Raw genomic sequence first — 54,694 nt, forward strand, 5'->3', positions numbered from 1 at the left:
GAACGGCCATCCCCAAAGCCGGCTCGACGAACTGCTCCCGTGGAATTTCCGGCCGTCAAGCTGAAAGCCGGGTGACCGTCAGACGACGCTTACAGAAGATCAGGAGATGGTCGTGTTGACCTCGCCCAGCCCCGCGATAGTGACGGTGCAGTGGTCGCCGGGGCAGAGCGGTCCGACGCCGCCGGGGGTGCCGGTATAGACCAGGTCGCCCGGCGCCAGGGCCACCATGCGCGACAGGTGGGCGATGATCTGGGGCAGGGGCCAGATCATGTCGGCAATGTCAGCATCTTGCCGCAGGACGCCGTTCACCTTGCAGGTGAGACGCGCCTGCGAAGGGTGGCCTATCCGCGCGACCGGGTGCAGCGCGCCGCAGATGGCGGAGTTGTCGAATGCCTTTGCCATGTCCCAGGGACGGCGGGCCGATTTGGCGGCATCTTGCAGATCGCGGCGGGTCAGGTCGTTGCCGGGGGCATAGCCCCAGACATGGGAGAGGGCGGTTTCCGGTGCGATGTCTGTGCCGCCGAGGCCGATGGCGGCGACCAGTTCAGCCTCGTGGTGCAGGTTGGTGGTCGCGCGGGGGTAGGGGATGGTCATCCCCTCGCCGACCAGGGCATCGGCCGGTTTTGTGAAGAAGAAGGGCGGCTCGCGCGTGTCATTGCCCATTTCGCGGATGTGATCGGCGTAGTTGCGCCCCACGCAGAAGATCCGGCGAACGGCAAAGCGCTCATTGCTGTCGGCAATGCGAAGCGAGGCCCGCGCGGGCGGAGGCAACACGAAAGCTCCTGTCACGAGGCGGGGCCGATCGGGGTGCAGCTTGCGCCGCTGGCCTGTAACCTGCGGCAGGCGAGGGCGGCCTCTTCGCGCGCCATACCGATAAACTGTGCCTCGAAGCCGCGCGGCGTCTGCACCACCTTGCGCAGCGCCTCGTCCAGGGTGCCGATCTCGCGTAGTGCGGTCTGCAAGAGCACCCTTTCGGCCTGGTAACGTGACCCGTAACGGCCGACCTTTATGCCCCAGTGCCGACCGCCCGACGAGGACAGGCGTGTGACGATCTCGGGGTCCTGGCCGGCGGCGGCAGCGACCGCGACGGGCGTGGCGACATCCTCGGGACGGGGGGCCGGGGGTATCCCGGCCACCGGCACGGCCGAGCGGGTGGCCATCTCGGCCTGGGCCTCTTCCACGGCGCTGGCCACGTTCAGGGTCAGCGCGGCAATCAACGCTTCGGAAGGGCCGGGCAGGGGGCGGGCGACCGGCCTGGGCGAGGTGGTCAGTGCCATTGCCATGCGGATGGTCGCGCCATAGGCGGGTTTGGCGGGCAGTCGCATGGCGACGCGGCTTGGTGCGCGCTGAAAGCCCAGGTCCAGCAACTCGGCCACCTTGGCATTGCGCGTCACCACCGAGCGACCGCCGAAGACGGTCGCGATCACCCTTTCCCCTCCGCGATGGGCCGAGGCCACCAGGTTGAAGCCCGCCGCGCGGGTATAGCCGGTCTTGATACCGTCCGCGCCGCGATAGCTGGACAAGAGCCTTCGGTTGGTATTGCTGACGGTTGCGATCCCGGCATCGGTCGACTGGCGGGAGAACAGGTTGTAGTATTCGGGATAGTCATAGAGCATGTGCCGGCCCAGCGTCGTCATGTCCCGCGCGGTCGACATGTGGCCCTCTTCGGTCAGGCCGTTGGCATTCTTGAACGTGGTTCGGGTCATGCCCATCGCCTGTGCGGTCCGGTTCATGCGCCGGGCAAAGGCGGCCTCTGATCCCTCGATCGCCTCGCCTATGGCGGTGGCGGCATCGTTGGCCGACTTTACCGCGGCGGCCCGGATCAGGTAGCGCAATTTTATTTTCTGGCCTGCCCGAAGCCCGAGCTTGGAGGGCGGTTCGGCCGCGGCCTTTTTCGAGATGCGTACCTCGTCATCCAAGCCGATCTCGCCATGTTCGACCGCCTCGAAGGCGATGTAGAGTGTCATCATCTTGGTCAGCGAGGCCGGATGCAGGCGGGTGTCTGCATTGGTTTCATGCAGAACCTCGCCGGTGCGCGCGTCAATGACAAGGGCCGCGTAGGGTGCAGACCAAGCCCCCGCAGCGCCGAGCGCCACGAAGATTGCAACAAGACCCATTAAAAGTACGCCGCGGGCGCACCCCACCTGTCGTTGCACGACCCTTGCCTTTTCACTGCCTCTTGCCGCCCTGATTTGTATTGGGCGATCTTTCAAGGCTGAAGCCTAGCACAGGGCTGTGCCTGCGAAAACACCCCCATTCGGGGTATTTTCCTTGTTTTACATGGCCAAGGCAGGTGTTGTGGATGTACCTGCGCCGCCCACAATATGTCACGCGATCGTCGCGACCATGTGTGGCGGGTGCTGGTGTTGCCATGGCGCGGCGTGGTCTTGTCGGGCAGGGTCTCGACCCCGTAGAACAGACCGCCCTTGGTGATCAGCGCCGGGGGTAATCATTCGGTAGCGCCGCGATCGTCTCGCGGACGCGGTTTGATCGGGTGGCACAGCATCTTTTGGCCGGCCTCCGGCAGACGGGGGATCACGCGGGCCGGGACACGGTCGTCGGTGATCTCTTTCGCTGTTTCGATCGCCGACGCGATGAACCTTTTCTGCCGAACCCTATTGGCCCTGGGTGCGTCGTTCGGCATCTCGGGGGTGGGCCATCAGGTGATCGGGACTGGCATGCCAGGTGAGCGCATCGGCAGAGCTCTCTCGGGGGCAGGAATCGTTCATCCTGCCACTTTGCGTCGTCGTCGTCGAAACCGATGGGCCAAGGCGGTGGGGGCATGGCCAGGCTCTGCCCTTTTCAGACGGGTGTTTCGCGATATATATATCGCCCAGTATCAAACACCATTCCAACCTTCGGAGCCGGTTCACGTGATAACCGACCACATCATGATGGCGGACAAGGATGACGAGCCCGGAACCGATGCCGGGGTCATCACCAAGACCCGGCCGAGGACGCAGCGCCCGCCACTCTACAAGGTTCTTCTTTTGAATGACGACTACACGCCGATGGAATTCGTCGTTCACGTTCTTGAACGCTTTTTCGGCATGAGCCATGCGCAGGCATTCGAGCTGATGCTGGTGGTTCACAAGAAGGGCGTTGCGGTGGTCGGCGTGTTCTCTTTCGAGGTGGCCGAGACCAAGGTCGCACAGGTCATGGATTTCGCCCGCCGCCACCAGCATCCGCTGCAATGCACCATGGAAAAGGAATAGGGCAGACAGCCCGCCGATGTCCCAGTCCCGTCTGACCCTCGCGCTTTCGGCCGGTGCCGTCGCGCTGCCCGATGCGGGCCGCCTGTTGGTGGTCGGTCCGTTCCGCGATGCCGACCTGTCCGCGCTGCCCAGGGATCGTGTGCAGATCGTCCAGGGTTTCGCCCCCGATCACGATGCCTGGGCAGCGCGCGGCTGGCAGGTGGGTGTCGCGCCCGAGGGAGAATTCGCCGGCGCGGTCGTGTTCTTGCCGCGGGCCAAGGACGCGGCACGCGCCCGGATCGAAGAGGCACTGCGCCTGACCGGGGGCGGGCCGGTGATCGTGGACGGGGCAAGGACCGACGGGGTGGACAGCCTGCTGCGCGCCTGCCGGCAGGCGGGCGGGACGCTTGGCGAGGTCTTCGCCAAGGCGCATGGAAAATGCGTCGCGTTACGCGCCGATCCCGCGGCTTTCGCCGCCTGGCGTCCGGTGCAGGGGGTGTTGATCGCGGGGCGCTATCGCACCGCGCCGGGGGTGTTTTCGGCCGATGGTGTCGACCGGGGATCTGCACTGTTGCTGGCGGCTTTGCCGCCCAAGCTCAAGGGGCGCGTTGTCGATCTGGGGGCGGGCTGGGGCTATCTGGCCGGTGAAACACTGGCCTCCCACCCCGAGATCACGCAGCTGCACCTGGTCGAGGCCGACCATGCGGCGCTGGAGTGTGCGCAGGCCAATGTCACCGATCCGCGTGCGCGGTTTCACTGGGCCGACGCGACCGGCTTTGCCGCCGGTGCGCCTTATGACATCGTGCTGTCCAACCCGCCCTTTCACAGCACCCGCGCCGCCGATCCTGCGCTGGGGCAAGCGTTTATCGCGGCTGCCGCGCGGGTGTTGGCGCCCCATGGCCAGGCCTTCATCGTTGCCAATCGTCACCTGCCCTACGAGCGCGACCTCGTCCGGCTTTTTGCCGAGGTTAAAGAGATCGGCGGCGATTCCGGGTTCAAGGTGTTGCACGCCGCCCGGCCGCGGCGTCCGGCTCGCGCGGGACGTGCGAATCGCCTAACCTGAGCGCCGTAGCCGGAGATATCCCATGTCTTTCTCGATTGCAGGCAAGACCGCCATCGTGACCGGTGCAGCCAATGGCGTGGGGCTGGCCATCGCCCGCCATTTCGCTGAACGCGAGGCCAATGTCATGTTCGCCGACCGCGACGAGGCGCGGCTCATTGACGAGCTCGGCCCGGAGGCCGAAGGCAACACGCGCTATTTTGCCGGTGACCTGCGCGAGAGGCTGACCATTGCCAACCTGCTATCGGCCACAATCGACGCCTTTGATCGGATCGACATCCTGGTCAATGCCAGCCGCCAGATGGTGCCGTCCGACCCGCTGGACCCCGATGGCGACGCGGTCGAGGATCTGTTGCACCAGAACCTGATGACCAGCTTGCGGCTGTCGCAATGCGTGGCCCGGCGGATGATCCGCCAGGCCGAGGATGACGGGCTTGAGGACGGATCGGCCGGTACGATCGTGAACCTGTCCTCGATTGCCGCACGGCGCACCCATCCTGCGCTTCTTGGCTATTCGGTCAGTTCGGCCGCGCTTGACCAGATGACCCGCTCGATGGCGGTGGCGCTGGCGCCGCATCGTATCCGGGTCAACGCCGTCGCCTTCGGCTCTGTAATGTCGGCCAGCCTGCAAGGGGTACTAAAGGAGCATGTCGAATATCGCGCCGACATCAAGGATCACACGCCTTTGGGCAGGATTGCCAAACCCGACGAGGTCGCCGAAGCGGTACAGTTCCTGGCATCTGACGGGGCGCAGTTCATCACCGGTCAGATCATGACGGTAGATGGCGGCCGCACGCTTCTCGACCCGGTAAACGCCCCGGCGCATTAACCCTCGGGATATTGCCTCCGGCAGGCCGCCAGCCGCCGCGCGGCCTCGCGCGCGGCAGTCTTGCGCTTCTTCTTCAGCGATTTCAACTTGCGCGCTTCCGCCTCCAGGTCAACCGCGACCGGACGGTCGCGATAGGCGATCTGGGTGGTGTTGCAAAAATTCACGCCGAGCTGGTCCTCGCCGATCGTCGCGCCTTGGCAAAGCTCCAGCCGCGGGCGGCTATAGGGCTCTCGTCTCAGCGCATAGCCACGCTCAAGCGTCTGCCGGGTTTCAACGATCAGCGCGTCCAGAACGCGAATCTCGCGCAGCGCATCACGCTCGCAAATCTCGCGCGGGCTCGCGCAGGCTGCAAGGCTCAGGCTCAGAATCAGGGCAAACGTACGCATTGGGGTCCTCCGGTCCGGCCCAGCATAGGCCAGCTTTCGCCCGCCCCAAACCCGCGGCACAGTGGCGCAGGCTTGCCAAAGCTGCTAGGCCGGGGCCGGCACCAAGGGAGAGACCCGCATGAGTGAACAGTTCGACCAGCGCAAGGCACAGGCAGCGGCCTGGTTCGGTGCCCTGCGCGATGATATCGTGGCCGCCTTCGAGGCGCTGGAAGATAGCCAGCAAACCGGCCCTCTCGCGCTCCGGCCGCCTGGGCGCTTCGAAGTCTCGGAAACCCGCCGCAGGGCCGGGGACGGGTCGGATGCGGGCGGCGGCGTGATGAGCGTGATGCGCGGCGGGCGCGTGTTCGAAAAGGTGGGGGTCAACGTATCGACGGTGCATGGCGAACTGGGCAAGCCCGCCCGGGCGGCGATGGCCGCGCGCAAGGATTTCCCCGGCATGGAGCGTGATCCGCGCTTCTGGGCCAGCGGGATCAGCCTCGTGGCCCATATGCAAAACCCTCATACTCCCGCTGTGCACCTCAACACCCGGATGTTCTGGACGCCGCATGGCTGGTGGTTCGGCGGCGGCACCGACCTCAACCCCTGCCTGCCCTATGATGAGGATACCGCGGCCTTCCACGCGACCCTCAAGATGCATTGCGATCGCCACGACCCGGATTATTACCCGCGATTCAAGGCATGGGCGGACGAGTATTTTTTCGTGCCCCATCGTGGTCGCGCCCGCGGCGTGGGCGGCATCTTCTTCGATGATCACGACACCGGCGACTGGGAGGCCGATTTCGCCTTCGTTCAGGATGTCGGCCGCGCTTTCCTTCCTGCCTTCCTTCCGCTGGTGGAACGCCGCCGCGATCTCGCCTGGACCGAGGCCGACCGCGCCGCCCAGATCGCCCATCGCGGACTTTATGCCGAGTATAACCTGATTTACGATCGAGGTATCAAGTTCGGTCTGGCCACCGGCCATGACATCGAGGCGATCATGATGAGCATGCCCCCGCTGGCAAGCTGGCCCTGATCGCGGGCCTGCCGTCCCGCCTTCTTCTTGGTGGAAATACCCCCGGGGGTCCGGGGGGCGGCGCCCCCCGGCAGTTCGGCCCGTGCCCCTGCCGGTGCGGGGCGCGCGCGCTATCCCCTCGGGGCCGCCGCCCGCCGCAACCGGTCGTTGATCGCCCGTCCCAGCCCGTGCCCAGGTACCGGCGCGACCGCGATCACCTGACCGGGTGCGGCCTGCGCGTCAAGCGCGCGCAGCGCCTGGAACAAACCCGCTGCGGCCTCTACCAGGTCGCCGGCGGGCGACAGGTTGATCGCCGCGCCTGCGCAATCCGGCCCGAAACCCAGCCATAACGCACCTGCGGGCGGGGTGCGCGCCTCCAGAACCACCCGTGCGCCGGGCGCGTAATGGGATGCAAGCTGTCCCGGCGCGTTCGGCTTTTCCCCGGTGCCGCCCGCCCGCAGGCGCAGGCCCATGCAGTCTTCGATCGCCTCGACCGGCAGGCCGCCGGGGCGCAGCAGCACCGGCGCGGGGTCAAAGCCCACGATCGTCGATTCCACTCCGACCGGGCAGGGGCCGCCATCCAGAATGCCCGCGATGCGCTCGCCCAACCCCTCGATCACGTGCTCGGCCCGCGTCGGGCTGACCGCGCCCGACGGATTGGCCGAGGGTGCCGCGACGGGCCCGCCAAAGGCCGCCAGGAGGGCGTGTGCCACCGGGTGATCAGGCAGGCGCAACGCGACCGTGTCCAGCCCTGCCGTGACCAGCGGCGAGATCCCCGCCTCCGGCCGCAGCGGCAGAACCAGGGTCAACGCGCCGGGCCAGAAGGCCTCGGCCAGTTGATCGGCAGCCCTCGTAAACCGTGCGATACGCCGTGCCGCAGCGATGTCTGCAACATGCACGATCAGCGGGTTGAAGCGTGGCCGCCCCTTGGCCTCGAAGATCGCCGCGACCGCCCGATCGTTGGTTGCATCCGCCCCAAGCCCGTAGACCGTCTCGGTCGGAAAGGCCACCAGCCGCCCCGCGCGCAACAATGCGCCGGCGCGGGAAAGGCCCTCGGCATCGGGGATCAGGATTTCTGCGCTCAACAGCGGTCTCCGGTGACGTTGCGTTCGGCCTTGATGGGGCGACCGGTTCGGTTAACCTTTGCGCACCATATCCTGACCACATATCGCCGCGCCGTTCGCGGAACAAGCGGATGGCGTGCGGAGGACCAGATGACTTATCGTGCCCCGGTGGACGACATACGCTACATCCTCGCCCATGTGGCGGGATTCGACGAGGTGACCGCGACCGAGCGCTTCGCCGATGTTACGCCCGATGTAACCACCCAGATCCTGACCGAGGCCGGCAAGCTCTGCGAAGAGGTTCTTGCCCCGTTGCAGCGGGCCGGCGACCTTGCCCCGGCCCGCCTTGAAAACGGGGTCGTTCGGACATCGCCGGGCTTTGACGCCGGCTATCGTGCCATTGCCGATGGCGGCTGGACGGCGATCACGGCCCCGCCTGAATTCGGGGGCATGGGCCTGCCCCAGACACTTGGCATGGCGGTGAACGAGATGATGAGCGGAGCTTGCCTGTCGCTACAGCTTTGCCCGCTTTTGACGCTGGGCCAGATCGAGGCGTTGAGCCATCACGCCAGTGACGAGATCAAGGCGCTTTACCTGCCCCGGCTGGTTTCCGGCGCGTGGTCGGGCACCATGAACCTGACCGAACCGCAGGCCGGCAGCGATGTGGGCGCCCTGCGCAGCGTGGCCCGGCCCAAGGGGGATGGCACTTACGCGATCACCGGGCAAAAGATCTATATCAGCTGGGGCGACGCCGATTTCATGCCCAATATCGTGCACCTGGTGCTGGCCCGCCTGCCCGATGCGCCGCCGGGCACGCGGGGGATCAGCCTGTTTCTCGTGCCGCGCAACCTTCCCGACGCGAACGGCGATCCCGGTGCGCGCAACGGGGTGCGGGTAATCAGCCTTGAGCACAAGATGGGACTGCATGGCAGCCCCACCGCCGTGATGGAATATGACGGGGCGACTGGCTGGCTGGTCGGCGAAGAAAACAGGGGCATGGCCGCGATGTTCACGATGATGAACAATGCCCGCCTGGGCGTTGCCATGCAGGGAATCGGCGTGGCCGAGGCCGCGCTATCCCACGCCTTGTCCCATGCTGCCGCGCGGCGCCAGGGGCAGACGCCCGTCCAGGGCGGCAGCGGCGCCATTCTCGACCATGCCGATATCCGCCGCATGCTGGCCTGCATGCGTGCAGAGGTCTTTGCCGCCCGCGCGATCGCGCTGTCTTGCGCGGTTTCCATCGACATGCAGACCGCGACCGGGGCCGCCGAATGGGCGGCGCGCGCGGCTTTCCTGACGCCGATTGCCAAGGCACATGGCACCGATACCGGGGTCCTGGTGGCCTCGATGGCGATGCAGGTGCATGGCGGCATGGGCTATGTCGAGGAAACCGGCGCGGCACAATACCTGCGCGATGTGAGGGTGACGCCGATCTACGAGGGCACCAACGGCATTCAGGCGATGGATCTTGTCGGACGCAAGCTCATGGATGGTGGCGAGGCCGCCTGGCGTCTTCTGGAAGAGATCGAACAGGGTGCAGAGATGGCGCGGGCGGTCTTGCCCGATCTGGCGGGCGAGGTCTGGGCCGCGGCCGAATCCTTGCGTGAAACGACGGAATGGATGCTCACGCGAGAGATGACCGACCGTTTCGCGGGTGCTGTGCCTTATCTGCGTGCCTGGGCGCGGGTTCTGGGCGGGCACATGCATCTGGCCGCGGCGTATGCCGAGGGCGGTTGCGGGCGGCGCAGCGCGCTGGCGCGTGTGTTTGTCGAGCGGCTGCTGCCCGAGCATGCCGCAGCCCTGGCCGAGGCGCGGGCGGGCGCAGAGGGGCTTTATGCCCTGGCAGACGACGATTTCGCAGCATGATGGACGGGGCTCGCGGCGCGATCCGTTATCCTTTCGCCACGCCGCCCGAGCCGGGGCAGGCGGTCGAAATCGCCCAGGGCGTGCTGTGGTTGCGGATGCCCCTGCCGATGGCCCTGGACCATGTCAATGTCTACGCGCTTGACGATGGCGAGGGCTGGACGCTGGTCGATACCGGCATCGCCTCGCGCCGTGGCCGGGCCATCTGGGCCGATCTGCTGGCCGGTCCCCTTGGCGGCAAGCCCGTGACCCGTGTCATCGTCACTCATCACCATCCCGACCACGTCGGTCTTGCGGGCTGGTTTCAGTCCGAGCACGGCGCCGAATTATGGACCAGCCGCGTTGCATGGCTTTTTGCGCGGATGCTGCAATTGGACGAACAAGACCGCCCGGCGCCCGAAACCCTGGCATATTGGCGCGGCGCGGGGATGGACCCGGCGCTTTGGGGCGAGCGCGCCGCGCAGCGCCCGTTCAACTTTGCCGACACGGTGGCGCCGATGCCGCTGGGCTTTCGCAACATGGCCGAGGGCGACGTGATCCGGGCGGGCGGGCGCGACTGGGATGTGCGCCTGGGCGATGGCCATGCGCCCGACCATGTCACCCTCTGGAGCCGCGACTGCGACCTGGTGATCGGTGGCGACCAGTTATTGGCCTCTATCTCGCCCAACCTTGGGGTCTATGCCACCGAACCGTTTAACGACCCCGTGGCGGGCTGGATCGAAAGCTGTACGCGCATGGCGGCACATGCCCGTGAGGATCATCTTGTCCTGCCAGGTCACAAGCTGCCATTTACCGGGCTGCCGGTCCGGCTGGATCAGCTTGTCGCGAACCATCATGGCGCATTGTCCCGTCTGCGTGCGCACCTGGGTGAGCCACGCACGGCCTGCGAGTGTTTCACGCCGCTGTTCAAGCGCGAGATCGGTCCGGGGGAATACATACTGGCCCTGGTCGAGGCCGTGGGGCATGTCAATCACTTGTTCCTGACCGGACAGGCGCGGCGCTGGCAGCGCGAGGACGGGGCATGGCTGTACCAGGTTGCACAGGTGCCGCCCGAGGGGCCGTGACAGGCCCGGCAGGATCGACTAGCGTGCGGGCCAAAGGGATGTCTGGAACGGGGCGCGCGATGGCGACAACGTGGCACAAGATGCCGGACCGGTTGGTTGGTGCCCGCCGGTTGCGGCCCCCCGAGAGAGTAGCCGCGCGCGCGGCCCCCACCATGGCCTCCCGGATGATCGTGATGCTGCGTCTTTTCCTTCTTGTGCTTGCCCTGCCCGCGATCCTGGCCGCCTGCACCGCCGAACCCGTCTGGGCCCCCGACGAGGCCGTGGCGCGCGCCACCTATCGCAGTCCCGAGCCGCCCTCGATCACGCTGTTTACCATGGTGTCCAACCGCTCTGACGCGGGGGCGCATTCTGCGCTGATGATCAACGCCAGCCAGCGCGTTATTTTCGACCCGGCCGGCAGCTGGTGGCACCGCACAGCACCCGAACGCAACGACCTGCATTACGGGATCACGCCGCTGATGCTTGAGTTCTACGTCGATTACCATGCACGCGAAACCTACCACGTCGTGATGCAGACCCGGCAGGTCGCCCCCGATGTCGCAGAGCACGCCTTGCGACTGGTCGCCGATAACGGCGCGGTCGGCAAGGCGATGTGCGGCCGGTCGGTCAGTTCGGTTCTCAGACAGGTGCCGGGCTTTGAATCGATCCCTGTCACCTTTAACCCCAAGGGGATCATGCGCGCCTTTTCAAGGCTGGACGGCGTCGAAACGCGCAAGATACGCGACGATGATCCCGACGATCACGGCCTGCTGTTGCAAGAACAGAATCTTGAGGCCCCGGCCTATCCCACGCTGCCCTCTGCCGCCTCGTCGGGTTAACCCAAGAGGTAGAGCATCGCGTAAAGCGTCACCGCCCCCGCGCCAATGGCCGCAACGACGTTGCGGGTCGCATAACCCAGTCCCAGCGCCGCCGCCGCCGCCAACACGCGCGGCGGGTCGAATGCGCCGCCCGTTGCCGCGGGCCAGACGACCATAGGCGCGACAAGGGCCGGAAGAACCGCAACAGGGGTATAGCGCAGATGCCGAAGTACCCAGTCGGGTATCCTGCGGTTTCCGATGATCCCGAGAAAGGAAAACCGGATCAGGAAAGAGCCGATCCCCAATGCCACGATGATCATCCAGATTTCTGCCGTGCCCATGTTCATTCGCGTCGTCCCGTCCATAGTTCGACCTGCGCGCCGACGATCATCGCCCCCAGGGCCGCCAGCAAGAGGCCGGTATTGTAGGGCATGAAGGCCAGCGCAAGGCCCAGCGCCACCGAAACGCCTGCCGCTGCGACATGGGCGGCGGTGCGCAGCGCCGGCGCGATCATCGCGATAAAGGTGATCGGCACCGCGAAATCGAGCGCGTATTCCGGCGGGATGCCCTGGCCCACGAGTGCCCCCACCAGCGTCATCGCGTACCATGTCGGGCAGACCGGGGTGATGACGCCAAAGAGGTAGGCAAGCCTTTCGGCCAAGGTCATGCCGGGCCGGGCTTCGAACCGGGCATGGCCCACGGCAAAGGTCTGGTCGACAAGGAAATAGGCAACAAGAGCCCGTTTCCAAAGCGGCGCCTCGCCCAGGTACGGTGTCAGCGAGGCCGAATACATCGCCATGCGCAGGTTCACCGCCAGCGCCGTCACGATCACGATCAGCGTGGGCGCGTTGTCCGACATCATCTGCACGGCGGTGAACTGTGCCGCCCCCGCGATCACCAGCACGGAAAAACCCATCACCTCGGCCAGGTTCAGCCCAGCCTCGGTTCCGACCACGCCGAACAGAACGGCAAAGGGCACGATCACCAAGAGAAATGGCGCACCGTGGCGCACGCCCGTCCAATAGGCCGATTTGATGGTGGATGAGGACATCGCGGGTCTCTAAGCTTGGGTCGGTCGAGGGCCTAAGCGCTTGGTCGGACGGATGCAAATGCAAAATCGGAGGGGGCATGGCGGTGCTTGGCCTGATCCTGGCGGGGGGGCAGGGGCGGCGCATGGATGGTGCCGACAAGGCGTTGCTAAGGCTTGGAAGTGACTGCCTGTTGACCCACGTTGCCGCGCGCCTGGGTCCGCAGGTAGCTGGGCTGGCGCTCAGCGCGAATGGCGATCCATCCCGGTTCGCGGGTTTTGGCCTGCCGGTTCTTGCCGATCCGTTACGGGGCGGGCTGGGTCCGCTGGCTGGTATCCTGGCCGGGCTTGACTGGGCCGCCGAAAAAGGGGCGGGGCGGTTGGTGACGGTGGCGGTGGATACGCCCTTTGTGCCCCGCGGCCTGGTCGCGCGCCTGTCCCGGCCCGATGTGTCCCTGACGCTGGCCCAAAGCGCGGGGCGCGTGCATCCGACTGCCGGGCTGTGGTCGGTGGAGTTGCGCGCGCCCCTGCGTGCGGCACTGGCCGGCGGCACGCGCCGGGTGATGGAGTTTGCCCAGGCGCAAGGCGCCGTGCAGGTTGCCTTTGGCGGGGAGGGCAACCCGTTCCTCAACATCAACACCCCCGACGATCTGGCCGCCGCCGAGGCCTTGCTTTGCCGGGGATGAAGGGGTTCGAGACCATCGTCATGGCCGACTGGTCGGCCCGTTCCGCCCCTTCGCCCCGACGGCCCGTGGCGGATGCGATCTGGATCGCGGTGGCGCGTGGCGCGGCCCGGACGGTCAGCTATCACCGCACCCGCGCCAGCGCCGAGGCGGCCTTGTGCGAATTGATGCAGGCCGAGCACGCAGCGGGGCGGCGGGTGCTCTTGGGGCTGGATTTCGCTTTTGGCTATCCGGCGGGCTTTGCCGCCAGGCTGACAGGGACAGCATGCGCGCGGGCGGTATGGTCTTGGTTGGCCGAGCATTTGATCGACGGACCCGACAATGCCAATAACCGATTTGCCCTGGCCGATGCGATCAACGCGCGCCTGCCGGGCGTGGGGCCGTTCTGGGGTTGCCCGCAGGGGCTGGACCTGCCGCATCTGCCTGCGAAGGGGCGCGCGCGCCATGGCCATTTCTTGCCCGAACGCCGTGCTGCCGAAGAGGCGTTGCCACGCGCCCAAACGGTCTGGAAGCTCTTTACCACCGGCGCGGTCGGTAGCCAGGTTCTGGTGGGGCTGCCGATGCTGCACCGTCTTGGCCAACGCTTTGACAGCGACTTGGCGGTCTGGCCTTTCGATCCGCCCGGGGCACCGCTGGTGCTGGCTGAAATCTATCCTTCGCTGATCGACCCTGCTGTGCGGGCGACAACAGGTGAGATCCGCGATGCGGTGCAGGTGCGATTGATGGCGCATGCCGTCGCCGCGATGCAGGCAGAGGGGCGGTTAGCCGATCTTTTCGCAACACCGCCCGATCCGCGCATTTCCGAAGAGGGATGGATTCTCGGGGCGGCCTGTGGCCCGGACTTGCTGGCGCTTCTCAGCCGAACATTCCCGTGACCCGGCCAAGCAACATGAATGCCCGCGCGGTGCGGGTTTCTGCAAGATCGCTGATTTCCTGGTCCGAGGCAGCCTGTTCGAACTCTGCCAGAACCTTGTCGAACTGGCGCAGGAAATGATGCGCGGCATCGCGAAAGATGGGGTCCTGTTTCATCCGGCCCGCGGCCAGCGCCAGGCAGGAGCGGTCGCGCACCCCCCCCAGCGCGGCCACGCCCGGTCCGCGTTCGCCATGGGCGAATTTACGCCAGATCTCGGGGTGCGCGCGGTCGGGGCGCAGGTCGTCCATGTAGATGCCATCCTGGCTCAGCAGCGTCAGTACGTCTTGCGCCGCCCGCACCAGTTTTCCTGCGATCCGGTCCTCCAGCGCGCGGCGCAGCGCCCGGAATCCCTCGCGATCTTCTGCGGTTTCGGGAAAGTTCAGCGCGCGCAGGAAATCGGCCGTTGCCAATGGCGGTGACAGATCCTCGGGCGGGGTGCCCAGCGCCAGCGCTGGCTGGTCTGCATCGGTCTCGGGCGGGGATACAGCGGTGGTTGCCAGCGCGGGCGCGGGTGTTTCGCCCCGGCGGCTGGCAAAGGTCGCGATCACGGTTTCGGTCTGTTTCTGCGCGCGGGCGAGTTCTTCCAGCTTCTGTTCTATCGAGGGGCGCGAAACCTCCATCCCGGCGTTTTGCTGTTGCTGGATGTAGGTCTTGCGCATCGCGTCGATGGCAGCCTGGAGCCTGGCGGATTCCTCGCGCATTATCCGCGCGCTCTTTGCGGCCGAGGCTCCGACCCAGATCAGGGCGACGGGCATCACTACCGCCAGAAGCACCAGGATGAAGGTCAATGGATCAAAGCTCGGCCGCGTGCTGCCGAACCTTGCAAAGGTAAAGAACGCCCCCGCGATCACCAGCCACAAAAGGCTGAGACCCAGCGCGATCATGTCCGTGGCACCGATATCCCCTTCCTCTTTCTTCGAGGAGAGGAACCCGATCTTTAGCGGGGTGTTCCGTTCGTCATTTGCCATGTTCCGGCGCCCGCCCGTGATCCCGTCAGATATAGCTGACGCTCAGCACCTCGTAGCTGCGTTCCCCGCCCGGGGTGCGCACCTCGACGCTGTCGCCCTCGTTCTTGCCGATCAGGGCGCGCGCAAGCGGCGATCGTATGTTCAGCAGGCCCTTGTCGATATTGGCCTCTGCCTCGCCCACGATCTGATAGGTCTTTTCCTCATCGGTATCCTCGTCCACCAGCGTCACGGTTGCGCCGAACTTGATGGCGCCCGACAGCTTGGCGGGGTCGATGACCTCGGCCAGCGACAAGAGCGCCTCCAGCTCCTTGATGCGGCCTTCGATAAAGCTCTGTTTTTCGCGGGCTGCGTGATACTCGGCGTTTTCCGACAGGTCGCCATGTTCGCGCGCCTCGGCGATGGCCTTGATCACGGCGGGCCGCTCGACCGATTTGAGTTTTTTCAATTCCTCATCAAGCGCGGCATGCCCCGCGCGGGTCATCGGTATCTTTTCCATAGTTCGCTATCTTTTGGGGAAGTCCGTTTCAAAAGACCCAAGCAAATTCGCAGCGCCTTTGCAAGCGGGCGCGCAGTCCGCGGTGCCTGTTCACGGGTGAGAGTCCGTTACCGAATGCCGCCACGCAGCGAAATGATGTTGCGTCGCAATTGAATTGGGGGGCGGCCTGCGCTAACGGTTGCCGGGATGCAGACCTGCCGCCCTGGGCGCGGCGCGCGACCAGAGGGGACAGCACATGGCCGAGATCGAACGGGAATCGATGGATTACGATGTCGTCATCGTGGGCGCGGGGCCTTCTGGCCTGTCTGCGGCGATCCGGATAAAGGAACTGGCCCCCGATCTTGACGTTGTCGTCCTTGAAAAGGGCTCCGAGGTGGGGGCGCATATCTTGTCGGGCGCGGTGCTGGACCCGGTGGGGCTGAACGCGCTGTTTCCCGACTGGAAGGAACGCGGCGCCCCCGTCACCGTGCCTGTGCGCGAGGACAACTTCTATTTCCTGGGCGAGGCGGGGCAGATGCGTTTCCCCAACTGGCTGACGCCCCCGCTGATGTCGAACCACGGCAACTATATCGTCTCGATGGGCAATGTCTGCCGCTGGCTGGCCGAACAGGCCGAGGCGCTGGGCGTGGAGATCTTTCCGGGCATGGCCTGTTCGGACTTGGTCTGGGGCGAGGATGGCGCGGTCAAGGGCGTCATCGCGGGTGAATTCGGTCGCCAGCCCGACGGCACACCCGGACCCGGCTATGAGCCGGGGATGGAATTGCGCGGCAAGTATGTGTTCCTCGCCGAGGGCGTGCGCGGACACCTGTCAAAACAGGTGATCGCCAAATTCGGCCTGTCCGAGGGGCGCGATCCCCAGAAATTCGGCATCGGCATGAAAGAGGTCTGGGAAATCGACCCGGCCAAGCACCGCGAGGGCACCGTCACCCATACGATGGGCTGGCCGCTGAACGGCAACGGCGGCGGCGGGTCGTTCATCTATCACGCCGAGAACAACCAGGTGTTCATCGGCTTCGTGGTGCATCTCAACTATGAGAACCCGCACCTTTATCCTTACATGGAATTCCAGCGGTTCAAGCATCACCCGATCGTCGCCGACCTGCTGGAGGGCGGCAAGCGCGTGGCCTATGGCGCGCGGGCAATTTCCGAGGGCGGCTATCAGTCGATCCCGCAGGCGGCCTTTCCGGGCGGGGTGCTGCTGGGCTGTTCAGCGGGGCTGGTGAACGTGCCGCGGATCAAGGGCAACCACAACGCGATGATGTCCGGGATCGAGGCCGCCAAGGCCGCCGTGACCGCGATCAAGGGCGGGCGCGCGGGCGATGTGCTGGAGGATTACGACACCGCCCTGCACGCTGGCGAGATTGCCAGGGACCTGAAACGGGTGCGCAACGTCAAGCCGCTTTGGTCCCATTACGGCGCGGCGCTGGCCACGGCGCTTGGGGGCTTTGACATGTGGGTGGCCAACCTGACGGGGTGGAACCCTCTGGGCACCCTGCACCACGAAAAGACCGATGCCGCCCATACCGGCAAGGCAGCCGATTACGCGCCGATCGATTACCCCAAACCGGACGGCAAGCTCAGCTTCGACCGGCTGACCAACGTGGCGTTTTCCTTTACCAATCACGAGGAAAGCCAGCCCTGTCACCTGCGACTGACCGACCCGGACATGCCGGTTGAGGTGAACTTGCCCGAATATGCCGAACCGGCCCAGCGCTACTGCCCTGCCGGCGTCTACGAGGTGGTGCAAAAAGACGGCAAGCCCGAATTCGTCATCAATTTCCAGAACTGCGTGCATTGCAAGACCTGCGACATCAAGGATCCCAGCCAGAACATCACCTGGGTCGCGCCACAGGGGGGCGACGGGCCGAATTACCCCAACATGTAACATCCGCGCGATGACCCCGGGCTTTGCCGAGGTCCCACGGGGCAGTGCATTGCCTTGGGTGCGCGCCCGCTCTACCTTGCCTTAAAATCAAGGGAGTGTTGTATTGGCTGCAATCTTTCCGCGCCTCTCCGGGGGGGTTGCCCTCGGTCTGGCCCTCGTTCTCGTGACGCCAACGGCCAGGGCGCAGGACGGTGCGGCCGGGGCTTATCTTGCGGCACGCCATGCAAGCCTGCAAAGCGATTACCGTGCCGCGGCAACCTATTACGACCGGGCCCTGGTCAATGATCCGACCAATATCCGGTTGATGGACAATGCTCTGATGGCCCATGTCGGGCTGGGCGAGATCGACGCCGCCATCCCCCTGGCGCGACGACTGGAAAGCGCGGGCGCGCGCAGCCAGCTCGCGACTCTCGTGCTGATTGCCGACCAGATGAAGCGGGCCGATTATGCCGCCGCGCTTGCCGACCTTGAGGCCGGGCGCAATGCCGGGCCGCTGGTGAGCGGTCTGATCGAGGCCTGGGCAAGGTTCGGGCAGGGCCGCATGTCAGATGCGCTGGACCGCTTCGACAGCGCCGCGCAGGCCACCGGTCTGCGCTCTTTCGGGCTTTACCACAAGGCCCTGGCCCTCGCCGCGGTCGGCGATTTCGAAGGCGCCGACGCGATCTTTTCCGGCGATGCGGGCGGTCCGCTGCGCGCCACGAGGCGGGGTGTGCTGGCCCATGCCCAGGTTCTCAGCCAGCTTGAGCGGAATGCCGACGCGATCGAGTTGGTCGAAAATGTCTTTGGGCCAGAGGCAGATCCGGGCGTGGCCGACCTGCTGTCGCGGTTGCGCGAGGGCCTCGCGCTATCTTTCGACACCATCAACGGCGCGGCGCAAGGCGCTGCTGAGGTCTTTTATACCGTGGCCAGCGCCCTGGAGGGGGACGCGATGGACAGCTACACGCTGGTCTATGCCCGCCTGGCCGAATACCTCGCGCCGGACCAGTCCGATTTCAAACTGCTCTCCGCGGCCCTGCTCGAGGCCCAGGGCCGCGATGAACTGGCAATCGCGGCCTATGCCGAGGTGCCTCGCGACGATCCGGCCTTTTATGCCGCCGAGCTGGGCCGGGCCGGTGCGCTGCGCCAGGCCGGCGATACCGAGACCGCGATCGAGGTATTGCAGGGTCTTTCGCGCATCTATCCCGACATGGCCGTGGTTCACATGACGCTGGGCGATACACTGCGCGGCCAGGAACGCTACAAGGATGCGCTGGCCGCCTATGACCGGGCGATCGCCGCCCTGGGCGAGGCGGAACAGGCGCATTGGGTAGCCTATTACGCCCGCGGCGTCAGCCATGAGAGGCTGGACATGTGGGCCAAGGCAGAGGCCGATCTTCGCAAGGCGCTGGAACTGGAGCCGGGCCAGCCCCAGGTGCTGAATTACCTGGGCTATTCCTTCGTCGAGATGAAAAGCAATCTCGACGAGGCGCTCGCGATGATCGAACGCGCTGCCGCGGCACGGCCCGATGACGGTTACATCGTCGACAGCCTGGGCTGGGTGCTTTACCGGCTGGGCCGCTATGACGAGGCGGTCGAACCCATGGAACGCGCCGCCGCCCTGATGCCGCTCGACCCGGTCGTCAACGACCACTTGGGCGACGTACTCTGGGCCGTCGGCCGCCGGCTCGAGGCAGAGTTCCAATGGCGCCGCGCCTTGTCCTTCGGTCCCGAGGATGACGAGGCCGAACGCATACGCCGCAAGCTTGAGATCGGGCTCGACAAGGTGCTGCAACAAGAGGGGGCACAGCCCCTGGAGAGACGCCAATGACGATCCGGGTCTTTGCGCCGGCCAAGATCAACCTGACCCTGCACGTGACCGGCCAGCGGCCGGACGGCTACCACCTGCTCGACAGCCTCGTGATCTTCGCCGATGCGGGCGACCGGCTGACGTTCCGGCCCGCCGCCGATCTGTCGCTGACCGTGACCGGCCCGCGGGCCGAGGGCGTGCCGACCGATGGGCGCAACCTGGTGCTGAAGGCCGCCGCCCTGTTCGAGGGCGAACAGGGCGCCGCGATCACCCTGGACAAGCACTTGCCGGCTGCCGCCGGCATCGGCGGCGGCTCCTCCGACGCGGCGGCCGCGCTGCGGGGGCTTTCGGCGCTCTGGCACCAGCCCCTGCCCGACCCCGATGCGGTTCTGTCGCTCGGGGCGGATGTGCCGGTCTGCCTGCATCCGCGCGCCATGCGTATGCGCGGCGTCGGCGAAGACATCCTCCCCGGTCCCGTGCTGCCCGACCGGATGGGCATCCTGCTGGTCAATCCGGGCGTCGAGGTCTCCACCCCCGCCGTTTTCAAGGCTCTGAGTCGCAAGGAAAATCCGTCCATGCCGCACCCGCCGGGCTGGTCCAGTGCGGCGGTCATGGCCCATTGGCTTGCAGAACAGCGCAACGATCTCGAACCTCCCGCGCGCCGTCTGGCCCCGGTGATCCGCGAGGTGCTGGATGCCATCGCCGCGACCGAGGGCTGTCTTCTGGCCCGGATGTCGGGCTCGGGCGCCACCTGCTTCGGCCTCTATGACAGCCGCGCCGAGGCCGAGGCCGCCGCGCGGATCATCGCCCCCGCCGCGCCCCATTGGTGGGTCCAGGCCGCAAGCCCCTACAGCACCGGCTAGGGCGCAGCCCGCTCCTTCTTCTTGGTCAAAATACCCATGGCGCGGCGCGTCCATCCCGCGCCGCCCGGGGGCAAGGGCGAGGGGCCTCAGCTGATCCGCGCAACAACGTAATCGGCCAGATCGTGCAGCATGCCGCGGATCTCGTGCTCGGGCAGATGGGTCAGCGCCTCTTTCGCCCGGTTCGCCCAGGCCAGCGCCTCGTCCCGCGTGGCGTCGATCGCCCCGTGCTTGGCCATCAGGCCCAGTGCATGTTCCAGGTCGCCCTCGCGCTGGTCGCCCTTCTCGATCGTGCGGGTCCAGAACGCGCGCTCCTCGGCATCGGCTTTCGCCACCGTCTTGATGATCGGCAGGGTCAGCTTCCGCTCCCGGAAATCGTCGCCGATATTCTTGCCGGTCTTGGCCGCGTCGCCGCTGACATCCAGCAGGTCGTCCACGATCTGAAAGCTCACGCCCAACGCGTCGCCATAGGTATGCAGCGCGCGCTGCTGTTCCTCGGGCATGGCCGCGATCACGCCGCCGACCTCGGTCGCGGCGGCGAACAGCGCCGCGGTCTTGCCGCGCACGACCTTCAGATAGATCTCTTCGGTGGTCGACAGGTCGCGCGCCGCGGTCAGTTGCAGAACCTCGCCCTCGGCGATCACGGCCGCCGCGTTCGACAGGATGTCCAGCACCTGCAAATTGCCCGGCGCCACCATCAGTTGAAACGACCGCGCGAACAGGTAATCGCCCACCAGAACGCTGGACTTGTTGTCCCACAGACGGTTCGCGGTCGGTCGCCCGCGGCGTTGGCCGCTTTCGTCCACCACGTCGTCATGCAACAGAGTCGCGGTATGGATGAATTCCACCGTTGCGGCCAGGTAGACGTGATACGGGCCGTCATAGCCACACATCCGCGCCGCCGCGATGGTCAACAGCGGACGCAGCCTTTTGCCGCCCGCCCCGACCAGGTGGGCGGCCACTTGGTCGATGCGCGGGGCATAATCCGACGTCATCCGCGCCCGGATCAGCGTATCCACCTCGCCCATCTCGCCCGCCAGAAGGGCGCTCAGACGTTCATGCGGTTTCCTGATTGCGTCATCCAAGCCCATCACGGCCCCGTCAGCTTGCTCGACAAAAGGCCCGATCTGCCCTTAAGTCGCGGTCATGAAAGAACTCATTCGCACCAATGACCCGACGCTTGTCGCATTCGTATCGGCGCTGCTTCAGGGCGAGGAGATAGACTGCTTTCCGGTGGATGTCCACATGAGCGTGCTGGAAGGATCAATAGGCGTTTTGCCGCGCCGTGTGCTGGTGGCGGATCGCGACCTGTTTCGCGCGCGCGCGATCCTGCGAGACAATGGCGTAGAGGTCAGTGGCGAGTGGTAGGAGACGGCATGCGCGTGGATGCGTTCCTGGGCGGGCGGCTGCGCATTGCGCAGCCCGCCACCGGCTATCGCGCCGGGATCGATGCGGTTTTGTTGGCCGCGGCGGTGCCCGCCGGTGCTGGCGAGCGGGTGCTTGAACTGGGCTGCGGCGCGGGCGTGGCCAGTCTTTGCCTGGGGGCCCGCGTTCCGGGACTGGTGCAGACAGGGGTCGAATTGCAGGAAGGCTATGCCGCGCTGGCCCGGCGCAATGCCGCGGCCAACGGTATCGCGCTGGAGGTGGTCACGGCCGATCTGTGTGCCTTGCCCGACGGGCTTCGCAGCCGGGCCTTCGATCATGTCCTGGCCAACCCGCCCTATTTCCAACGCGCCCGCGGGTCCGCCGCCGCCGATCCGGGCCGCGAGGTGGCGCTTGGCGAGGCGACGCCGCTATCGCTGTGGATCGAGATCGCGGCCCGGCGGCTTTTGCCCGGTGGACGGCTGACGATGATCCAGAGGGCCGAACGCTTGCCCGACATGCTGGCTGCGCTGGGACACCGGCTCGGTAGCGCAGAGGTGCTGCCGCTTGCCCCCCGTGCTGGCCGAATGGCCAAGCTGGTGTTGCTTCGGGCGCGAAAAGGCGGACGCGCCCCCTTTCGCCTGCATGCACCCTTGGTCCTGCATGACGGTGACCGGCATGAAGTTGACGGCGATGACTACACTCCTGCCTTGACGGCGGTCCTGCGGGAGGGGCGGGCGATTTCGTGGCCGACTTGACAATTACGGCTAAGTACGAATTGGCGAAATTCAAGAGCGTGACACGACTCGAATTTCATGCTGGACTGTAACGGTAGGACGACAATCCAGGAGAGGAGCACCGGCCATGACAATGAGTTCGCACCTGCAGGAACTCCGCAAGAAACATCAGGCTCTCTCGCAGCAGGTCGAGGAGGCCCAACGCCTGCCCGCGACCGACCGGCTCCGGGTCGCCGAACTCAAGAAACGCAAGCTGCGCATCAAGGAGCAGATCGAACGCCTGTCTCAGGCCTGATTGTCCTTGTGCGGGCGCTGGCCCGCGCGGCCAGCGCGGCGCCACCCGTAATCAGAATGGCGGCAGAGAAAAGCATCGGCGTGGGGGCAGCGATCCCCGCGCCCACTAGGATCAGTGTCGACAACAGTGGTGCGGCGTAGCTGGCCGTCCCGAGAAGCTGGATATCGCCGCGTTTCACCCCGATATCCCAGACGTAAAAGGCCAGCCCCACCGGGCCAAGCCCGAGCCCCAGGACGCTGAGCCAGCCCGGCAGGTCGTCCGGCCAGGATGTTTCCTCGAACGTGAGGTGCAATGGCAGGGATAGCAGGGCGGTTGCAAGGCAGAAGATGGCGACGCTTGCCGTAGGGGTGCTGCCCAGCCGGCGCGAGATCACCGAATAGCTGGACCAGGTCAGCGCGCATAGCAATGCCAACCCGTAGCCTGGCAGAGCCTCGCCGTCGAAGCCCGATCCGCCCCGCGCCACGATCATCGCCGCCCCGGCAAACCCCAAGCCCGCGCCCAGAACATGCCCCGCCCGCAGCCGCTCTCCTGGAAGCAGCCCGGAGAAAATCACGATCAGCAATGGCCAGAGATATGCGATCAACCCGGCCTCTGCCGCGGGGGCGAGCCGCAGCGCGGAGAAATAGAGCAGATGATAGCCGAAAAGGCTCGCCGTACCAAAGGCGTAGACCCTGAACGGCACCGCCCGGAGCAGCCGCCCCTCGCCAGATACCAGAACCCAGGCAAGGCCGATCGCCCCGCCGATGGCAAAACAGATCGCGTTCAGTTGCAGGGGCGGCACCGGGGCCGAGCCCACGGTGAAAAGTGCCAGAAGCGCCCAGAGCAGGACGGCGGAAAACCCGATCGCCGTGGCGCGGGGACGAGTCATGGCGCAGCCCATGGCAGACCGGCATACCCTGCCCAGGGTGTGCTGTTGCATGGCCGCTGTGGGATCATGGGTATTTTTGCCAAGAAGAAGGGGCGGGGTAGGCGTCCGAGGGGCGGCCGCGCGGGCCGCCCCCAAGGATCACCTGTCGCGTGGTCACACGAAGAACTGGCCGCCATTGGCAGTGATGGTCGAGCCGTTGATGAAGGTTGCGTCGTCGTCGGCAAGGAAGACCACGCAGCGAGCGATTTCCTCGGGTTCGCCCAGGCGACCGGTCGGGATCTGGGCAATGATGGAGTCGCGCACCTTTTCGGGCACCGCCATCACCATTTCGGTTGCGATATAGCCGGGGCAGATCGCATTTGCGGTGATGCCGAAGCGCGCGCCCTCCTGGGCCAGGGATTTGACGATTCCCAGGTCGCCGGCCTTGGTCGCGGCATAGTTGACCTGTCCGAACTGGCCCTTTTGCCCGTTGATCGAACTGATGACGATGACGCGGCCGAACTTGCGCTCGCGCATGCCGGGCCAGACCGGGTGGACGGTGTTGAACACGCCGGTGAGGTTGGTATCGATCACCTCGTGCCACTGTTCGGGGGTCATCTTGTGGAACGGCGCATCGCGGGTGATGCCTGCATTGGCCACGACCACGTCGATCGGGCCCAGCTCGGCCTCGACCTGGGCGATGCCAGCCTTGGACGCCTCGTAGTCGGCCGCGTTCCACTTGTAGGTCTTGATGCCGGTCTCGTTGGTGAAGGCCGTCGCCTTTTCATCGTTGCCGGCATAGGTGGCGGCGACGGTATACCCTGCCTCTTTCAGTGCCTTGGATATCGCCGCGCCGATGCCGCGGCTGCCGCCGGTGACGAGTGCAACTCTTGCCATGATTCCTCCGGGTAACAAAATTGCGTGTTGGTAATGCAGTTACGGCAAAGGGTTCGGGCGCGCAACAATATTGCGCGCCCTTTTTTTGCGTTCACGGCCGTTCCAGGCACATGGCCACGCCCATGCCGCCGCCGATGCACAGCGTTGCCAGGCCCTTTTTAGCCTCGCGACGCTTCATCTCGAACAGGAGGGTGTTGAGTACGCGCGCGCCGCTGGCGCCGATCGGGTGGCCGATGGCGATGGCGCCGCCGTTCACGTTCACGATCTCGGGGTTCCAGCCCATGTCCTTGTTGACCGCGCAGGCCTGTGCGGCGAAGGCCTCGTTGGCCTCGACGAGGTCCAGGTCCTCGGCTTTCCAGCCGGCCTTTTCCAGGGCCTTGCGCGAGGCCGGGATCGGGCCGGTGCCCATGATCGAGGGGTCGAGGCCGGCGGTGGCGTAGGACGCGATCCGGGCCAGCGGTTCCAGGCCGCGCTTTTCGGCCTCTTCGGCGCTCATGACAAGGACGCCGGCGGCGCCGTCATTGATGCCGCTGGCATTGCCCGCGGTGACCGAGCCGTCCTTGGCGAAGGCCGGGCGTAGTTTCTGCATGCCTTCCAGCGTGGCGCCATGGCGGATGTATTCGTCATTCTCGACGATCGTTTCGCCCTTGCGGTGGGTGACGGTGACCGGGACGATCTCGTCCTTGAAGCGGCCATCCTTTTGCGCGGCCTCGGCCTTGTTCTGACTGGCGAGCGCGAAGGCGTCCTGTTCCTCGCGGCTGATCTGCCACTGGTCGGCGACGTTTTCGGCGGTCTGGCCCATGTGATACCCGTTGAAGGCGTCCCACAGCCCGTCCTTGATCATCGTGTCGATGAATTTCATGTCGCCCATCTTGTGGCCGGCCCGCAGATGCGCGACGTGGGGGCTGAGCGTCATGTTTTCCTGACCGCCCGCGGCAATGATGGCGGCATCGCCCAGTTGGATATGCTGGGCGGCCAGTGCCACCGCGCGCAGGCCCGATCCGCAGACCTGGTTGATCGACCAGGCGGCCGATTCGATGGGCAGGCCCGCATTGATATGGGCCTGGCGGGCGGGATTCTGCCCCTGGCCCGCAGTCAGGACCTGGCCGAGGATGGTTTCCGATATCTCGGACTTTTCGATGCCAGCGCGGGCGACCAGCGCCTCAAGCATCACGCGGCCCAGCTCATGGGCGGGAACGGTCGCGAACGCGCCGCCGAAACTGCCGACGGGCGTGCGTGCGGCCGAAACAATAACGACATTGGTCATGGGTCAGGTCCTTCTCCCCGGGTTCGTTTGCGGCGCACTATAGGGATGCAGTCGCAGAAATGCACCCCTCTCGCGCGGGGGTCATCATATTGACACGGAAGGGCCCGGCGGGCCTGCCGCGACGCGGCATGGCCGGGTCAGGCCAGGCGTTGCCCGGCGCGTTCGCGCCAGGGCGGCACCAGGGATGGCGCGCCGAAGGCATAGCCCTGCATGCAGTCGATCCCTGCGGCCGCCAACCACGCGGCCTCGTGGGCCGTTTCCACGTTCTCGGCCACGGTGAACATGTCGAATTGCTGTGCGATCGAGATCAGCGCCGCGGTCAATACCTGGTTGTCGGGGCTTTCGGCGATGCCTCGGATGAACTGACCGTCGATCTTGATCAGGTCGAAATAGAATTCCCGCAAGTATCTAAAGGCGGTGTAGCCTGCGCCGAAATCGTCCAGTGCAAAGGCGATGCCGCGGCTTTGCAGATCGCGCATGAAAACCGTGACGAGGTCGGGCATCACCATGGCCGAGCTTTCGGTGATTTCGAGAATCAACCGCTCGGCGATCCGGGGGTCCTGGGCCAGGCCGGCGTTCAGCGTGGCGGTCCAGCGCGGATAACCGATCGACCGTGCCGACATGTTGATCGACAGCCGCAGCCCCGCGGACTCCGACAGCGCGTTCAGCCCCATTTCAAGGGCCAGGCAATCCAGTTGCCGCCCCATTTCGGTGGTTTCGACCGTTTCGATGAAATCTCGGGCCGGTATCACCCGGCCGCCGGGGTCAAGCACGCGGATCAGCCCTTCGTAAAAGGCGACCTGGCCCTGGGGGACGGCCTGGACAACCGGTTGAAAGGCGAGCACAACATCCCGCGCGTGCAGGGCGCGGCGTACCATGTCCAGCGTTTCACGGTCACGCTGGAGCAGGGCTGTAGATAGCGGGCTGTCCTGCGCCGCGTCCGGTCTGTGTCTGGGGTCGATCTTGCCTTTGGGCATGGCCATTCTCCGCTCCGTTCGGGACCAGATGACCGGCGCCGGGTTAAAGGGCGATGAATGGAAAAATTTGCAAGGAATTTGTTCCGCTCTCAGTAATAGCTCAGCGAGGAAAGTGCCACCTCGGCATGGTGGTCGCGCCCGTAGGCGGCAATGCCAAGGCTGTTGACCCGGCCCGGCTCCGGTTGCGGCCGCTGGAAGCCGCCGGAGGGTTTGAAGGCGCTGAGGGGGATGCGGATTTCGCGCCAGTCGGCGGTGGTTTCGAACGGGGCCTGGTAGAATTGCCACGGCATCTTGATACCCGACATCCGCAGGTGGACGAAATAGCGCTGGCCGTTGCCGCGTACCCGAAGGATCAGCCCCTCGGCCTCTGCTGGCAGCCGGATGTCGCGCCGCATCTGGATAAAGCCACCGCGATTCGCTGTGCTGACATCTCCGGTCAGTCGCAAAAAACCTGTCCCGCCCTCCTCGGCATAGGCGGACAAACCCTGAGAGACGCCGCCCATCACCCGGTCACTGAGAAAGGACCAGGCCGGGGCTGTGGTGCGGGTGATCGGGTCGAGCACGGTATCGGCCATGGACGGTCCTGCCAGAAATAGCGCCACGAGGGCGGCGGCGGCCCTCATCGGGGTGTGATCAGCGCAGAGACGATCGCCTTGGCGCTGTCGCTGTCCCATTCGGCGTCGCCCTGCATCCGGGCGATTTCCCGGCCCTCGGGGTCCAGGATCACCGTGACCGGCAGGCCCATCACGCCCATTTGCCGTGCAAGTGCGGAGTCGGGGTCGCGCAGGCGGGGCAAGTCCCTGACCCCCAGATCGTCGAACATACGCGTGACTTGCGTCATGTTCCCGCGCCCCGTGGCCACGGTCACCACCGCGAAATCCGCGCCGCCCATCTGGGCCTGCAATCGATCGAGCGATGGCATTTCGGCTCGGCAGGGCGGACACCAGGGCGCCCAGAAATTCAGCACCACCCACTTGCCCCGGTAATCCACAAGGCTTCGGGTTGCGCCCGTGGCATCGACAAGCGCGGCCTTGGGCACGGGATGCGCCTCTTCGTGGAAGGTCAGCTTTTTCATGTCGTCCTCGCGCAACGCCTCAAGTGCGGCGATATCGACGGCATGGGCGGTGTTTGCACCCAGACACAGGGCCGTGTAGAGGACGATCGACCGGACAAGACGCATGTTTCCCTCCGAAGGGCCAGTTCTCATGACCAAGGACCAATCCAACGCGATGTGGGGCGGACGGTTCGCCGCCGGACCCGATGCGATCATGGAGGCGATAAACGCCTCTATCGGGTTCGACAAGCGGCTTGCCGCCCAGGACATCGCCGGTTCGCGCGCCCACGCCGCCATGTTGGCCGCACGGGGCATCATCAGCGATACCGATGCAAAGGCGATCCGGGAAGGGCTGCTCACGGTCTTGTCAGAGATCGAGGGCGGAACATTCGCCTTTTCCACGGCTCTCGAAGACATCCACATGAACGTCGAGGCCAGGCTGAAAGAGGTCATCGGCGACCCGGCGGGCCGGCTGCACACGGCGCGGTCGCGCAACGACCAGGTGGCGACCGATTTCCGGCTGTGGGTGCGCGACCAGATCGACGCCGCGGTGGGGGGGATCGAGGCGCTGATCCGCGCGCTGCTGGCGCAGGCCGAGGCGGGCGCAGGCTGGGTGATGCCCGGTTTCACCCACCTGCAAACGGCGCAGCCGGTAACCTGGGGCCATCACATGATGGCCTATGTCGAGATGTTCGCCCGCGACATGGGCCGGTTCGCGGACGCCCGCGTGCGGATGAACGAATGTCCCCTTGGCGCCGCGGCGCTGGCGGGCACGTCCTTTCCGATCGACCGGCACATGACCGCCGAGGCGCTGGGCTTTGACCGGCCCATGGCCAATAGCCTTGATGCCGTGTCCGACCGCGACTTCGCGCTGGAATTCCTGGGCGCGGCTTCGATCTGCGCCATGCACCTGTCGCGTTTCGCCGAGGAACTGGTGATCTGGTCCTCGGCGCAGTTCCGGTTCGTGACTCTGAGCGACCGGTTCTCGACCGGCTCTTCCATCATGCCGCAGAAAAAGAACCCCGATGCCGCCGAACTGATCCGGGCCAAGATCGGCCGCATCTTCGGGGCCAATGTCGCGCTGATGACGGTGATGAAGGGGCTGCCGCTGGCCTATTCCAAGGACATGCAGGAGGACAAGGAGCAGGTCTTCGATGCCGCCGACAACCTGATGCTGGCGCTTGCCGCGATGGAGGGAATGGTGCGTGACATGACCGCCAACCGTCCCGCGCTGGAGGCCGCCGCCGCCAGCGGCTTTTCCACCGCCACCGACCTTGCCGACTGGCTGGTGCGGGTGTTGGGAATGCCGTTCCGGCAAGCGCATCATGTCACTGGCACACTGGTCGCGCTGGCCGAACAAAAGGGCTGTGACCTGCCCGAGCTGTCCCTGGCAGAGATGCAGACGGTGCATTCGGACATCCGGGTCGAGGTGTTCGACGTATTGGGTGTGCACAATTCGGTCGCGAGTCGCATAAGCTATGGCGGTACCGCGCCCGAGCAGGTGCGGGCACAGGTCGCGCGCTGGAGGGAACAACTGGGATGAAACCGCTTGCCGCTCTCGGCTTTTTGGCGCTGGCCGCATGTGGCACGGCGCATGGCTCGGCCCAGGTTGCGCCTGCGGCTGCGCGGGCAGAGGTTGGCGCGGGCGCGGTGACGCTTGCGGGCGGTAGTTCGGGTGCCTCGGCGGCGGTCCGCGTGATCGACGCTCCGGCCGCCGATCTGAGGCTGGGTACGAACGGGGCCGCGATCAGCCTCGCCCCGGAGGGGGGGCCGGTTCGGCTGGTTCTCGGTAGCGGGGGGCTTGGCATTGGGTTCTAGGCGAACGACCGCCCGCGCCGTGCTGTTGTCATTGCTTGTTGCACTGGCGGGATGCGGGGCAGATGGCTTGCCGGAAAGGCCGCAGGGCGCGCTGAGCGTTTCGGGCAGTGTCGAGTTCGGGATCGAGGGAGGAAACCGCTGATGTCGCCTTTGCGCCGCATCTACCTGGGCCTTGCCATATGGGGGGCCATTCATCCGATGTATTATTTCATGAAATGGCTTGTCGCCAATGACTGGGACTGGGGCGGCATGATCGACGCGTGGTATGTCAATGACAGTGCCACCGGCCTGACCTGGGACCTGACCATCGCGGCGATCACCCTGACTGTCTGGATCGTGGCCGAAACCTGGGTCCGCAAGAACTGGCTGGCGCTCTTGGCGATCCCGGCAACCTTCGGGATCGGTCTGTCCTGCGGCCTGCCGCTTTACCTGTTCCTTCGCACGCGTCCGGCCGCCTGATGGATCATTTCCTGTATCGCAACGGCATCCTTCATGCCGAGGACGTTCCCCTGCCCGAGATCGCGGCCGAGGTCGGAACGCCCTTCTACTGCTACTCGGTCGCCACGCTGACCCGCCATTTCCGCCTGTTCGACGAGGCGCTGGCAGGCACCGATCACCTGGTCTGCTACGCGGTCAAGGCGAACTCCAACCAGGCGATCCTGAAGTTGATGGGCGATCTGGGCGCGGGCGTCGACGTGGTTTCGGGCGGGGAATACCGCCGGGCGCGGGCCGCCGGCATCCCGGGCGAGCGGGTGGTGTTTTCCGGCGTCGGCAAGACACAGGACGAGATGCGGCTGGCGCTGGAGGGCGGCATCCGACAGTTCAACGTCGAATCGGAACCCGAGATGGCCGCGCTGAACGAGGTGGCCCTGTCGCTGGGCGTCGTGGCGCCGATTGCCGTGCGGGTGAACCCCGATGTCGATGCCCAGACCCATGAAAAGATCGCCACCGGCAAATCGGAAAACAAGTTCGGCATCCCCATCGCGCGTGCGCGCGAGGTCTATGCCCGCGCCGCAACCCTGACGGGGCTGCGCGTTGTCGGCATCGACGTTCATATCGGTAGCCAGCTGACCGCGCTGGAACCTTTCGAGGCGGCCTATACCAAGCTGGGCGAACTGGCGCGCGTGCTGCGGGCCGACGGGCATGATATCCGTCGGCTGGACCTCGGCGGCGGGCTGGGTATTCCCTATGACCAGCGCTCGAATGCGCGTCCGCCCCTGCCGGTGGAATATGGCCACATGATCCGGCGCGTGCTGGGCGATCTGGGCTGCGAGATCGAGATAGAGCCGGGCCGCCTGATCGCGGGCAATGCCGGTATCCTGGTCAGCAGGGTGATCTACGTGAAAGAGGGCGAGGGGCGCAATTTCCTGATCCTCGACGCGGCGATGAACGACCTGGTGCGCCCGGCGATGTATGCCGCCCATCACGATATCGTCCCGCTGGTCCAGCCCGCGCCAGAAACCCCTGAAACCCCCTTCGATATTGTCGGCCCGGTCTGCGAAACCGGCGATACCTTTGCCAAAAGCCGGATGATGCCGCCCGTGGGCGCGGGCGATCTGGTCGCTTTCCGATCGGCCGGGGCCTATGGCGCAGTGATGGCATCGGAGTATAACACCAGGCCGCTGGTGCCCGAGGTGCTGGTCAGCGGCGATCACGTCGCCGTCATCCGCGGCAGGCCTTCCTTTGACGAGATCATAAACCGAGATACCATTCCCGAATGGCTGTGACGGGCAAGCCGCCCGTCCCGCCCACGGGAACGGGAGCATGACCGACACCACGCCGACGCGCGACGCCGCCCTGAAGGCGCTGCGATGGCCGCTTGGGCTGACGCGGGCGGGCATGGTGGCCGAGCGCCTGACGCAAGCTTTCTGGCCGCTCGCGAGCATCGTTCTGGGGCTGTGCGCGGCGGCGTTCCTGGGGTTGCACGAGCAGGTATCGGCCGGTGCGCGTTGGGGCATTCTGGCTGTTGCGGGCCTTGGGTTGCTATGGGCGCTTGCCCATGGGCTGCGCGTCTTTCGCTTGCCCGGGCGGGCCGAGGCGCGGGATCGGCTGGACCGCACCTTGCCCGGCCGTCCCATTGCCGCGCTGTCGGATCGACAGGTTATCGGGGCTGCCGATCCGGCCTCGCAGGCGGTCTGGCGCGCGCATCTGTCCCGCATGGCCGACCGGGCCCGCGCCGCGCGCGCGGTCGGGCCAGATCTGCGTGTTTCGGAGCGCGATCCTTATGCGTTGCGCTATGTTGCCCTTACCTTTTTCGTCGTGGCGCTGGTCTTTGGCTCGGTCTGGCGCGTGGCCACGGTTGGACAGATGGCAGGCCCGGGTGCTGCGCTTGCCACGGGCCCATCATGGGAGGGCTGGGTGGAACCGCCCGCCTACACCGCCAAACCGGCCCTCTATCTGAACGACATCACCGGCCCGACCCTGACCGTGCCCGAGGGCAGCCGGGTGACCCTGCGCCTTTATGGCGAGGTCGGCGTGCTGGATCTGCGCGAAACCGTGTCGGCCCGCGATCCCGATGCGCCGCCGCCCGAGGGTGCGGTTGCGATGGCGCAAAGCTTTGACGTGACGCGCCCCGGCGAGTTGGCCATCGACGGGCCCGGCGGGCGCAGCTGGCAGGTGGTCCTGATCCCCGACACCGCGCCCCGCATCGCGCTGGACGGTCCGCTGCGGGTCGAGGCCAATGGCGAGATGGGCCAACCCTTTGCCGCGCGCGACGATTATGGCGTGGTTGGCGGGCGCGCGACCTTCCGGCTGGATCTGGATGCGGTTGCGCGCGACCACGGTCTGGCCGCCGCGCCCGACCCGCGTGAGGCGCTGGTGCTGGACCTGCCGATGACGATCACCGGCGACCGGCGCGATTTCTCCGAAACCCTGGTGGAAAACCTGTCGCAGCATCCCTGGGCGGGCCTGCCGGTGACGCTGGTGCTGGAGGCCGAGGATGCGCAGGGCCAGACCGGCCAGAGCGCTGCCGAAGAGATGCGCCTGCCGGGGCGGCGTTTCTTCGATCCGCTGGCCAAGGCGATCGTGGAACAGCGCCGCGACCTGCTGTGGGCGCGCGACAACGGGCGCCGTGTGGCGCAGGTCCTGCGCGCGATCAGCACCGATCCGGGCGATCTGTTCCGCGACGAGGGCGCCTATCTGCAATTGCGCGTCGCCATCCGCCGGCTGGAGGCGGGCGTGGCGGATGGGCTGACCGCCGAGACGCAGAAGGAGATCGCGCAGGCGCTGTGGGACATCGCCCTGCTGATCGAGGAGGGCGACCTGTCGGATGCCGCCGAACGGCTGCGCCGCGCCCAGGAACGGCTGGCCGAGGCGATGCGCAACGGGGCCACCCAGGAAGAAATCGCCGAGCTGATGCAGGAATTGCGCGAGGCGATGCAGGACTACATGCGCCAGCTGGCCCAGCAGCAGCAACAGGACGGCCAGCAGCAGGCGCAGAACCAGGAGGACATGCAGGAGATCACCGGCGACCAGCTGCAACAGATGCTGGACCGGTTGCAGCAATTGATGGAAGAAGGTCGGATGGCCGAGGCGCAGCAGCTTTTACAGATGCTGCAACAGATGATGGAAAACATGCAGGTCACCCAAGGCCAGGGCGGACAGCAAAGCCCCGGCCAGCAGGCGATGGAAGGGCTGGCCGAAACCCTGCGCGACCAGCAGGGGCTGAGCGACGAGTCGTTCCAGCGCCTGCAGGATCAGTTCAATCCGGGACAGCAGGGGCAACAAGGCCAACAAGGGCAGCAGGGACAACAGGGCCAGCAAGGTCAGGGTCAGCAGGGCCAGGGCCAACAGGGCCAGCAATTCGGTCAGGGACAGGGTCAGGGCGACGGTCAACAGCCTGGCGCCGGCGGCCGCCCCGACGATCTGGGCCAGGAACTGGCCGATCGCCAGCGCGCCCTGCGCCGCGAGCTGGAGCGCCAGCAGCAGGGTCTGCCCGGCCTTGGCAATTCCCCCGAGGGCGAGGCCGCGCGCGAGGCGCTGGACCGTGCCGGCCGCGCCATGGGCGAAGCCGAGGAATCGCTGCGTGAGGACGATCTGGCCGGCGCGCTGGACGACCAGGCCGAGGCGATGGAGGCCCTGCGCGAGGGGCTGCGCAACCTGGGCGAGGCGCTGGCCCAGAACCAGCAGCAACAGAACCAGCAGGGCCAGAACATGGGCCGCGCCGATGGCGGTGGCGACCGCCGCGACCCGTTGGGCCGCGAGCGCGGCAATGTCGGGCGGCTGGGCACGGATGATCAGTTGTTGCAGGGCGAGGACGTCTATCGCCGGGCTGGTGACCTTCTGGACGAGATCCGACGCCGGTCTGGTGAACAGGACCGTCCCGAGATCGAACTTGATTACCTGCGCCGCCTTCTCGACCGGTTCTGACCCGATCAGGGATCAGCCGCCCAGGCCGTTCAACTTGTCGGTCAGCACCTGCATCGCGCCGGGTATCGCGGTATTGGCCCAGATCCTCCAGGCGTCGACCGCGGCGACATAGCCTTGCATTGCCTCGCCCAGAACGGGGTGGATGCCGCCGATCGACGGCGCAAAGGCGTAAAGCCCCACCAGCATCGCCGCAACCATCACCACGATTGCAAATCCGCGGCGAAATCCGCGCCTCGCGGCCATGTCCTCCGGTTCTTCTTCGGCGCGCGGGGCGGCCTTGCGAGCGGTGGCCGGATCGAGGGTCGAATTGATCTGTTCTATATCCGGGAGCAGGTCGCGCCGCGCGCCCGCGGGTTCCTTGACATCTTCGGGGGCGACACCGCGCAGGCGCGCGATCCGTTCCTGTTGCCGCGAAAGATCGGCGCCGGCGGGTTCAAGGCCTAGCTCTGGCTGGCTTTCGACCGGATCGGCGGTGCCGGCGGCCGCGCGCGCGCGGTGCTCCAGCTCTGCTTCCTGTCGCAGTATATCGGCCAGCGCGGGGTCCAGCTCGCGCCGTTGCGGTGCGGGGGCTGGGTTTTCGTGTGCGGCGAGAGTTTCCTCGGTGGGCGGGTCATCGGAACTCTTTGCGGCTGCCATGGCGGCCTCAAGAGGGTCGGCCGGCCCCGCGTCGTCGAGTGCGCCGCCGGGCTGTTCGAACCAGGTCTGGCCGCAATTGGAACATTGCACGTCGCGCCCCTCGGGGGGGATGACCGCGTCATCCACCTCGTACTGGGCGTCACAGTTTGGACAGGTCAGTCGCATCACGTTCCTCGCCCGATCCTCCACCTGGCCGTGCCGCGGCCTGTTTTGCGCGCCATGTTGTAACACCCGGAGGCAGAATTCAAAGACTTTGAGGACGCATGCGATTGAAACCGGTGCGGGGCTCGGGCATTACAAGAGCCGGCACAAAGGCGGAGCGTGGCGTGATCGAGCTGGACAACGTGTCCCACAGCTATGGCGACGGCGATCTTCTGTCGAACGTGTCGCTGACGCTGGCGCCGGGCGCCTTTCATTTCCTCACCGGCCCGTCCGGGGCTGGCAAGACCACGTTTCTGAAAATCTGCTATGCCGAGCTTTTGCCCAGCGCGGGCGGGGTGCGGTTGTTCGGGGGCGACCTGCGCAGGATGGATCGCGATCAGGTTGCGCGCACCCGGCGCCGTATCGGGGTCGTGCATCAGGATTGCCGGTTTCTCGACCATTTGCCGCTGATTGACAACATCGCGCTGCCGCTGCTGGCCGCGGGACTCGACCCGGTCTCGGAGAGGGATAACATCGACGAGCTTTTGAACTGGGTCGGCCTGCGCGCCCGTGCCGGTGCCCTGCCGCCCGAGTTGTCGGGCGGCGAACGTCAGCGTGCCGCGCTGGCACGTGCGGTGATCATGGCCCCCGATGTCATCCTTGCCGATGAACCGACGGGTAACGTGGATTGGGACATGTCCCTTCGCATCCTGCAATTACTCATCGAACTGAACCGGATGGGAAAGACGATCCTGATCGCCACCCATGACCTGCACCTGATCCGTTCCGCCAAGCCCCTGGTCGCGGCGCGGGTGTTGCGTATAAAGGACCGCCAGTTGCACCTCGCCGGGGCCGACCTGTGAACGGGGCGCGCCGCATCGTGCGATTGCTGCGGGGCGACCCGCGCGCGGGGCAGGTCGTACCGCCCTCGGGCTTTACCGCGCGGCTGACACAGTTCACCTCTGGTGCCATGGCGTTCCTCGCGGTCTTCGCGATGGCGCTGTCCTTTTCGGCCGGTCACCTGGCCGAGCGATGGTCGCAGGCGCTGGCACGCACCGCGACGGTGCGCATTTCGGCCCCCGAGGGCCAGATGGAGGCACAGACCATCGCGGTTCTTGAGGTTCTGCGCACCACCCCCGGCGTGGCCTCGGCCCGTCCCATGTCCCTGGACGAACAGCGCGCGCTTCTTGAACCGTGGTTCGGGCCGGATCTTCCTGTTGAGACGTTGCCATTGCCGCGCATGGTGGAACTGACCGAAACCGCAGAAGGGGTGGACGCCGAGGCGCTGCGCCTGCGTCTGGCGGGCGAGGCACCGGGAGCGGTCCTGGACGATCACACCCGCTGGCGTCGCCCGCTGGTGCGCGCGGCCGACCGGTTGCGCGGTCTTGGGTGGTTGTCGATCGGCCTGATCGGGGCGGCAATGGCGGCGATGATCACGCTGGCGGCCAATTCCGCGCTGGCCGCGAATGCCCAGGTGATCGAGGTGCTTCGCCTGATCGGCGCGCGCGACAGTTTCATCGCGCGCGCCTTCGTGCGCCGCTTTACGCGCCGCGCGCTGGAAGGTGCGGCGATCGGCACGGCGCTGGCGATGCTGGCGGTGGCCTTCTTGCCGGGCGAGGGGGATGACGGGTTCCTGAGCGGGCTGGGATTTCGGGGTTGGGACTGGCTTTGGCCGCTTGCATTGCCGCCGCTGGCCGCCTTCGTGGCGTTCTGGGCGACGCGCTTTGCGGCGTTCCGGGTTCTCAAGGGGGTGACGTGATGCGTTACGCGCTGCAATATCTGCGCTCGCTGGCCTTTGTGGGGCAGATGTACCTGGCGATGCCTGTTTTCGCCGTGTTGTTCACGCTTCCGGCGATGATGTCGCGCAAGTGGGCATTTCACGCGATCCATGCCTATTGCCACTGGGTGCGCTGGAGCGCGCGGTGGATGATCGGCTTGCGCTCGGAAATCCGGGGAACACCGCCCGCGAGCGAGGTGCTGATCGCCTCCAAGCACCAGTCGTTCTTTGATATCATCATGTTGGTCAGTGTCACGCCACGGCCGAGATTCATCATGAAGAAGTCGTTGAAATGGGCGCCTATCCTTGGCTGGTACGCGATGCGCATCGGCTGTGTGCCGGTTGACCGGGGCAAGCGCGGTCAGGCGATCCGGCAGATGGTAGAGGGCGTGGCCCAGGGGCGGCAGGCGCCGGGCCAATTGATCATCTATCCCCAGGGAACGCGCGTTGCGCCGGGGGCAAGCCGGCCCTACAAGATCGGGACCGGGGTTCTTTATGACCAGTTCGGGCATGATTGCGTGCCCGCCGCCACCAATGTCGGTGTGTTTTGGCCCCGCACGGGCATTTACCGCAGGCCGGGGCTGGCGGTGGTCGAGTTCCTGCCGGTGATCCCGGCGGGCAAACCAGTCGATGCCTTCATGGCAGAGCTTGAGGCCACGATAGAGGCCGCGTCGGACAGGTTGATGGGCGAGGCCGGGTTCGATGCGCCGGCCGCCCGCGCGGGGCAGGTGTCGCGATAGCGGCGAAACCGGATATATTTTCTTACCAAAATCATTGCGCAGGGGGTGGCGGCCACGCTATCCCTTGGCGACCCGAGTCCCCAGGAGCGCAGTTCCCATGTCCGATCAGAACCCCGTCTTCATCCCCGGCCCGACCAATATCCCCGAGGTGATCCGCAAGGCCTGCGACATCCCCACGATGGACCATCGCTCGGCCGCCTTTGCCCCGCTTTACGATCGGGCGCGCTCGGGGGTGGCGAAGGTGCTGAACCTTGGCGAGGGGGGCGAGGTGGTGCTGTTCCCGGCCACCGGAACGGGCGGCTGGGAGGCCGCGGTAACCAATACCCTGTCGCCCGGTGACAGGGTGCTTGCCGCGCGCCACGGCATGTTCTCGCAGAAATGGATCGACCTGTGCCAGCGCCATGGGCTGGACGTTCAGGTGATCGAGGCGCCCTGGGGGGCGGGTGTGCCGGTCGAGGCATTTGCGCAGGCGCTGGCCGCCGATACGGGGCACGCGATCAAGGCTGTGTTGGTCACCCATAACGAAACGGCCACCGGCGTCACCTCGGATGTTGGCGCGGTGCGGGCGGCGCTTGACGCGGCCGGGCACCCGGCATTGTTGATGGTCGACGGGGTCAGTTCCATCGCCTCGATCCCGTTTCGTATGTCCGAATGGGGTGTGGACGTGGCCGTTGCAGGGTCGCAGAAAGGTTTCATGCTGCCGCCCGGCCTGGCGATCGTTGGGCTGAGCGCCAAGGCGCTGGCCACGATCCAGAACGCCGGGTTGGCGCGCTGTTTCTTCGATATTCGCGACATGCTCTCGGGTATCTATCCCTATACGCCGCCCGTGGCGTTGATCAATGGTCTGGCCGCGTCGACGGATCTGCTGTTGGGCGAGGGCATGCCGGCCGTTGCAGCCCGCCACCACCGCATCGCCGAAGGTGTGCGCCGGGCGGTGGCCGCCTGGGGCCTGGCCCCTTGCGCACAATCGCCCGACTTGTATTCCGACACGGTGACCGCGATCGTGGTCCCCGAAGGCGTGGATGGCAACGCGCTGGTGGCCCATGCGGCGCGTGCCTATGGCGTGGCCTTCGGTGCCGGGCTGGGCGCGGTCGCGGGCAAGGTGTTCCGCATCGGTCATCTCGGCATGATGACCGACGTTATGGCGCTGGCCGGTCTGGCCACGGCGGAAATGGCCATGGCCGATATCGGTATCGAGATCGTTCCGGGCAGTGGCGTGGCCGCAGCGCAGGGCTGGTATCGCGAAAGCCGCGCCGGCTGAGTCGGCAGTTCATTTCCGGCCTACCGGTTCGCGGGCCTCAGAGACCCGCGCGCCGCCGGGCCTCGGCCAGCCCTTTCAGAATCATCGCCTGGCCATCGGCCATGACCGGAGACAGGCCCTGGCCGGCAAGGGCGTCCGCGTAATGGCCCGCCATCGGCCCGGTCCCGATCACCGCGAGCTGCTGGCCCAGCCACCAGGGCCGCGCGGCTGCCAGTTCCGCGCCGATCAGGTGCCCCCAGGTACAGCCCCGTGCAGGGTCGGCAAGGTAAGCGGCCAGCCGCTCGGGGCGCGATAGCGTATCGGCCACGGCCGCGTCGAAATCGGTCATCGGCCCATCCGCCCCCAGCGCCGCGGCAAGGCGCGGGGTGGCGAAGGGTTGAAGGCTGACGACCTCTGCGGCGCTGATATGGGCCCAGAGGGTCTGTACCGGGCCAGGCAGGCAAAGCACCCCGTCAAACCCGCTGTTCAGGCGCAGAAAGCCGGCGATTGCGGTTTCCTCGCCCGCGGTGCGTGCGCCCGGCGATGACTGCGACAGCGGCGCGATCGCGGCGAGGCGAGGATGCTCGCCGAACAGGTCCAACGCCGGCACCGCATCGAGCGGCGCACAGGGCACCGGTCGGGGACAAACCCCGAGGCCGGCCGCGATCACCGGCAGGGCGCCCCCGGCGAAAGCGTCGATCGCGGCCGCGTCCAGCCCCTCGGCGCGCCCTTCGCGCAGGATCGTGTCATCCTCGTCGAATGCCCAAAGATGCAGCCCGCTCTGCGCGGGGTAGGCGCCGATCCAGCATATGCGGGTCATTGCTGCCCTACACAGGTTGCGATGTTCCGACCCAACCGGGTCAGTAGTGTGCGGTAAAGGTCGGGACCATAATCAAGCGTGCTGCCCGAGGGGTCGAGTGTGTCGCCCACGCGCGTTGCCGTACCCTCGACGATGGCCGCGACAAGGGCGGGGTCGTGCTGGGCCTCGGGAAAGATGCAGGCGACGCCGTCGTCCTGCAACCGCGTGCGCAATTGGGAAAGTCGTGCGGCACCGGGGCTGGCGGCATCGCCCAGCGCGATGCTGCCTGCGACAGTCACGCCGAAATGGGCGGCGAAATAGCCATAGGCATCGTGAAACACCATGATCGGGGTGTCGCCCACAGGCGCGAGCAAGGCGCGCGTTTCGGCCTCGGCCGCATCAATGGCGGCAAGCGTTGCCTCGGCATTGGTCCTGTAGGTCTGGGCATTTTCCGGGTCGGCGGCGATCAGCCGGTCGGCGATGGCCTTTGTCCATGTACGTGCGTTGTCGGGGTCGAGCCAGGCATGGGGATCGAGGCCCGAATGGGCGTGGTCGTGGCCGCCGTCGGCCTGCGCGTCCTCCGCGTGGGAATCGTGCCCGTGATCTTCCCCTTCGTGCCCGTCCTCCGTGTGGGTGTGGGTGTGGTCTTCGCCTTCGTTCGTGTGCGTCTCGCCAAAGGCGCGGCGATAGGTTTCGGGCAGGTCGACCAGGGCGATCGCTTCGCCCGAAAGCCCCACACCCTCGATCGCGCGGGCAAGCCATGGCGTCAGGCGCGGGCCAACCCAGAACACGAGATCGGCCTCGGACAGCGCATTGGCCTGCGAGGGCCGAAGTTGAAAGTGATGCGGGTCAGAGCCTTTGTCCAAAAGGATATCGGGCGCTGCCAGATCCCCCATCACCGAAGCGGCCAGCGCATGTACCGGTGGAATGTCGGTCATCACGGCGGGCGGCTCGGCCAGGGCCGGTGCGGCCATGAGAGCCAGTGGCAGTAGGGGGCGCAAGGGCTTCATCGGGGTCTCCGTCGAAAGGGGTTGCATCAAGACGTCGAGAATGAATATGTTATATCGTAACAAGTCAAGGGGCAAACATGGAACCCGACGCGACACTTGCCTTTGCCAGCCATGATCATGCCACATGCCGGGAAACCGCGCTGGCGCAGGCCGAGGCCGTGGCCCGCGCCCAGGGGTTGCGCCTGACGCCGGTGCGTCGGCGGACGCTGGAGATCCTGCTTGAGGCGCACAAGGCGCTTGGGGCCTACGACGTTCTTGACCGCCTGGCCGAAGAGGGCTTTGCCCGCCAGCCCCCCGTGGCCTACCGCGCGCTGGATTTCCTGGTAGAACACGGGCTGGCGCATCGTATCCGGCGGCTGAACGCCTTTGCCGCCTGCCTGCATCCGGGCGAAGAACATATGCCAGCCTTTCTCATCTGTGCCGAATGCCATGCCTTGGCCGAGGCGCCCGGCGTTGCGGTGGCAGAGGCGCTGCAAGCTGCGGCCGCCAGCGTGGGTTTCGATATCGAACGGATGAATATCGAGGCGGTCGGCCTGTGCCCTGCCTGCCGGGACAGCGCAGCATGAGCCAGGTTTTGATCGCGACGCGCGGGCTGGGCGTGCGCTATGGCGCGGTGAATGCGCTGGAGAAAGTAGATTTCGAGATCGAGCCGGGCGAGATCGTGACCGTGGTCGGACCGAACGGGTCGGGCAAATCCTCGCTGGTGCGGGCGCTTTTGGGCGTGGTGCGGCCCGCGGCAGGGCAGGTCATTCGTCGGCCGGGGCTGAGGGTGGGCTATGTCCCCCAGAAACTTGCGGTCGACGAACGGATGCCGTTGACGGTGAAACGGTTCCTGTCCCTTCCAGAGCGGCGCGGCGCGTCGGAAATCGCGCAAATGCTGATGCGGGTCGGCGTTGCGGGGCTGGAACGACGCCAACTGACCGCGCTGTCGGGTGGACAGTTCCAGCGCGTTTTACTGGCGCGCGCCTTGCTGGCCGATCCTCACCTGCTGATCCTCGACGAGGCAACCCAGGGGCTGGACCAGCCCGGCACCGCCGCCTTTTACGAGCTGATCGAACAGGTCCGGCGTGAAACCGGCGCGGCGATCCTGATGGTCAGCCACGATCTGCACGTCGTGATGAGCGCGTCGGACCGCGTGATCTGCCTTAACGGTCACGTCTGTTGCCAGGGTCAGCCGCATGTGGTGACCGCGGCGCCGGAATACCGGGCGCTCTTCGGGTTGGGTACGCACGGGACCATGGCGCTGTATCAACACAGACACGACCACGCCCATGATCGCTGCAACCACGAACGGCGTGACGAACCCGCAAAGGAGCCGGCCGATGCTGGATGATTTCCTTGTCCGCGCGGCTCTGGCGGGGTTGGCGGTGGCACTGGCCGCGGGGCCCTTGGGCGCCTTCGTGGTATGGCGACGAATGGCCTATTTCGGCGAGGCGACGGCCCACGCCGCGATCCTGGGTGTGGCGCTTGCATTGGGGTTCGAGATATCGGTTTTCGCCGGCACGCTGGCAACTGCGCTGGTGATGGCGCTGGCGGTGACCCAATTGTCGGGGCGCGGCATGGCGATGGATACCGCGCTTGGGGTGCTGGCGCACGCGGCCTTGGCGTTTGGTCTTGTGGCCGTATCCTTCCTGCACGGGGTGCGGGTGGACCTGTCGGCCTACTTGTTCGGCGACATCCTGGCGGTCGGTCGCGACGAACTGGCGGTGATCTGGCTCGGTGCGCTGGCGGTGGTTGGGCTGGTTCTGTGGCGGTGGAATGCGCTTTTGACGGCCACGGTCAGCGAAGAGTTGGCGAAAGCCTCGGGCCTTGATCCCGCGCGAGAGCGGCTCGTGCTGACGGTCGCGCTGGCGTTGGTGGTGGCGGTGGCCTTGCAGGTGGTTGGCGCGTTGTTGATCGTTGCGTTGCTGATCGTGCCGGCGGCGGCCGCGCGTCCGCTGGCGCGTTCGCCCGAAGGGATGGCCCTGGTCACCGTTGCGATCGGCGCGCTTTCGGCCCTTGGCGGGCTTTGGGGGTCGCTTGAATTCGACACGCCCGCGGGCCCCTCGATCGTGGTGGCCGCGAGCATGCTGTTCGCGGCCAGCCTCGCGCTGCCGCGGCGGGCCTGATCCGCGCTAGTCGGCCGCGCGCAACATGCGGCCCAGGTTACGACCGCCCAGGATATGCATGTGCAGGTGCGGGACCTCTTGCACGCCGTTCTGCCCGGCATTCGAAATCACGCGGAAGCCGTCGCCGCCCTCGCCGGGCTGCACGCCCGTCAGTTGGCAGACCTGGCCGATGGCGCGGTGGAAATCCACGATCTCGGCCTCGCTCGCCTCAAGGACGAAATGATCGTAACAGACGTAAGGGCCCTTGGGGATCACCAGAACATGCACCGGGGCCTGGGGGGCAATGTCGTTGAAGGCCAGCGAATGCGTGGTCTCCAGAACGGTGTCGTTCGGGATCTCGCCGCGCAGGATCCTGGCAAAGATGTTCTGATCGTCATAGGCGTAGGGCATGGGGTTCCTCAGTCGTGGAAAAGATAGGGGGTCTGTGCGATCTCGTGCGCCGTTTCGCTTGAAATCGACAGGAACTCGGCCAGCGGGAGGGCGTTCTGTTCGGGGTTGTCGGTTTCGCGAATGCGGTAGAGATGCGTAAAGCCGGCATCGCGGATGCGGTCGCTTTCGAAGATGACATCGTTGCGGATCGTCGGCAGCAGCCGGTCCAGAACCTCGGGCGGGGTGCGTTCTCCGGCAAGGCCCACGCGGTGGGCGTGGCCGATCAGGTATTCATCCGAGAACTGGCACTGGATTTCCAGCATCCGGGTGCGTGACCGGTCGGAGTAGAAATCCTGCATCAGGTCCAGCGCGCCGGTATCGAGGCAGATGATCAGCCGGTCGGTGTCGTGATAATCGAACAGCATCCGCATCAGTGCGCGGCGGTGGCGCGTGCGCTTTTCCAGCGTTGACTGGATGCCGCCGAGGTCGGGCAAGGCGGTATGCTCTTCGTTGAAGAGGTATTCGACCGCGGGCAGGTTTGTCTTTTGGCGGATCCGTTCCAGCAGGCGCTTGGCGACGTGCCACTTCTTGCAGGTGATGATCATCAACTCGCGTTCCCGACCCAGGCTGGATTCGGTTTCCCAGAAGCGCGGGGCAAAACGCTGGCCGATCCGGCCGCGCCCGGTGAGGAACTTGAACAGGCTTCGTCCCTCGTCCGAGATCTGGAAATCGACATTCTCCGAGGCATAGAGTGCGCCCAGCCGCCGTTTCAGTTCATGCGCCTCAGGCGAGATCTTCCGGGCGAAAAGGTAATTCTGGCTCAATAGCAGGTCATAGTGGTCGTTGTAGAATGTCACCGGCATGCCGTAATCGGAAAACATCAGGAAGGTCAGCGTGCGGGTGCGGATCTGGTCGCCGGGCACGAGATGGCGCACCAAGGTCTGAAAGAAGGTCTCGTCCGGGATCCACGTGGTGCGGAAAAAGCGCACCACATCAGGGCGTGCGCGGCAGAATTCCAGCACCTGTTCGACCGTGCGCCGACGCAGGCACCACCATTGGCTGCCGATCATGACTTGCAGATCCTCGGGAATCCGACGGGTCAGTCCCAGCCGCTTCTGTACCTCGTAGGCTTTGTAGAACAGCCATTTATGCGTTCGCTCGTTGAAGATGTGGCGATAGATCAGCCGATCGCCCTTGAGCCCGGTCTTGATCCAGTCCGAATCGAAGAAATCAAAGCTTTCGATATAATCGGCATCCTCGGCATCGAGGAAGTCATGGGCGTATTCGGCCGACTTGATCGCCATGCAGTCGCCCGACAACATGTAGAAATGGGTCGCGCGAGGAAAGTCCTCCAGTGCAGCCTCGACCGCGTGAAGCGTGGCCTGTACCAGCGACCATTCCCCCCAGCCGCACTTTATCCGCTTGCGGGCAAAGGTTACAGAGGGATTGTCGGCAAGCGCTGCACGGATCGTCTCATAGGCCTCGCGGGGCGCGCGGGCATCGAAATGGATCGCCATCAGGTCGCCCTTGGCCGTCAGGCGTTCGGCCTGCCGGATGATTGCATCGGGGTCCTTGTGGCACAAAAGAATGTAGGCGATCTTCGACACTTGACTGCCCGTTCCTGCGGCGAAGGGGTTCGGCGATGACGGATATCGACCAGCACCGTTGATAAAAGCTTATAGGTTTGCTTTGTAGATGTCACCGAAGGGTGCGCAAGCATGTTGGGCGAATGGAGGGGTGAATGAGCTTTCCCGGCACCTGGATGACGACCAGCGAAAGCATGGTCTATCGTGTCGTGCCCAAATGCGCCTGCTCGACGATAGGGCAGATCATGTATTTTTCGGACCATGGGCAATTTTTCGACGGTGACATTCACGATGCGACCGGCGGCATGCACAAATGGGCGATCGAGGACAGCCACGCCCCGATCGAGCGCGTTGTGCGCGGGCATTCGGCCTATGCATTTACCTGCGTTCGCAACCCCTATACGCGCATCCTGTCCTCGTTCTTTGACAAGATTTGCGGCATCCAGCGAAACGGAAACCGGTATCGCGGCAAGCTGGTTCCGCTGTTGATCCAGAAATACGGGATCGAGGTCGGGGGCGATGACGGCAAGCAGGAGTTCGACCAGATCGCGAGCTTTCGCCGGTTCCTGCTGTTCGCGCGGGATACGATCCGCTGGCGCCGCCCGATGGAACCTGACATTCACTGGTCGGCCATGTCGGGCCATATCTCGACCTTCATCGTGAATGGCGGACGTTATGACAACATCTTTTTCACCGAGAAATTCAACGAGGGGATGCAGGCCGTTCTGAATGCCGTCGAAACGCCGCATCCGGTCAGGCTTGAGAATATTCCGCGTTTCAACGAATCCGCCGGCCATGGCCCGCAGCGCGCGCATCCGGTCGAGGACTATTTCGACGACCTTTCGATGCACCTGGTCTACGAGATCTACAAACGGGACTTTGAACTGTTCAAATACGATTTCGAGAACCCAGGCAACAAGATGCCCCTCGGCGAGGTCGATCTTGACGAGGTGCATGCCAAGCTGGGTGACTGAGGGGCGCGCTGGCGGTGCGAGTGGTCACAGGTATTTGCCATTTGACGCCTTTGACAACCGGTATGAAAAAGGGCGGCGCCCTCGGCACCGCCCGATCATGTGTTGTTGCTGCCTCTCTTATTCCGGCTGGCAGATTTCGTGGCGGGCGATGGCGATTGCGGTACGTCCCAGCAGGATCGCGATGATCACGACCAGCAGGCCCAGAAGTCCCGCGCCCAGGTATTTATGAGCCAAAGACCCGCTCTGACCTGCATAGATGAAGGTGGCGATGGTCAGTGCGGCCAGCGGAAAGGAAAGCGCCCAGAACGACAGCGCGAAGGGCAGTTTCAGGATCTTGGGCAGTTGCGTTGCCACGATCAGGGCAAACACATAGGCCGCGTTGATCAGGAACATCGCGAAATTGTCCAACTGGCCGTTGATCTTCATCCAGGCGATGAAACCGATCGCAGGGGGCGCGATCAGGATGACCAGGGTGGGCTGCAACCGGCCGGGCAGCGGATCGTGAAAGGTCAGCCGGTTCATCACAAGTGCCAGCAGCACCACCCAGAACAACAGCCCGCCCGAGAAGAACAGCCAGGAAATGTCCGTATAGCCCAGTTGCGCCCCCGTAATCGGCACCAGTATGTTGCCGACCGGCGGGATGAACCATGCCGCGTTCAGGTGGCCCGGCTTGAAATCGCGATGCCCGATCCAGTCGGAAATGACCAGCAGTGACAAAAGCCCCTGCAAGACCGTTCCCACGATCCACAGCGGTTCCGCGGCAGGCGGATACTGGTTCAGCGTGATGATCGACATCAACAATAGCGAGATCGAGATCGTCGGAAAGAAGGCGAGGCGCACGGGATGGTGCCATTCCCAGGCGGCCATCTTGAAGTGGAACAGCACCTTCAGCAGGTAGCCCAGCGCGACGACCGCCAACAGCATCGCCGACAAATAGAAGGCATAATTCGAAAACAGCGGATGGGTATGGGGCTGGCCTGGAAGGGTGGGCCAGAAGGCCGTTTCCGCGGCATGCAGGGCAAGTGTAAGCCCGCCCATACCCATTACGGTTGCGAAAAAGGTGATCGGGTAATGGGCGAGGCGGCTTTCGCCGCCTGCGCTTGCGTGGTGGTCAGCAGATGCGGTCATCTCTTCTGAGACTCCTTGAGGTCACTAGCGGTCCTTTTCGGGCTGCCTCATGAATGCCTGGACCACGTAGGCCAGGAAGGTAAGGCCACCCGCCCCCGCAATCCCGGTCAGCATCAGCACGATGATATCGATCGGTCCCCCCAGGTCGGAAAAGCCCGAATTCGTCATGTACTGCACGAACAGGATCGCGGCGATTGCCCCGATCGGTGCCGAAAGTTCCGCGCGCGCCAGGTAGCGCGCCTCGACACTGCGGTCCCGAATCAAAACAAAGATAAATGCTAAAGTAATCATTAGCGCCACGACCACCATCGTCCAGAACAGCGCAGCGCCGAAAATCTCTTGGAAAACAGCGATCAAAGTTTCGAGAGTGAGTTCTTTCATGTCTTGCTCCTCCTTGAGCGGGCTTACGCCTTGCCGCGCAGCATCGCGTTATAGGTCGCTTTCAGCGCCACTTCCTTCATCAGCCACGAAATCCACAGCTCTTCGAGCGGCGCGATCACGCCTGGGAAGGACGGGGTGAGGTTGTTCTTGTAGTCGAACTCGACCAGCATCGCCCGGCCCACGCGGGTGATCAGCGGGCAAGAAGTATAGCCGTTATAGATCTCGGGGCTGAGCCTGCCCTGGATGTCGGCGACCAGGTGATCCTCGGCGACCGGAACCTGCCACTTGACCGAGGCGGCCGTCTTGCCCTTGGGAACCCCGGCAATGTCGCCGATCGCAAAGACATTGCGATAGCGGGCATGGCGCAGGGTTTCAGGATCGACCTCGGCCCAGCCCTCGTTGACCCACTTGCCGTCCTGCCAGGGCAGTGGGGAATTGCGGATCACGTCGGGCGCCACCATCGGCGGGATCACGTTGGTAAAGTCGTAATCGGTCTCGTGATCGCCCTCGGGGGTCGAGAAGGTGATGATTTTGCGGCCCGGATCAATGGACTTCATCACGTGCTTGTAATGCATGTTCACGCCGCGGTCGTCGAACAGCATCCGCACCTTTTCGTTCACGATCGGCACCGAGAACAGGGCGCCGGAATGGGCGTGGTAGTCGATCTGCACCCGGCCGCGGCTGCCTTTGCGGCGGGCATAGTCATCGGTCAGGAAAGTGTATTTCAGCGGGGCGCCGGCGCATTTCATTTCCGTTGCGGGTCTGAAAAAGACGGCCTTGCCGCCCTCGTCGGTAAAGCGGTTCATCGCGCCCCAGGTTGCCGCGGCCTGTTCGGGGCCTGCATAGACCGCGCCGATACCACCGGTGCCGACCATGTTCATGTCGAACCCCTCGACCGCGTTCCAGTCCAGTTTCAGGCCGGTGGCGAGGATGAGAAAGTCATAGGCGACGGTCTTGCCGCCGGTGGTGACGACCTTTTGTCCCTCGGGGTCGATCTCTGCGGCGCCTTCCTCGATCCATTCTACCTGGCGGGGGAGCCAGTCGCCGGTGCGCGACACCGAGTAGTCGGCCGGTTTCAGACCCGCGGCAACCAGGGTGAACCCAGGCTGATAGAGGTGACGTTTGCGCGCGTCGATGATGGTGATCTTGGCGCCGTCCAGACGCTCGACCAGGCGGTTGGCCATGGCGGTGCCTGCCGCGCCCGCGCCCAGGATCACAATGCTGGCCGTGGTCTTGACCTTTTCGGCACGCGCGGGGCCGGCGGCGCCCGCCAGCGCCAAGCCGCCCGCGGCCATGCCCAGAAAGGCCCGGCGCGAAGCGGTGAGGTGGTCGAGGTCATTCATCAGGGGTCTCCTCCGGTATGCATTCGAATTCGTGCATGTGTATGCCCTTGTATACCTCTGCCCAGAGAGCTGTGTCAAAGATTCATATTTGGGGGGAGGTATTTTTCTTAAATGCGCCCGGGGCCTTGCGGGTCGGGCCAGGCGCGCGGGGCAGCGATGGCCGGGGCGCGTCGGGAAGGGCGGGCCCTTGCGCGGGGCCCGCCCTGGGGTGCTGGTCAGGATCGGCCGGTCTTGCCGTTATCCATGACTTCACTGTCGGAATGCAGCTCAAGCCACATGGCGTTCACCACGGCAAACAGCGCGGCGAGCGGAAGGCCGAGAATCCAGGCGAAATACCACATCTGCCTTGTCCTTTCTCAGTAAACGCTGTCGGAATTGTCGATCACGTCCTCGGCCGTCACCTTACCCCACAGCACCTTGTAGACCCAGGCGGTGTAGGCGAGGATGATCGGCACGAAAATCACTGCCGAGACCAGCATCACGAACAGCGTCAGGTGCGAGGACGAGCTGTCCCAGACCGTCAGCGACGAGTTCGGCTCGATGCTGGATGGCAGGATGAAGGGGAACATGGTCAGGCCCACGCTGGCGATGATGCCGGTGATCGACATTTTCGAGGCCAGCATTGTCCAGCCCTCTTTCCCGGCGCGAAATGCCAGGAAGGCCAGCGCCGCACCCGCGATGCCCATGATCGGGGCGATCGCGATCCAGGGTCGGGCGCCATAGGCCGCCATCCATGAACCGCCCTTCTCGACCTCGCTCAACAGCGGGTTCGAAGGCCCGCCAGGGGCAACCTCGCCGGTAAAGGCATAGGCATCGATCCCGGCGGCGAGCCACAGGCCCGCCAATGCATAAAGAGCAATGGTCGCCAGCGCCGCGTAGGTCCCAAAGATGCGGGCACGGTGGGCCACGATGCCCTCGGTTTTTAGAACCAGCCACGCCGCGCCATGCATCACCAGCATCGCCACCGATACCAGACCGGCCAGCAAGGCATAGGGATTCAGCAGCCCCAGCAATCCCCCCTCGTACATCGGCATCATGTCCTCGGTCAGGTAGAAAGGCACACCTTGCAGGACATTGCCCACCGCCACGCCGAAAATCAGCGCGGGAACGAAACCACCGACGAACAGCGCCCAGTCCCAGGCCGAGCGCCAGGTCTCGGACTCGCGCTTGGAGCGGTACTTGAAGCCCACGGGCCGCAGGATCAGCGCCGCAAGGATCAGGAACATCGCAAGGTAGAACCCCGAGAAGCTGACCGCGTAAAGCGGCGGCCAGGCCGCAAAGATCGCGCCGCCACCCAGGATGAACCAGACCTGGTTGCCTTCCCAGACAGGGCCGACGGTGTTGATCGCCACGCGGCGTTCGACATCGGTTTTCGCGACGAAGGGCAGAAGCGCGCCCACGCCAAGATCGAAGCCGTCAGTCAGGGCAAACCCGATCAGCAGCACGCCCAGCAGCAGCCACCAGATCACCCTCAGGACTTCGAAATCCATCAATTCATGCAGGATCATAGATCTTACTCCGCAGGTTGGGTGGTGGTGCGGCCGGACAGCCGGTCTTCATGCCGCTGGGTCCATGCGTCGGTCTCCGCGACATCCATGAAGGGGCCCTTGCGGATGTATTTGATCATCAACCCCATCTCGATGACGAACAGGATCGAGTAGAAGGTGACGAACCCCGCCAGTGTCAGGCCGACCTGTGCAACGCTCAGATTGCTGACCGACAGCGCGGTGGGCAGAACGCCGTCCACCGTCCAGGGTTGACGGCCGAACTCGGCCACGAACCAGCCCATTTCGGCGGCGATCCACGGCGTCGGAATGGCGATGACGGCAGCCCAAAGCGACCAGCGCGGGAAGGTCATCCGGTAGAAATTCGCCCGGATGAAAAAGAACACCATCACGCCGATAAAGGCAAAGCCCAGCGCCACCATGATGCGGAACGCCCAGAACAGTTGCGGCACGCCCGGAATGGTATCCTCGGCCGCCATTGCGATCTGTTCGGCCGTCGCCTCGCGCGGGTCCTCGACATAGCGTTTCAGTAGGAAGGCATAGCCAAGATCGCCGCCATGCTCTTCGAACCGCGCGATCTGTTCGTCGGTCGCGTTGCCCTTTGCGGCGCGGATATCCATCAGCGCATCATACGCAATGACCCCGTTCTCGATGCGGCCCTCGGCCTCGATCACAAGGTCGTTGATGCCAGGCATTTCCTCTGTCAGGGACCGGGTGCCGATCAGGCCCATCGCAATAGGGATCTTGATGGCGTATTTCGTCTCACGCTCTTCCATGTTCGGCATGCCGACCAGGTTGAAATGCGCGGGCGCCTCTTCGGTTTCCCACATGCCCTCGATCGCGGCCAGTTTCATCTGCTGCGAATGCGTGGCCGAATAGCCGGATTCATCGCCTAGCACCACGACCGACAGCGCCGAGGCCAAGCCAAAGCTGGCCGCGACCGCCATCGACCGGCGGGCCAGTTCGGTGTGGCGCCCCTTGAGCATGTACCAGGCCGACACGCCCAGGACGAACATCGACGCGGTGACATAGCCCGCCGACACGGTGTGGACGAATTTCGCCTGCGCGACATGGTTGAACATGACATCGAAGAACGAAGTCATTTCCATCCGCATCGTCACCGGGTTGAATTCCGCACCTACCGGGTTCTGCATCCAGCCATTGGCGATCAGGATCCACAGCGCCGAGAAGTTGGAGCCGATGGCGACCAGCCAGGTCACGACTGCGTGACTGACCTTCGACATCTTGTCCCAGCCAAAGAACATGAGGCCAACAAATGTCGCCTCAAGGAAGAACGCCATAAGGCCCTCGATGGCCAGGGGCGCACCGAAAATGTCCCCGACATAGTGGCTGTAGTAACTCCAGTTCATGCCGAACTGGAATTCCATGGTGATACCCGTTGCGACCCCCAGCACGAAGTTGATGCCAAAGAGCGTGGCCCAGAATTTCGTCATCTGGCGCCAGATCGGGCGGTTGGTCATCACGTAGACCGTCTCCATGATCGCCACGATGACCGACAGGCCAAGCGTGAGCGGCACGAAGAGGAAGTGATACATCGCTGTCATGGCGAATTGCAGCCGTGACAGCTCGACTACGTCGAGTTCCATTGGACGGACCTCCTAAGGCCGATACCTTTTTCCCTTCACATGCGACAAAATGCGCATGTTAGATCCGTTCTAGGTATACTTTTGCGTGCAGACTTTGACCTGCATCAATATTGCATGTCCCGAATACATATTTATGACATGCGAATCAGGCGATCAGCCCATTCCTGTTCAGCCTTGCGGTGAGACGCGGTCAGGATCGCGGCACGAGGCAGGATTTCGCGAATCCCGCGCAAGACGCGCAGCGCGGTGGGCCGGTCCAGCCCCTCGGTCGGTTCGTCCAGCAGCAGGACACGCGGCCGGCGCACCAGCGCACGGGCCACCGCAAGGCGACGCTGTTCGCCCCCCGAAAGCCCGGCGCCGTTTTCGCTCAGTCGCGCATGAAGCCCTCCGCGGCCCGCAACCGTGCGCGACATGGCAACGGCCTCGAGAACGGCCAGCGCGCGGTTCTCGTCTATCTCGGGATCGGCCAGCGCCAGCATGTCGAAAAAGCTTTGGCCGAGCAGCATGCTGCGCTGCGGCAGATAGGTCATTTCGGCCCTCAGACCGGTTTCCGTCAGGTTCGTCAATGGCTGGCCGGCCAGAAGTATCTGTCCCTTTTCGGGCTGGATCAGGCCAGCCGCCAGCGCCAGAACGGTGCTTTTGCCCCTTCCCGACGCGCCTGCCAGCGCGACGGTTTCCCCCGGTGCCAGGCTGAGGGAAAAGTCTCGGATGACCGTGCGTTCGGCACCGGGATGACGATAGGCGATCCCGGTCATTTCCAATGCAGGCCGACCCGGCGGGACGGGCGCGCGCGCGAGCGCGGGGGCAGGGACGGTTTCGCCATCGCGGGGCAAGAGGCGCCGCACCCGGCGCGCGGCATCCAGCATCCGGCCGAGGTCTGCCAGGCCACGGCGCAGCGGTTGCACGGTTTCAGCAAGCGCAAGCGTCGCGAAAAAGCCCAGCGCCGCCTGCGCCGGCGTGATCGTGCCACGCGCGACCAACGCGCCGCCCAGCCACAGCGCCGTGCCCGCCGATAGTGTCGTGGTCAACGCCAGCATCAGGCCCGCGCGCCGTTCAAGCCGGTCCGTGGCATCGAGATTCTCGCGCATCCGGGTTTCGGCGGTGGTCACGGCGGCGGCCTGGTCGGGCAGGCGGCCATAGACGACCAGGTCGTCGCGCGCGCGCAGCAGGTCGATGATGCGGATGCGAAAGGCTTGCAATGCCTTTTCGGCCCGGCGCGACGGGGCCATTGCGTGACGTGCGGTCCAGACCAGGACGGCGCCCACGCCGAGGGTGAAACTCAGAACGATCCATCCCGCCAGGACCGGGCTTGTCAGCCATGCGAGGATCGCGAAGGTGCCGAGATAGACCACGACCGCCGAAACCGCCGGGATGAACAGGCGCAGCGCGATTCCGTCCAGTGCATCGACATCGGCCACCAGCCGGTTCATCGTTTCGGCTCCGCGCAGCCGCGACAAGGTCTGGAAGGGCAGGGCCAGCACCCCGCGCAACAGGCTGACGCGGATGTCGGTGAGGCTTTTCAGCGTGGCGTCATGGGTCAACAGGCGTTCGCCATAGCGCGCCGCCGTCCGTCCCAGCGCAAGCAGACGCACCGCCGCCGAGGGCTGAAAGACGTTGAACGCGATACCGATGCCGGCCAGCCCCGCCGCACCGGCGGCGGTGATGAACCAGCCTGACAACCCCAACAGGGCCACACCCATTGCGACCACCGCGACCGCCAGCGCCGTGCCCCTGATCAATGACGTTCGCTGCTTGCGCCAGATCAGCCGCAGGACCAGCAGGATATCCTTCATGCCGCATCCTCCGTCCGCTCCAGGGCGATCTGACGGTTCATGCGCGCGGCCAGAACCGGGTCGTGGGTTGCTACGATCAACGACGATCCGCTCGCCACGAGGCTCAACAGCCCTTCGGTCACCTGGGCCGCGGTTTCCTCGTCGAGATCGGCAGTGGGCTCGTCGGCCAGCAAAAGGGCGGGATGGGCATGGGCGGCGCGCGCCACCACCAGCCTTCGCGCCTCCCCGCCGGAAACGCCCATGCCTGTTTCGCCCAAGCGCGTGTTCAGACCACGCGGCAGGGTGGCCACCACCCCGTCCGCCGCCGAAAGCCGGAGCGCGTCATCCAGCGGCAGCGACCGGCCCGGACGTACCGCCAGCGTCAGGTTGTGACGCAAGCTCCCGGTCAGGAAACGGGGTTGTTGCGGCAGCCAGCCCAGCCGCGCGCGCCAGGCATCGGCGGTGCCGCTGTCCAGAACGGTGTCGCCCAGCCTGATTTCGCCCTCGCTCGGCACCGCGATGCCTGCAACCAGGCGCAAAAGCGAGGACTTACCGATCCCGCTGGGGCCGGTAATCGCCAGCGTGTCGCCCGGTGCAAGCTCGAAATCGGGAAACCGGATCAGCCGCCCGCCCGGTGGCAGATAGGCAAGACCGCGCACCGTCAGCGATGAACGGGTCACGATCGGGGCAGCGGTGGCCCCGGTCCCCAGGAACGCGGTTTCCTCCTGCGCTTCCAGGTCCGCCAGTTCGCGCGCAACCGCGGTGGCGTCGGCCTTGTCGTGCCAGGCGGCGGCCAGGTCGCGCAGGGGCTGGAAATAATCAGGCGCGATGAGCAACAGGAATATGCCCTGGGACACTGTCAGCGGCGTGGCCCAGGCGCCGAAGCCCAACTCGCCCAGCAAGGAAAAGCCGACATAGACCGCGACCATGGCCACGCCGAGGGCAGCGAACAATTCCAGCACCGTCGAGGACAGGAAAGCGACTCGAAGCACCTCCATCGTGCTGGCTCGCAGCCGGTCGGCGGCATTGCGAAATCCGCCCACGGTACGATCGGAGGCATCCAGCAGACGGATATCGACAAGCGCGGTCAGCCGCTCCAGCAGCAGCACGTTCATGTTCGACAATTCTTCCATCTGTCGTTCGCTAGCCTGCTTGGCCGCGATGCCCACCAGCGCCATGAACACGGGAATGAGCGGCCCGGCCACCAATAGGATCACCCCCACCGCCCAGGAATACCAGAACGTCACCGCCAGAAAGACCAGGGGCACCACGTTGGCGCACCGTTTTGCCGGGGCATAGCGTGTCAGGAACGGTGTCAGGGCCGCAAGTTTTTCGGCGGCCAACGTGGCGGTCCGCGCCGCGGGCGGGCGGGCGGGGTCGTCGGTGGCACGTCGGGATTCGCGCCCGATCAGCCGCGCCCGTTCGGCGGCCAGGATCGTGTCGGCGGCGCGAAATGCCATGGCGCCCGACCTGTCGTTCAGCACGGCGCGCAAGATGCCCACGGCTATGAATACAAGGGCATAAAGGCCCGGATGCCCCCACGTCCCTTCCGGTTCAAGCATGTGTCCGATGGCCAGCGCCACAGCGCCCGCCTGCACCAGCCACAAAAGCGAGGCTGCGGCGGCCATCGCGCCCGCCCGTTCCAGTTTGCGCCGCACCGGCGCCATCATCTGTTCCAGCCGCCGCGCGGCCGGGTCGTCTTTCTTGGCGCGTTTCCGGCTCAAATTCTGACCAATCTCTTCACGTTCGCTCTGTCGCCGGCGCGCAAAGCGCGGGGCTTGCGTGATCTTTAACAGGCTCTATGCTGGTTTGAACCCGTATGTGAGATAAATCAATATCCACCCCTTTCGGCAAAGAGAACCACCCATGCGGTTGACCACGCGAACCAACATTGCCATGCGCGCCCTGATGTATTGTGCCGTGAACCACGGCCGTACCGTGCGCAAGGCCGATATCGCGGTTGCGTGCAACACCTCAGAAAACCACATGGCGCAGGTCATCAACACGCTGGCCAATCACGGCATCGTGCAGACGACGCGGGGTCGGCATGGCGGCCTGACGCTGAAACGCCCCGCCGAAGAAATCACCGT

The 54,694-nt window shown here is 65.4% G+C and carries 57 protein-coding genes (1 of these 57 cut by a window edge); 29 read left to right on the forward strand and 28 right to left on the reverse strand.

Features of this window, described 5'->3' with window-relative positions:
- Positions 1 to 99: 99 nt before the first annotated feature.
- On the reverse strand, positions 100 to 774 hold the full coding sequence (locus EV663_RS00005) for a fumarylacetoacetate hydrolase family protein (RefSeq protein ID WP_243697829.1): 675 nt from the start codon (positions 772 to 774) through the stop codon (positions 100 to 102).
- 11 nt (positions 775 to 785) lie between these two features.
- Positions 786 to 2,117, reverse strand: a complete 1,332-nt coding sequence (locus EV663_RS00010) for a D-alanyl-D-alanine carboxypeptidase family protein (protein WP_132949725.1) — start codon at positions 2,115 to 2,117, stop codon at positions 786 to 788.
- A 777-nt stretch (positions 2,118 to 2,894) separates the two neighbouring features.
- Here EV663_RS00010 and clpS point away from each other — a divergent pair.
- Genes clpS through EV663_RS00025 form a run of 3 tightly spaced genes read left to right on the forward strand, consistent with a single transcriptional unit; the run spans position 2,895 to position 5,083 of the window.
- A complete protein-coding gene (gene clpS / locus EV663_RS00015; RefSeq protein ID WP_132950374.1) occupies positions 2,895 to 3,215 on the forward strand; it encodes an ATP-dependent Clp protease adapter ClpS in 321 nt (106 codons plus the stop codon).
- A 16-nt stretch (positions 3,216 to 3,231) separates the two neighbouring features.
- Positions 3,232 to 4,257: a class I SAM-dependent methyltransferase gene (locus tag EV663_RS00020; protein ID WP_132949726.1), complete on the forward strand. Its 1,026-nt coding sequence runs from the start codon at positions 3,232 to 3,234 to the stop codon at positions 4,255 to 4,257.
- A gap of 22 nt (positions 4,258 to 4,279) precedes the next feature.
- Complete coding sequence (locus EV663_RS00025) at positions 4,280 to 5,083, forward strand: SDR family NAD(P)-dependent oxidoreductase (protein WP_132949727.1); 804 nt, start codon at positions 4,280 to 4,282, stop codon at positions 5,081 to 5,083.
- On the opposite strand, the gene EV663_RS00030 is transcribed toward EV663_RS00025, so the two are convergent.
- Positions 5,080 to 5,469, reverse strand: coding sequence for a hypothetical protein (locus EV663_RS00030; RefSeq protein ID WP_132949728.1), 390 nt, complete (start codon positions 5,467 to 5,469; stop codon positions 5,080 to 5,082). The two genes, EV663_RS00025 and EV663_RS00030, sit on opposite strands and share 4 nt — an antisense overlap.
- Positions 5,470 to 5,587: 118 nt before the next feature.
- On the opposite strand from EV663_RS00030, the gene hemF reads away from it, so the two are divergent.
- Positions 5,588 to 6,481 carry an oxygen-dependent coproporphyrinogen oxidase gene (hemF, locus tag EV663_RS00035; RefSeq protein WP_132949729.1) on the forward strand — a complete coding sequence of 298 codons (894 nt, stop codon included), beginning with the start codon at positions 5,588 to 5,590 and terminating at the stop codon, positions 6,479 to 6,481.
- A 110-nt stretch (positions 6,482 to 6,591) separates the two neighbouring features.
- Here the strand turns inward: hemF and EV663_RS00040 are convergent, their stop codons facing one another.
- Positions 6,592 to 7,548, reverse strand: coding sequence for an L-threonylcarbamoyladenylate synthase (locus tag EV663_RS00040; RefSeq protein ID WP_132949730.1), 957 nt, complete (start codon positions 7,546 to 7,548; stop codon positions 6,592 to 6,594).
- A gap of 126 nt (positions 7,549 to 7,674) precedes the next feature.
- Between EV663_RS00040 and EV663_RS00045 the strand changes: the two genes are divergently transcribed.
- The 3 genes from EV663_RS00045 to EV663_RS00055 are packed head-to-tail and all read left to right on the forward strand — an operon-like array spanning position 7,675 to position 11,269.
- Positions 7,675 to 9,390: an acyl-CoA dehydrogenase gene (locus EV663_RS00045; protein ID WP_132949731.1), complete on the forward strand. Its 1,716-nt coding sequence runs from the start codon at positions 7,675 to 7,677 to the stop codon at positions 9,388 to 9,390.
- A complete protein-coding gene (locus EV663_RS00050) occupies positions 9,390 to 10,451 on the forward strand; it encodes an MBL fold metallo-hydrolase (RefSeq protein WP_132950375.1) in 1,062 nt (353 codons plus the stop codon). The genes EV663_RS00045 and EV663_RS00050 overlap by 1 nt, the downstream gene beginning before the upstream one ends.
- Before the next feature lie 59 nt (positions 10,452 to 10,510).
- Entirely contained in the window at positions 10,511 to 11,269 is a 759-nt protein-coding gene (locus EV663_RS00055) for a hypothetical protein (RefSeq protein WP_341799025.1), read from the forward strand.
- Here EV663_RS00055 and EV663_RS00060 read toward each other — a convergent pair.
- Together EV663_RS00060 and EV663_RS00065 are read right to left on the reverse strand one after the other, a co-directional pair.
- The gene (locus tag EV663_RS00060; protein ID WP_425057108.1) at positions 11,266 to 11,589 is read right to left on the reverse strand and encodes an AzlD domain-containing protein; all 324 of its coding nucleotides are present in this window, start codon (positions 11,587 to 11,589) and stop codon (positions 11,266 to 11,268) included. The genes EV663_RS00055 and EV663_RS00060 overlap by 4 nt on opposite strands.
- 2 nt (positions 11,590 to 11,591) lie before the next feature.
- The gene (locus tag EV663_RS00065) at positions 11,592 to 12,299 is read right to left on the reverse strand and encodes an AzlC family ABC transporter permease (RefSeq protein WP_132949733.1); all 708 of its coding nucleotides are present in this window, start codon (positions 12,297 to 12,299) and stop codon (positions 11,592 to 11,594) included.
- A gap of 77 nt (positions 12,300 to 12,376) precedes the next feature.
- On the opposite strand from EV663_RS00065, the gene mobA reads away from it, so the two are divergent.
- On the forward strand, positions 12,377 to 12,961 hold the full coding sequence (gene mobA / locus EV663_RS00070) for a molybdenum cofactor guanylyltransferase MobA (protein WP_132949734.1): 585 nt from the start codon (positions 12,377 to 12,379) through the stop codon (positions 12,959 to 12,961).
- Entirely contained in the window at positions 12,949 to 13,833 is an 885-nt protein-coding gene (locus EV663_RS00075; RefSeq protein ID WP_132949735.1) for a hypothetical protein, read from the forward strand. Before mobA ends, EV663_RS00075 begins: the two co-directional genes overlap by 13 nt.
- Here the strand turns inward: EV663_RS00075 and EV663_RS00080 are convergent.
- Entirely contained in the window at positions 13,814 to 14,839 is a 1,026-nt protein-coding gene (locus EV663_RS00080; RefSeq protein WP_132949736.1) for a hypothetical protein, read from the reverse strand. The genes EV663_RS00075 and EV663_RS00080 overlap by 20 nt on opposite strands.
- Positions 14,840 to 14,864: 25 nt before the next feature.
- Positions 14,865 to 15,335 carry a transcription elongation factor GreA gene (gene greA / locus EV663_RS00085; RefSeq protein WP_132949737.1) on the reverse strand — a complete coding sequence of 157 codons (471 nt, stop codon included), beginning with the start codon at positions 15,333 to 15,335 and terminating at the stop codon, positions 14,865 to 14,867.
- A gap of 235 nt (positions 15,336 to 15,570) precedes the next feature.
- Between greA and EV663_RS00090 the strand changes: the two genes are divergently transcribed.
- From EV663_RS00090 to EV663_RS00100, 3 genes are all read left to right on the forward strand, one after another.
- A complete protein-coding gene (locus tag EV663_RS00090; RefSeq protein ID WP_132949738.1) occupies positions 15,571 to 17,220 on the forward strand; it encodes an electron transfer flavoprotein-ubiquinone oxidoreductase in 1,650 nt (549 codons plus the stop codon).
- Between the two features lie 103 nt (positions 17,221 to 17,323).
- On the forward strand, positions 17,324 to 19,027 hold the full coding sequence (locus EV663_RS00095; RefSeq protein WP_243697830.1) for a tetratricopeptide repeat protein: 1,704 nt from the start codon (positions 17,324 to 17,326) through the stop codon (positions 19,025 to 19,027).
- Entirely contained in the window at positions 19,024 to 19,869 is an 846-nt protein-coding gene (locus EV663_RS00100; RefSeq protein ID WP_132949739.1) for a 4-(cytidine 5'-diphospho)-2-C-methyl-D-erythritol kinase, read from the forward strand. The genes EV663_RS00095 and EV663_RS00100 overlap by 4 nt, the downstream gene beginning before the upstream one ends.
- Positions 19,870 to 19,955: 86 nt before the next feature.
- Here the strand turns inward: EV663_RS00100 and EV663_RS00105 are convergent, their stop codons facing one another.
- A complete protein-coding gene (locus tag EV663_RS00105; RefSeq protein WP_132949740.1) occupies positions 19,956 to 20,957 on the reverse strand; it encodes a polyprenyl synthetase family protein in 1,002 nt (333 codons plus the stop codon).
- A gap of 55 nt (positions 20,958 to 21,012) precedes the next feature.
- Between EV663_RS00105 and EV663_RS00110 the strand changes: the two genes are divergently transcribed.
- From EV663_RS00110 to EV663_RS00120, 3 genes are all read left to right on the forward strand, one after another.
- A complete protein-coding gene (locus EV663_RS00110) occupies positions 21,013 to 21,234 on the forward strand; it encodes a putative signal transducing protein (protein WP_132949741.1) in 222 nt (73 codons plus the stop codon).
- Between the two features lie 8 nt (positions 21,235 to 21,242).
- On the forward strand, positions 21,243 to 21,986 hold the full coding sequence (locus EV663_RS00115) for a tRNA1(Val) (adenine(37)-N6)-methyltransferase (RefSeq protein WP_132949742.1): 744 nt from the start codon (positions 21,243 to 21,245) through the stop codon (positions 21,984 to 21,986).
- Between the two features lie 106 nt (positions 21,987 to 22,092).
- Entirely contained in the window at positions 22,093 to 22,260 is a 168-nt protein-coding gene (locus tag EV663_RS00120) for a YdcH family protein (RefSeq protein WP_132949743.1), read from the forward strand.
- Here EV663_RS00120 and yddG read toward each other — a convergent pair.
- From yddG to EV663_RS00150, 6 genes are all read right to left on the reverse strand, one after another.
- The gene (yddG, locus tag EV663_RS00125) at positions 22,226 to 23,128 is read right to left on the reverse strand and encodes an aromatic amino acid exporter YddG (protein WP_132949744.1); all 903 of its coding nucleotides are present in this window, start codon (positions 23,126 to 23,128) and stop codon (positions 22,226 to 22,228) included. The genes EV663_RS00120 and yddG overlap by 35 nt on opposite strands.
- Before the next feature lie 153 nt (positions 23,129 to 23,281).
- Positions 23,282 to 24,004, reverse strand: coding sequence for an acetoacetyl-CoA reductase (gene phbB / locus EV663_RS00130; protein ID WP_132949745.1), 723 nt, complete (start codon positions 24,002 to 24,004; stop codon positions 23,282 to 23,284).
- A 91-nt stretch (positions 24,005 to 24,095) separates the two neighbouring features.
- Positions 24,096 to 25,271, reverse strand: coding sequence for an acetyl-CoA C-acetyltransferase (locus tag EV663_RS00135; RefSeq protein WP_132949746.1), 1,176 nt, complete (start codon positions 25,269 to 25,271; stop codon positions 24,096 to 24,098).
- 137 nt (positions 25,272 to 25,408) lie between these two features.
- Entirely contained in the window at positions 25,409 to 26,248 is an 840-nt protein-coding gene (locus tag EV663_RS00140) for an EAL domain-containing protein (protein WP_425057109.1), read from the reverse strand.
- Between the two features lie 89 nt (positions 26,249 to 26,337).
- Positions 26,338 to 26,823 carry a CIA30 family protein gene (locus EV663_RS00145; protein WP_243697831.1) on the reverse strand — a complete coding sequence of 162 codons (486 nt, stop codon included), beginning with the start codon at positions 26,821 to 26,823 and terminating at the stop codon, positions 26,338 to 26,340.
- A 44-nt stretch (positions 26,824 to 26,867) separates the two neighbouring features.
- Positions 26,868 to 27,428 carry a TlpA family protein disulfide reductase gene (locus tag EV663_RS00150; RefSeq protein WP_132949748.1) on the reverse strand — a complete coding sequence of 187 codons (561 nt, stop codon included), beginning with the start codon at positions 27,426 to 27,428 and terminating at the stop codon, positions 26,868 to 26,870.
- Positions 27,429 to 27,453: 25 nt separating this feature from the next.
- Here EV663_RS00150 and argH point away from each other — a divergent pair, with 25 nt between their 5' ends.
- From argH to EV663_RS00175, 5 genes are all read left to right on the forward strand, one after another.
- Positions 27,454 to 28,845, forward strand: a complete 1,392-nt coding sequence (gene argH, locus EV663_RS00155; protein ID WP_132949749.1) for an argininosuccinate lyase — start codon at positions 27,454 to 27,456, stop codon at positions 28,843 to 28,845.
- Positions 28,842 to 29,120 carry a hypothetical protein gene (locus EV663_RS00160; protein ID WP_132949750.1) on the forward strand — a complete coding sequence of 93 codons (279 nt, stop codon included), beginning with the start codon at positions 28,842 to 28,844 and terminating at the stop codon, positions 29,118 to 29,120. The genes argH and EV663_RS00160 overlap by 4 nt, the downstream gene beginning before the upstream one ends.
- 141 nt (positions 29,121 to 29,261) lie before the next feature.
- Positions 29,262 to 29,579, forward strand: a complete 318-nt coding sequence (locus EV663_RS00165) for a DUF2834 domain-containing protein (protein ID WP_132949751.1) — start codon at positions 29,262 to 29,264, stop codon at positions 29,577 to 29,579.
- Positions 29,579 to 30,847, forward strand: coding sequence for a diaminopimelate decarboxylase (gene lysA / locus EV663_RS00170; protein ID WP_132949752.1), 1,269 nt, complete (start codon positions 29,579 to 29,581; stop codon positions 30,845 to 30,847). Before EV663_RS00165 ends, lysA begins: the two co-directional genes overlap by 1 nt.
- Positions 30,848 to 30,884: 37 nt before the next feature.
- Complete coding sequence (locus EV663_RS00175; RefSeq protein ID WP_132949753.1) at positions 30,885 to 33,488, forward strand: TIGR02302 family protein; 2,604 nt, start codon at positions 30,885 to 30,887, stop codon at positions 33,486 to 33,488.
- A 12-nt stretch (positions 33,489 to 33,500) separates the two neighbouring features.
- On the opposite strand, the gene EV663_RS00180 is transcribed toward EV663_RS00175, so the two are convergent.
- Complete coding sequence (locus EV663_RS00180) at positions 33,501 to 34,289, reverse strand: zinc-ribbon domain-containing protein (RefSeq protein ID WP_132949754.1); 789 nt, start codon at positions 34,287 to 34,289, stop codon at positions 33,501 to 33,503.
- A gap of 161 nt (positions 34,290 to 34,450) precedes the next feature.
- Between EV663_RS00180 and EV663_RS00185 the strand changes: the two genes are divergently transcribed.
- From EV663_RS00185 to bhcA, 4 genes are all read left to right on the forward strand, one after another.
- Positions 34,451 to 35,128 carry a cell division ATP-binding protein FtsE gene (locus EV663_RS00185; RefSeq protein WP_132949755.1) on the forward strand — a complete coding sequence of 226 codons (678 nt, stop codon included), beginning with the start codon at positions 34,451 to 34,453 and terminating at the stop codon, positions 35,126 to 35,128.
- Entirely contained in the window at positions 35,125 to 36,024 is a 900-nt protein-coding gene (locus tag EV663_RS00190; RefSeq protein WP_132949756.1) for a cell division protein FtsX, read from the forward strand. Before EV663_RS00185 ends, EV663_RS00190 begins: the two co-directional genes overlap by 4 nt.
- Positions 36,024 to 36,782, forward strand: coding sequence for a lysophospholipid acyltransferase family protein (locus EV663_RS00195; RefSeq protein ID WP_132949757.1), 759 nt, complete (start codon positions 36,024 to 36,026; stop codon positions 36,780 to 36,782). The genes EV663_RS00190 and EV663_RS00195 overlap by 1 nt, the downstream gene beginning before the upstream one ends.
- 97 nt (positions 36,783 to 36,879) lie before the next feature.
- Positions 36,880 to 38,043, forward strand: coding sequence for an L-aspartate--glyoxylate aminotransferase BhcA (bhcA, locus tag EV663_RS00200; protein ID WP_132949758.1), 1,164 nt, complete (start codon positions 36,880 to 36,882; stop codon positions 38,041 to 38,043).
- Between the two features lie 37 nt (positions 38,044 to 38,080).
- Here bhcA and EV663_RS00205 read toward each other — a convergent pair whose 3' ends face one another.
- Positions 38,081 to 38,842, reverse strand: a complete 762-nt coding sequence (locus EV663_RS00205) for a 2-dehydro-3-deoxygalactonokinase (protein WP_132949759.1) — start codon at positions 38,840 to 38,842, stop codon at positions 38,081 to 38,083.
- Entirely contained in the window at positions 38,839 to 39,831 is a 993-nt protein-coding gene (locus EV663_RS00210) for a zinc ABC transporter substrate-binding protein (RefSeq protein ID WP_132949760.1), read from the reverse strand. Before EV663_RS00210 ends, EV663_RS00205 begins: the two co-directional genes overlap by 4 nt.
- Positions 39,832 to 39,908: 77 nt before the next feature.
- Between EV663_RS00210 and EV663_RS00215 the strand changes: the two genes are divergently transcribed.
- The 3 genes from EV663_RS00215 to EV663_RS00225 are packed head-to-tail and all read left to right on the forward strand — an operon-like array spanning position 39,909 to position 41,939.
- Entirely contained in the window at positions 39,909 to 40,397 is a 489-nt protein-coding gene (locus tag EV663_RS00215; RefSeq protein ID WP_132949761.1) for a Fur family transcriptional regulator, read from the forward strand.
- The gene (locus EV663_RS00220; RefSeq protein WP_132949762.1) at positions 40,394 to 41,164 is read left to right on the forward strand and encodes a metal ABC transporter ATP-binding protein; all 771 of its coding nucleotides are present in this window, start codon (positions 40,394 to 40,396) and stop codon (positions 41,162 to 41,164) included. Before EV663_RS00215 ends, EV663_RS00220 begins: the two co-directional genes overlap by 4 nt.
- On the forward strand, positions 41,154 to 41,939 hold the full coding sequence (locus EV663_RS00225; protein WP_132949763.1) for an iron chelate uptake ABC transporter family permease subunit: 786 nt from the start codon (positions 41,154 to 41,156) through the stop codon (positions 41,937 to 41,939). The genes EV663_RS00220 and EV663_RS00225 overlap by 11 nt, the downstream gene beginning before the upstream one ends.
- Positions 41,940 to 41,945: 6 nt before the next feature.
- Here the strand turns inward: EV663_RS00225 and EV663_RS00230 are convergent, their stop codons facing one another.
- The gene (locus tag EV663_RS00230) at positions 41,946 to 42,329 is read right to left on the reverse strand and encodes an HIT domain-containing protein (protein WP_132949764.1); all 384 of its coding nucleotides are present in this window, start codon (positions 42,327 to 42,329) and stop codon (positions 41,946 to 41,948) included.
- A gap of 8 nt (positions 42,330 to 42,337) precedes the next feature.
- A complete protein-coding gene (locus tag EV663_RS00235; protein ID WP_132949765.1) occupies positions 42,338 to 43,915 on the reverse strand; it encodes a DUF5928 domain-containing protein in 1,578 nt (525 codons plus the stop codon).
- A gap of 134 nt (positions 43,916 to 44,049) precedes the next feature.
- Between EV663_RS00235 and EV663_RS00240 the strand changes: the two genes are divergently transcribed.
- A complete protein-coding gene (locus EV663_RS00240; RefSeq protein ID WP_132949766.1) occupies positions 44,050 to 44,868 on the forward strand; it encodes a sulfotransferase family protein in 819 nt (272 codons plus the stop codon).
- Positions 44,869 to 44,985: 117 nt separating this feature from the next.
- Here EV663_RS00240 and EV663_RS00245 read toward each other — a convergent pair whose 3' ends face one another.
- The 8 genes from EV663_RS00245 to cydD all read right to left on the reverse strand — a co-directional run bounded on the left by EV663_RS00245 (position 44,986) and on the right by cydD (position 54,328).
- Complete coding sequence (locus EV663_RS00245) at positions 44,986 to 45,996, reverse strand: SLAC1 anion channel family protein (RefSeq protein WP_132949767.1); 1,011 nt, start codon at positions 45,994 to 45,996, stop codon at positions 44,986 to 44,988.
- A gap of 24 nt (positions 45,997 to 46,020) precedes the next feature.
- Entirely contained in the window at positions 46,021 to 46,377 is a 357-nt protein-coding gene (locus tag EV663_RS00250) for a DUF5368 domain-containing protein (protein ID WP_132949768.1), read from the reverse strand.
- Positions 46,378 to 46,400: 23 nt separating this feature from the next.
- Complete coding sequence (locus tag EV663_RS00255; RefSeq protein WP_132949769.1) at positions 46,401 to 47,720, reverse strand: NAD(P)/FAD-dependent oxidoreductase; 1,320 nt, start codon at positions 47,718 to 47,720, stop codon at positions 46,401 to 46,403.
- A gap of 215 nt (positions 47,721 to 47,935) precedes the next feature.
- Positions 47,936 to 48,061, reverse strand: a complete 126-nt coding sequence (gene cydX, locus EV663_RS00260) for a cytochrome bd-I oxidase subunit CydX (protein WP_132949770.1) — start codon at positions 48,059 to 48,061, stop codon at positions 47,936 to 47,938.
- A gap of 15 nt (positions 48,062 to 48,076) precedes the next feature.
- Positions 48,077 to 49,228, reverse strand: coding sequence for a cytochrome d ubiquinol oxidase subunit II (gene cydB / locus EV663_RS00265; protein WP_132949771.1), 1,152 nt, complete (start codon positions 49,226 to 49,228; stop codon positions 48,077 to 48,079).
- Between the two features lie 5 nt (positions 49,229 to 49,233).
- Entirely contained in the window at positions 49,234 to 50,832 is a 1,599-nt protein-coding gene (locus EV663_RS00270) for a cytochrome ubiquinol oxidase subunit I (RefSeq protein ID WP_132949772.1), read from the reverse strand.
- Positions 50,833 to 50,963: 131 nt separating this feature from the next.
- A complete protein-coding gene (locus tag EV663_RS00275) occupies positions 50,964 to 52,625 on the reverse strand; it encodes an amino acid ABC transporter ATP-binding/permease protein (RefSeq protein WP_132949773.1) in 1,662 nt (553 codons plus the stop codon).
- Positions 52,622 to 54,328, reverse strand: coding sequence for a thiol reductant ABC exporter subunit CydD (gene cydD, locus EV663_RS00280; protein WP_243697832.1), 1,707 nt, complete (start codon positions 54,326 to 54,328; stop codon positions 52,622 to 52,624). The genes EV663_RS00275 and cydD overlap by 4 nt, the downstream gene beginning before the upstream one ends.
- A 142-nt stretch (positions 54,329 to 54,470) precedes the next feature.
- Between cydD and EV663_RS00285 the strand changes: the two genes are divergently transcribed.
- On the forward strand, positions 54,471 to 54,694 hold the 5' portion of the coding sequence (locus EV663_RS00285; RefSeq protein WP_132949774.1) for an RrF2 family transcriptional regulator. It continues 211 nt past the right edge of the window; only the first 224 of its 435 coding nucleotides appear in the window; the start codon lies at positions 54,471 to 54,473; its stop codon lies off the right edge, out of view.

The organism is Rhodovulum bhavnagarense (genome assembly GCF_004343505.1).
In the GTDB taxonomy this organism is placed as follows: Bacteria; Pseudomonadota; Alphaproteobacteria; order Rhodobacterales; family Rhodobacteraceae; genus Rhodovulum; species Rhodovulum bhavnagarense.

What these genes read in the sequence shown, in the direction of transcription:
- EV663_RS00010 (WP_132949725.1), bottom strand. Translation starts at nt 2,117, where the DNA reads ATGGGTCTTGTTGCAATCTTCGTGGCGCTCGGCGCTGCGGGGGCTTGG.
- clpS (WP_132950374.1), top strand. Translation starts at nt 2,895, where the DNA reads ATGGCGGACAAGGATGACGAGCCCGGAACCGATGCCGGGGTCATCACC.
- EV663_RS00020 (WP_132949726.1), top strand. Translation starts at nt 3,232, where the DNA reads ATGTCCCAGTCCCGTCTGACCCTCGCGCTTTCGGCCGGTGCCGTCGCG.
- EV663_RS00025 (WP_132949727.1), top strand. Translation starts at nt 4,280, where the DNA reads ATGTCTTTCTCGATTGCAGGCAAGACCGCCATCGTGACCGGTGCAGCC.
- EV663_RS00030 (WP_132949728.1), bottom strand. Translation starts at nt 5,469, where the DNA reads ATGCGTACGTTTGCCCTGATTCTGAGCCTGAGCCTTGCAGCCTGCGCG.
- hemF (WP_132949729.1), top strand. Translation starts at nt 5,588, where the DNA reads ATGAGTGAACAGTTCGACCAGCGCAAGGCACAGGCAGCGGCCTGGTTC.
- EV663_RS00045 (WP_132949731.1), top strand. Translation starts at nt 7,675, where the DNA reads ATGACTTATCGTGCCCCGGTGGACGACATACGCTACATCCTCGCCCAT.
- EV663_RS00050 (WP_132950375.1), top strand. Translation starts at nt 9,390, where the DNA reads ATGGACGGGGCTCGCGGCGCGATCCGTTATCCTTTCGCCACGCCGCCC.
- EV663_RS00055 (WP_341799025.1), top strand. Translation starts at nt 10,511, where the DNA reads ATGGCGACAACGTGGCACAAGATGCCGGACCGGTTGGTTGGTGCCCGC.
- EV663_RS00060 (WP_425057108.1), bottom strand. Translation starts at nt 11,589, where the DNA reads ATGGGCACGGCAGAAATCTGGATGATCATCGTGGCATTGGGGATCGGC.
- EV663_RS00065 (WP_132949733.1), bottom strand. Translation starts at nt 12,299, where the DNA reads ATGTCCTCATCCACCATCAAATCGGCCTATTGGACGGGCGTGCGCCAC.
- mobA (WP_132949734.1), top strand. Translation starts at nt 12,377, where the DNA reads ATGGCGGTGCTTGGCCTGATCCTGGCGGGGGGGCAGGGGCGGCGCATG.
- EV663_RS00080 (WP_132949736.1), bottom strand. Translation starts at nt 14,839, where the DNA reads ATGGCAAATGACGAACGGAACACCCCGCTAAAGATCGGGTTCCTCTCC.
- greA (WP_132949737.1), bottom strand. Translation starts at nt 15,335, where the DNA reads ATGGAAAAGATACCGATGACCCGCGCGGGGCATGCCGCGCTTGATGAG.
- EV663_RS00090 (WP_132949738.1), top strand. Translation starts at nt 15,571, where the DNA reads ATGGCCGAGATCGAACGGGAATCGATGGATTACGATGTCGTCATCGTG.
- EV663_RS00100 (WP_132949739.1), top strand. Translation starts at nt 19,024, where the DNA reads ATGACGATCCGGGTCTTTGCGCCGGCCAAGATCAACCTGACCCTGCAC.
- EV663_RS00105 (WP_132949740.1), bottom strand. Translation starts at nt 20,957, where the DNA reads ATGGGCTTGGATGACGCAATCAGGAAACCGCATGAACGTCTGAGCGCC.
- EV663_RS00110 (WP_132949741.1), top strand. Translation starts at nt 21,013, where the DNA reads ATGAAAGAACTCATTCGCACCAATGACCCGACGCTTGTCGCATTCGTA.
- EV663_RS00115 (WP_132949742.1), top strand. Translation starts at nt 21,243, where the DNA reads ATGCGCGTGGATGCGTTCCTGGGCGGGCGGCTGCGCATTGCGCAGCCC.
- EV663_RS00120 (WP_132949743.1), top strand. Translation starts at nt 22,093, where the DNA reads ATGACAATGAGTTCGCACCTGCAGGAACTCCGCAAGAAACATCAGGCT.
- yddG (WP_132949744.1), bottom strand. Translation starts at nt 23,128, where the DNA reads ATGACTCGTCCCCGCGCCACGGCGATCGGGTTTTCCGCCGTCCTGCTC.
- phbB (WP_132949745.1), bottom strand. Translation starts at nt 24,004, where the DNA reads ATGGCAAGAGTTGCACTCGTCACCGGCGGCAGCCGCGGCATCGGCGCG.
- EV663_RS00135 (WP_132949746.1), bottom strand. Translation starts at nt 25,271, where the DNA reads ATGACCAATGTCGTTATTGTTTCGGCCGCACGCACGCCCGTCGGCAGT.
- EV663_RS00140 (WP_425057109.1), bottom strand. Translation starts at nt 26,248, where the DNA reads ATGCCCAAAGGCAAGATCGACCCCAGACACAGACCGGACGCGGCGCAG.
- EV663_RS00145 (WP_243697831.1), bottom strand. Translation starts at nt 26,823, where the DNA reads ATGGCCGATACCGTGCTCGACCCGATCACCCGCACCACAGCCCCGGCC.
- EV663_RS00150 (WP_132949748.1), bottom strand. Translation starts at nt 27,428, where the DNA reads ATGCGTCTTGTCCGGTCGATCGTCCTCTACACGGCCCTGTGTCTGGGT.
- argH (WP_132949749.1), top strand. Translation starts at nt 27,454, where the DNA reads ATGACCAAGGACCAATCCAACGCGATGTGGGGCGGACGGTTCGCCGCC.
- EV663_RS00160 (WP_132949750.1), top strand. Translation starts at nt 28,842, where the DNA reads ATGAAACCGCTTGCCGCTCTCGGCTTTTTGGCGCTGGCCGCATGTGGC.
- EV663_RS00165 (WP_132949751.1), top strand. Translation starts at nt 29,262, where the DNA reads ATGTCGCCTTTGCGCCGCATCTACCTGGGCCTTGCCATATGGGGGGCC.
- lysA (WP_132949752.1), top strand. Translation starts at nt 29,579, where the DNA reads ATGGATCATTTCCTGTATCGCAACGGCATCCTTCATGCCGAGGACGTT.
- EV663_RS00175 (WP_132949753.1), top strand. Translation starts at nt 30,885, where the DNA reads ATGACCGACACCACGCCGACGCGCGACGCCGCCCTGAAGGCGCTGCGA.
- EV663_RS00180 (WP_132949754.1), bottom strand. Translation starts at nt 34,289, where the DNA reads ATGCGACTGACCTGTCCAAACTGTGACGCCCAGTACGAGGTGGATGAC.
- EV663_RS00195 (WP_132949757.1), top strand. Translation starts at nt 36,024, where the DNA reads ATGCGTTACGCGCTGCAATATCTGCGCTCGCTGGCCTTTGTGGGGCAG.
- bhcA (WP_132949758.1), top strand. Translation starts at nt 36,880, where the DNA reads ATGTCCGATCAGAACCCCGTCTTCATCCCCGGCCCGACCAATATCCCC.
- EV663_RS00205 (WP_132949759.1), bottom strand. Translation starts at nt 38,842, where the DNA reads ATGACCCGCATATGCTGGATCGGCGCCTACCCCGCGCAGAGCGGGCTG.
- EV663_RS00210 (WP_132949760.1), bottom strand. Translation starts at nt 39,831, where the DNA reads ATGAAGCCCTTGCGCCCCCTACTGCCACTGGCTCTCATGGCCGCACCG.
- EV663_RS00215 (WP_132949761.1), top strand. Translation starts at nt 39,909, where the DNA reads ATGGAACCCGACGCGACACTTGCCTTTGCCAGCCATGATCATGCCACA.
- EV663_RS00220 (WP_132949762.1), top strand. Translation starts at nt 40,394, where the DNA reads ATGAGCCAGGTTTTGATCGCGACGCGCGGGCTGGGCGTGCGCTATGGC.
- EV663_RS00225 (WP_132949763.1), top strand. Translation starts at nt 41,154, where the DNA reads ATGCTGGATGATTTCCTTGTCCGCGCGGCTCTGGCGGGGTTGGCGGTG.
- EV663_RS00230 (WP_132949764.1), bottom strand. Translation starts at nt 42,329, where the DNA reads ATGCCCTACGCCTATGACGATCAGAACATCTTTGCCAGGATCCTGCGC.
- EV663_RS00240 (WP_132949766.1), top strand. Translation starts at nt 44,050, where the DNA reads ATGAGCTTTCCCGGCACCTGGATGACGACCAGCGAAAGCATGGTCTAT.
- EV663_RS00245 (WP_132949767.1), bottom strand. Translation starts at nt 45,996, where the DNA reads ATGACCGCATCTGCTGACCACCACGCAAGCGCAGGCGGCGAAAGCCGC.
- EV663_RS00250 (WP_132949768.1), bottom strand. Translation starts at nt 46,377, where the DNA reads ATGAAAGAACTCACTCTCGAAACTTTGATCGCTGTTTTCCAAGAGATT.
- EV663_RS00255 (WP_132949769.1), bottom strand. Translation starts at nt 47,720, where the DNA reads ATGAATGACCTCGACCACCTCACCGCTTCGCGCCGGGCCTTTCTGGGC.
- cydX (WP_132949770.1), bottom strand. Translation starts at nt 48,061, where the DNA reads ATGTGGTATTTCGCCTGGATTCTCGGCCTTCCGCTCGCCGCGCTGTTT.
- cydB (WP_132949771.1), bottom strand. Translation starts at nt 49,228, where the DNA reads ATGATCCTGCATGAATTGATGGATTTCGAAGTCCTGAGGGTGATCTGG.
- EV663_RS00270 (WP_132949772.1), bottom strand. Translation starts at nt 50,832, where the DNA reads ATGGAACTCGACGTAGTCGAGCTGTCACGGCTGCAATTCGCCATGACA.
- EV663_RS00275 (WP_132949773.1), bottom strand. Translation starts at nt 52,625, where the DNA reads ATGAAGGATATCCTGCTGGTCCTGCGGCTGATCTGGCGCAAGCAGCGA.